Genomic DNA, 56826 nt, shown 5'->3' with positions numbered 1-56826 from the left:
GTTGCCCGCCAGAAACAATTGCTGCTCAGGGCGCACAAAGGTGCCACTCATGTCGATCACGTTGGGCATCCGGCCGGGAATCGGCGTGTTGCTGGCAAAAACAAAGCTGTGCCGTTTGCGCGGCTCTACCGGGATGCTGAGATTCGCCATACCCGCCACCACGGATGCACGCGGGCCGGCGGCATTGACCACAACCCCGCAATTCACCGTCTCGCCAGTTTTCAGCGTGACCGAAGTCATCCGATCCCCGACGCGGCCGAGCGATATCACCTGGTTGTCGATGTATTCGGCCCCATTGTGACGCGCTGCGCGCCTGAACCCGTTCATCAGCCCGACGGAATCGAACCACCCTTCGGATTTGGTGCCCCATGACGCGCCGCCCAGATCATCAACATTGAGCCACGGGAATTGATCCTTCAGCGGCCCCGGTTCCAGAAACACCGTATGCGCCCCCCATTCGCGTTGCAGCGCGACACGTTCGCGCGCGGCCTCGGCACCCTCGGGGGAAGTGCAGTAGAGATAGCCATTCTGCTTGAACCCCAGGTCCGGTGCTGGCTCATCCGGATAATATTTCCGCATTCGATCCTGGAAGGATTCGATGAATTCAGCGCCGAACTGGCTGATTTGGATGTTGATCGGGTTCGAGTATTGCAGCCTGATCGCGCTGGTCGACAGTGCGGTCGAGGAAAATTCGTAGCTGCTGTCGCGTTCGACCACCAGGATCGAGCCGTCGAAGCCGTCATTCTCGGTCAGCCAATAGGCAATGGATGACCCGATGACGGCGCCGCCGACGATAACGACGTCATAACTGGCAGCACGGGGGGATTTATACGGCGGAATTGCCATAGCTAGTCCTCGAAATGGCCCGCAGCGGCGAAACCGCCACCATGCACGGCAATGGTAAGGTCATCACGATCGTAAGGTTTCGTCGATGCTTCGATTTCTTCGCGATAGATTTCCGCGTTGTCCTTGGGGCGATAGCCCAGATGCGCGGCCATGTGATTGTCCCAGAGCTGGCTGTCATTGTCCGAAACGCCGTAAACGATGGTATGCTCGACGCGCGGCGCAGCGAGGCAGCATTCGGTCAAGTGCACGAAATCCGGGTAGCTGAGCCACGTGGTCAGCATCCGGCGATCCACTGGCTTGGGAAAGCACGAACCGATGCGGATCGAGACGCTCTCGAGTCCGAATTTGTCCCAGTAATACTGCGCCATGCCTTCGCCATAGACCTTGGACACGCCATAGTTGCTGTCTGGGCGCGGCGTAACGGATGCATCAATGCGTTGCGTGCGCGGGTAAAACCCGATCGCATGGTTCGAGCTGCCCCAGATCACGCGCTTGACGCCGTTTTTGCGGCACCCTTCGTAAAGGTTGTAGAACCCGACGTAGTTGGACTGCAAAATCGCTTCGAAGGTACTTTCGCGCCCGACTCCGCCCATGTGGATCACCATATCCACATCTCGGGTCAACTCCATCACCGCGTCGGCGTCGGCGAGATCGCACAGCACGATCTCCTCGTTTTCGGCCGCGACGCCCATATCGTGACGGTTCGTCAGCCGCAGAGTATTGCAGTGTTTCGCGATTTCCTTGCGCAGCAAGGTACCGAGGCCACCAGAAGCACCAGTCAGCAGAATGCGACCCAGTTTATCCATGGGATTTTTCCTTTATTTCAGTGCGCCAAGAGCATCTTTCAGACGCTCCAGCGCGGTTTTCAGATCGTCCGTGGAGGCCGCGTAAGACAGCCGGATATGCGGCGACAGGCCAAAGGCCGCGCCTTGCACACCCGCGACCATCGCCGCGTCCAGGATGTAGCGGGTCAGGTCCGAGTCATCCGCCATCACCGTGCCATCCGGGCCGCGTCGACCGATGAACGCGGCAAGGCTGGGATAGGCGTAGAAGGCGCCCGAAGGTTCGACCACTTCAACACCGTCGATGGCGCGCAGGCCCGTCACGATCAGATCGCGACGTTCGCGATAGGTGGCGCGGGCGGTATCGACAAAATCCTGCGGGCCCGTCAGCGCCTCGATGGCGGCAGCCTGACTGATCGAGCAGGGGTTGGAGGTGGATTGCGACTGGATTTTCGACATCACCCGCGCGAGGGCTACAGGCGCAGCGGCGTAGCCGATCCGCCAGCCGGTCATCGCATATGCCTTGGCCACGCCATTGGCTATGACGGTGCGGTCTGCCAGTTCGGGACACGCTATCCCGAAGGAACAAAAGGGCGTGTCGGCATAATAGATCTGCTCGTAAATCTCGTCTGACATGATCAGAACGCGAGGATGGCGGGCCAGAACGGTGCCCAAGGCGGCCAGTTCTTCGCGCGTGTAGGTCACGCCCGACGGATTCGACGGCGAGTTGAGGAACAACCAGCGCGTCTTGTTGGTGATTGCTGCCTCCAGCGCTGCCGGGGTCAGCTTGAACTCATCCTCCTGAGCACATTCGACGATCTTTGGCGTGCCTCCGACCAGCAGCGTCATGTCGGTGTAGGAGATCCAGTAGGGCGCGGGGCAGATCACCTCGTCGCCCGGCTCGATCGTCGCCATCAGCGCGTTAAAGAGGATCTGTTTCGCACCGTTGCCGCAAGAGATGTTGGCCCGCTCGAATTTCAGGCCGTTCTCGCGGCGAAACTTCTCGATCACCGCATCCTTCAGCGCGGGTGTGCCGTCGGGCGCGGTATAGCGCGTCTCACCGCGCTTCATCGCGGCATATGCGGCCTCGATCACGTTGTCGGGCGTACCGAAATCCGGCTCGCCGATGGACAGGTCGATGACGGGCAAACCTTCGGCCTTCATTGCCTTGGCTGCGGTTGAAATCGTGATCGCCGGAGAGGGCTTGATCAGCTTGGCGCGACTGGATTCAAAGCTCATTTTCCATACTCCTTCTCCGCTTGCTCGGCGGAAAGATAGCCCAGCCTGATATCGCGCTTGACCGCGTAGGCGCTCCGCTCGGTCGGATCGCCAAAGCCACCACCACCAGGCATTTCCAGTACCAACAACCGGTCCGAAGGCACTTTCTGGCGCCCCTTGGCCCGCATCTTTGTGCCGTCGTCCAAATGCACCGCACCCGGTGCGCCCGACCGGCCGCCAAAACGTCCGCGTGCGGGGTTTTCAACCCGGTCAAACATCGCCTTTATGTAGAATTCATGGCCCTCGGCGGCCTTGATCTCGACGATCTGACCCAGGCCACCGCGCTGACGGCCCGCGCCACCTGATCCCTCGCGAAATTCCTTGCGCCAGACGGTGATCGGCCCGGTATGCTCGGTCGCCTCAACAGACATGGCATGCACGCCCGAGGGAAACGCAGTGGCGTTCAGCCCGTCGAGTGTCGGCCGCGCGCCCGAACCACCTGAGTTGAACATCAGGATCTCGGCGCTGCGCTGCGGCTCTCCCAGTACAGATTGCGCGCCCGGAATGGGCCGGGCGGAAATCTGGATGTTCCAAAGCGCGCTCGCCCCTTCGGCAGGCGCCAGATCAGGCAGGAATTTCGACACGGCGCCCAGCACGGTGTCAGGAATGAAATGGCCCAGGACATGGCGCACCTGCACCGGCGCGGGATGCTGCGCATTCAGGATACAGCCCTCTGGCGCCGAAACGGTGAACGGCTCCAACGAAGCGTGATTGTTGGGAATTTCCGGCGACAGCGCACATTTCAGACCATAGCCGCAATAGGCCATTGTGTAGATCAGCGGCACGTTGATGCCCAGATCGCTCTGCCCCGAAGTACCGTCAAAATCAGCGTGGACACCATCCTTGGACACATCCAGCCGCACCTTCATGTGCACCGGTGCGCCATAACCATCGACGGTCATGGCATTGTCGTAAGAACCGGCCGGAAGATCCGCCAGCTTCTCCAGCGTGGCGCGGCGGCTGTTTTCAAAGATGAAATCGCGCAACTCGTCCAGGCGGTCGAGCCCGAATTCGTCCATCATGGACATCAGACGCTGGTGCCCAATCAGATTGCATGCCGCCAGCGAGTAGAGATCACCAATCACCTGATCGGCCTCGCGGATATTGTGGCGCATGAGGTGGATCAGCTTTTGATCGACCTTGCCAGCTTCGGCAAATTTCATGATGGGGATGAATATCCCCTCTTCATAAACCTCGTTCGCATCCGGACCAAAGCCGCGCCCGCCCACGTCGACTACATGCGCCGTGCAGGCGAAGTATCCGACCAGTTTTCCACCGCGAAATGATGGCGTGACGAAAGTGAAATCCAGCAAGTGTCCCGTGCCCTTCCACGGGTCGTTGGTGATGTAAACGTCGCCCTCGAAGATGTTGTCCTCGCCGATGGCTTCGATGAAGTTCACCACGGCGGCGGCCATCGCGTTGACGTGGCCGGGCGTGCCGGTGACGGCCTGTGCCAGCATCTTGCCGGTGGCGTCGAACACGCCTGCCGATAGATCCCCTGCCTCGCGCACCGAAGTGGAGAAAGCTGTGCGGATCAGAGTCAACGCCTGCTCTTCGACGACCGAGATCAGGCGGTTCCACATGATCTGAAAATGCACGTCGCGGAAATCATCGGTGCTCATGCGCCTGCTTCCTTCTTGCGGACCAGAAGACAGCCATCGGCGCACATCGTCGCTCGGTAGGCATTGGTCACGATGGTTGTTGTCTCGTCCTCGACGATGGCAGCAGGGCCGTCGACATGGGCACCAGGCGCCATATCGGCGCGGTTCACGATCTGCGCGTCAAGAAAGGCCGAATTTTTGGCATCGAAGATAGCACGCGCAGCGTCCGAGCGTGCGGCTCCGATATCTGCGACCTTGGTGACCGGCGCGGGCGGGGTCACTTCGGACGACGCGCGCACCGACCAGTTCATCACTTCGATATCCAGCCCGTCCAGAAGCGCACCGAAGAGGCGACGATATTCAGCCTCGAACAATGCGCGCAAGGCGCTCGCTCCGTCCGCGCCGAGTACCTCGTTCGGCAGCACCACCGGGATTTCCCAACCTTGCCCGACATAGCGCATGTAGGCCTTGCGCTCGACTACGGGTGCGATGTCGCTGCCACCCTCACGGGTAATCGCGACCGCCTCGGATTGCAGACCGTCCAGCACGTCGTTGACATAGGCCGCGTCGAACTGCCCAAGCCGGGTATAGGCGCCGCGCACGGCCTCGTACCCGAAGGGCGCGCGCAGAAATCCGATGGCCGAGCCGACACCCGCCCCCGGTGGGATCATCAGACTGTCGATACCCAGCTTTTCGCACAGGCGATTGGCATGCAAGGGGGCTGCGCCGCCATAGGCGATCATGGTAAACTCGCCCAGTTCCTTGCCGTTTTCGACCGCATGGGCGCGGGCGGCGGCAGCCATGCTTTCATCGACAACCTCGACCACTCCGACGGCGGCCTTTTGCGGGTCCATATTCAGGGTATTGCCGACATGCTCCTTGAGCGCGGTTTCAGCCGCTTCGACCGAGAGGGTGATTTGCCCGCCGGCGAAATTGTCAGGGTCCAGCTTACCCAGAACCAGATCGGCGTCGGTCACCGCCGGGCGCGTACCGCCTTGACCATAGCAGGCCGGTCCCGGTTCGGACCCTGCGCTTTCGGGGCCTACACGGATCTGGCGCATGCCATCCACATGGGCGAGCGATCCGCCCCCTGCGCCGATCTCGACCATTTCGATGACGGGGATCGAAATTGGCATGCCCGATCCCTTCTTGAAGCGATAGGTGCGTGCCACTTCGAATGTCCTGGCGGTCTTGGGGGTGAAATCCTCGACAAGGCAAATCTTGGCCGTGGTGCCACCCATGTCGTAGGACAATATCCGCTTCAGACCATGACGCGCGGCCACGTCGGCGGCATAGATCGCACCGCCCGCCGGGCCGGATTCCAGCAGCCGCACCGGAAATGCGGCGGCAGTTTCGACCGAGATCAGGCCGCCACCCGAATGGATCATGAAAACCGGGCAATCGGTGCCCAAGGCTTTCAGACGCTCGATCAGACGCCCCAGATAGCTGGCCATGAGCGGTTTGACGAAAGCGTTGGAGCAAACGGTATTGAAACGCTCGAATTCGCGCATCTGCGGCGACACCTCAGAGGAGATCGACACGCTCAGATCAGGCCCATGCGCGGCGATAATCTCTCTTGCGCGCTGCTCGTGAACGGGATTGACGTAGGAGTGGATAAGGCCCACCGCGACGCTCTCGTAGCCTTTGCAAACGGCCTCGCGCGCAAACTCGGCAACGCCGTCTTCGTCCAGCGGCTCCAATTCGCGGCCCGATGCCGCGATGCGACCCGCAACGACATAGCGGCTGTCGCGTTCGATCAGAGGCGGCGGCAGGACGATGTTCAGATCATACTGCTCAAACCGGTTTTCGGTGCGCATCTCAATGACATCACGAAAACCCTTTGTCGTCAGAAAAGCCGTCTTGGCACCCTTACGCGCGATCAGCGCATTCGTGGCCAGCGTCGTCCCGTGGATGATGAGGTCAATCTCACCCAAAGCGATGCCAGCATTCTGAGCCACGCGCGTCACACCGTCCAGAATTGCCTGTTCGGGCGCAGTATAGTTCGTCAGCACCTTGGTTGAATGCAATTGGTCGCCGATCTCCATCGCGACGTCGGTAAAGGTGCCGCCGATATCGACGCCTACGCGAACGGGCTGTCCCTGATGAGCCATTCGTCAACCCCTCTTGAAATGTGCGATCAACGCATCGGAGCCGCGCGCAACCAGCCCCAGATCGGCCCCCACCGAGACGAAGGTGAAACCGTCCGCGATGTACCGCTCGGCATCGGCATGCACCGGGGCAAGGATGCCCGCCGCCTTGCCTGCCGATTTGGCCGCCTTCAGCACGCTGGCAATCGCCTGCTGTACATGTTCGGCGCTTGCATTGTGCATAGCGCCCATATTGGTCGACAGGTCGCCCGGCCCGACAAACAGCACATCAACGCCATCGACCGCGGCAATCTCGGCGGCGTTCTTGACGCCCTCCTCGCATTCGATTTGCAAGATCAGCATCTGGTTCAGATGGGCGTTCCGGTGATATTCCTTGATGCGGCCAAACTGGTTCGCCCGATGCCCGGTGGAAAAGCCGCGAATACCTTCGGGCGCGTAGCGCGTGGCGGCGACGATTCGCCTGGCCTGCTCGGCATCGCGCACATTCGGGATCATCAGACTCCGGGCGCCGGCGTCCATGAATTGCTTTATCAAGGTCGCGTTTTCCTCGGGCAGACGCACGCATGGCTCAATTGGGTGACCGCCAACCGCCTGCAACTGCGCCACGATGCTGAGCAGATCGTTCGGGCTATGTTCGCCGTCGATGAGCAGCCAGTCACAGCCCGATCCGGCCATGATCTCGGTTACCAGCGCGGACCCGAGCGAACACCAAAGCCCCAATTGCACCCGGCCTTCCGCCAGCCCTTTCTTCACGCTGTTCGCACGTTCCTGCATCCTGTCCTCCGCAAATTCGATCCGTTCGCAACGGGCACTTGTATTTGTATGATGTATGATGTCTACATGTCCAGAGGTGATTTGACCAATTTTCACGCCTGCGCCGAACGGCGCGCGCAAGCCGGACAGAAAGGACAAAATCTATGCGCATAGGTTTCATCGGATTGGGCGTCATGGGGGCGCCAATGGCCCGCAATCTGCACAATGCCGGGCATGACATCTTCACAACACTTCACCGTTCTCCCCTGCCCGCCGACCTGAAGGCCGACGTGCTGGACAGCCCCGCCGACGTGGCCCGCGCCAGTGAAGTCGTCATCACCATCCTGCCAGACACACCAGATGTTGAGCGTGTCCTGATGGCCGAAGGCGGCGTTCTCGAGGGGATGGAAAGTGGCAAGCTGATGATCGACATGAGCTCGATCAGCCCGATAGAAACGGCTGAAATGGCCAAGAGTTTTGCCGACAAAGGCGTCGACTATGTCGATGCGCCAGTGTCCGGTGGTGAAATCGGAGCAAAGAACGCCGCACTGACCATCATGTGCGGCGGCAGCAAGGCCGCGTTCGCGCGTGCGCTGCCGCTGTTCGAGGTGATGGGCAAAAACATCACTCTTGTCGGGGAAACTCCCGGCGCTGGGCAGACCTGCAAGATTGCCAACCAAATCATCGTTGCACTCAACATAGAAGCTGTCAGCGAAGCGCTGGTCTTTGCCAGCAAAGCGGGCTGCGATCCGGCCAAAGTGCGCCAGGCCCTCATGGGTGGGTTCGCATCGAGTAAAATTCTGGAGATTCATGGCGAACGGATGATTGAGCGTACATTTGCCCCCGGCTTCCGATTAAAGCTGCACCAGAAAGATCTGAACCTGGCGCTGCAAAGCGCCCGCGTGCTAAATGTCGCACTGCCCAATACCGCCAACACCCAGGAATTGATGAATGCTTGCGCCGCACAGGGCGAGGAGGATGCAGACCATTCCGGCCTGGTCCGTGCGCTCGAACGCTTGGCCAACCATGAGATTGGATAAGACTATGCGTGGAACCGGCAAAGCCGATGTATTCGTAATGCTCGCACATCCCGTTGCACATGCAAAATCGCCCGGCATGTTCAACGCGCTGATGGAGGAACAGGGCCTCGACAGCCTGATGGTGCCCGTCACGTGCCGCCCCGAGGATTTCGATGTCTTCTGGGCGGGCCTCAGCGCGATGGAGAACCTCAAGGGCATGATCATCTCGGTCCCATACAAGCAGCGCGTGTTCGAAAAATGCGCGACGGCCCACCCACGCGCGGCACGGGTCGGCGCGGCCAACACCGTGGTGCGCGGCCCGGACGGGCAATGGCACGCAGATAATTTCGACGGCGTCGGCTTCATGGATGGGCTGGCAGAGGCGGGCATTGACGTGGCGGGACGCCGCATATTGCAGGTGGGTGCGGGCGGCGCGGGCGCATCTCTGGCCTATTGCCTTGCCGAAGCGGGCGCTGCGGCCGTCACCATCAGCGACACGGCCACCAACCGTGCCGAGGATCTTGCGCGCTTGGTCGAACAGACCTTTGCTGACTGTACGCTTCGCGCTGCGGCGCCCGATCCGGAAGGGCATGACATTATCATCAACGCAACGCCCATGGGGTTGAAGCCAGATGATCCGCTGCCGGTCGATGTCACCCGTTTGCAGCCAAGCATGATCGTGGTGGATATCATTATGGACCCGGTCGAAACGCCCCTTTTACGCCACGCGAAAGAGTTGGGATGCCGGGTGCAATACGGTCAGCCGATGATGGACTGTCAGATGAAGGCGATGAGCGAATGCCTGAACGTGCTGAACGGGCCAAAGCGATGAGCGCGCAGCAGTCCGTCATCGTCACCGGCGCGACGTCTGGCATCGGGCGCGCAATCGCACTGCGCTTTGCCGAGCGCGGCGCCGCCATCACGATTTCCGGTCGTAATGCCAAGAGGGGTGAAGAGACAGCGCTGGCCTGCATCAATGCAGGCGGCGACGCTCGCTTCGTCGCGACCGATCTGGCGGACCCGGCCTCTGTTGCGGCCTTGGCAGAGCAGTCTCAAACCGCCTTTGGGCCACCGCATGTTCTGGTCAACAGCGGCGGCATCCTGCAAAGCGGCACGCGCGTGCTTGATCAGGATCTGGACGAGGACGAGGCGCTCTGGAAAACCAACTACCGCGGCACATTGGTGGCCTGTCAGACCGTCGGGCGCATAATGCGCGATGAGGGGCGTGGAGCGATCGTCAATATCGGGTCACTCGCCAGCTTTGCGCCGCTGTCCCTACCCGCCTACACGCCCGGCAAACACGCTGTTCTTGCGCTGACCCAGATCCTCGCCGCAGAGCTTGGCCCCCACGGCATCCGCGTCAACGCTGTCGCGCCGGGATATACTATGTCGGACGGGCTCAAGGCCAAGATCGCCGCCGGCGAAAGAAACCCTGACGCCATCAAGGCGACAACCGCGTTGCGCCGTTTTGTTGAGCCAAGTGACGTAGCTGACGCAGTGGAGTTCCTATGCTCGGATCGGGCCGCTGCAATCACCGGTGTGACGCTGCCAGTGGATGCAGGCTGGTTGGTGCAAGCCCCCTACGCAAGTTACCTGCAAGGCAACCCTTTCAAGACCTAGAGGCAGATCAAGTGAGATCGACAAGGGGACGACGATAGGGGTGCGCCCCAGTCGTGGACGAACGCCGTCGCAATATCATGGGCTTTCGTGCGTTCGATTTGGCGCATGGCGGCTGATTCATTCCACCGATCTGATATCAAACATCGCTACAGATGCCGAGTATTGCGACGGCCGCATTCAGACAAGGGCGCCCACGGGCCCCAGCCCCTGTCGGTAAATGTTGATGGGTTGTTCGTGGGTTAAAAACCAGAAACCAAGAGATCTATGGCAGCGACTATCTCGTCGCGCCAGGCCGACGCGTCACCAATCACAGAACCGATTTGTGTGCCCGGAATCGCAACCAACTGCGACATGATTATGATGTGCGGGACACCTTCCAAGTGTATGGGAATATGCAGTTTTGGAATCAGGGCGCCCCATTCGGAGCGAGAGAAGACCGGCGCACAAAGAATATAGGGTGTCTCAATGCCGAGATCTGTCTGAATACGGCACACGATTTCGTTGCCATCGCGCATGCGATGGATGTTTCCTTGCATTATATCGCTCTCGCTCAAACCTGTCTGAATCGAGCGAGACTGGGTCCGTTCTGTTCGAGATGACGGCTCTCATCAGCAATGCCTTCTTTAGCGGACGCGATCCAAGCGGCCCGGTCGCGCTCAGCTCTGGACCGTGCGATGCCAGCGTCGATCCAGCCCCGAACAACCTCAGCAATAGAATTGCCTGTGGCTTTCGCCTCCAATTCGAGGGCCGCCTTGCGATCTTGACCAATGTCACGAATATTCAGCGGTGAAGGCATGATGACCTCCCTTTCCTACGGACTGTTGTGCATACCGATGTGCATATTGATACACATATAGCAACACAAAAAAATGTCACAAGTGCCGTTGGTCGGGCAAACCTCTCGAAGATATCTTCGAGAGGTTTGCCTGCACTTTAGCGTCGCAAGAACTGATAACGTCAACATCTGATCAACATTTACCGTCAGGGGCTGGCCCACGGGCGACCTTGGTCGTTACGCTTCAAGGCCAAGTTGCCAGCAACACGTGACCCTTGCTTTAGCCCACATTTTCCGGACAGCTGCCCAGCGCCTGCATTTCCATCTATGCAGAATCCGCCGTGAGGTTAAAACGCTGGCGATCCTTCAAATACGGAAGCCGCGCTTGCGCTTTTCCGACGAGGGCAATCTCGAGATCGGCGACCAAGATCTCCGGATCTGCACCAGCGCGAGCCAGTTCTTCGCCATTCGGCGCCGCGATGAAGCTCAACCCCAGATATTCCATGCCATTTTCAGTCCCCGCTTGGTTCGCATAAGCCAGAAAAACTCCATTCTCGAACCCACGCGCCGGAATGAGCGTCCGGCTGACCCAGCCCCATTGCGCGCCCAAGGCTGTCGGCACGAGGATCAGTTCTGCGCCCATAGTTGCAACGTGGCGCGCTGTCTCTGGAAACTCCGCATCATAACAGATCAAAGTGCCGATCTTGATTCCGCGATACTCGAAAACAGAGCATCCCTGCCCCGGCTCAAAGTGATCTCTTTCAAAACCAGGCGGCAGGATGAGCTTGCGATGTCCACCCAACCGCGTGCCATCGGGGCCAAAGCATTGCGCCGCACCATATATCACCCCATCGGCGCGCTCGGCGTAGCCGTAATGAATGGCCAGACCAAACTCTCTGGCCATTCCGGCGATTTCCTGTGCGCATGGGCCGTCCGATGGCTCGGCCCAGTCATAGATCCTGTCACCGACATTATAGCCGGTCAGGAAAAGCTCAGGCAGCAGCAGCAGATCAATCCCCTGCCCCTGAGTGTCGCGCAATACACCGGCCAGCCAATCCATCCTCGCGCGCGGCCCCGCCAAATCTGCGGGGGATTGCGCAACGCCAAGCCTGAACTTTTCCGTCATGATTTAGCCCTCTGTGACCAGCAGTTCCCGTGGGTATTCGGTGATGTACTCGAACCCGGTTTCCGTGACGACAACAGAATCCCCGATCCTGCCGGCAGTCACACCATCAATCGAAATCCCCCCGTCCACGGCAAAGGTCATGCCCGGCTGAAGCACGGTCTTGTCGCCCGCTTTCAGCTCAGGCGCCTCAAGATAGGCAACACCGATGGAGCGGCCAGTGCGATACCCGGTTTCATAGCCGCGCTCGGCATAGATTTCGTTGGCTGCGGCTGCGATATCTTCGGCCAGAACACCGGGGCGGATCGCCGCGATGGCCGCTTGTTGCGCGTCGATGGCTGCCTGTTGAACACGCGCCGCCTGATCGTCGACTTCGGCAACGTGGAACATGCGGTCAAAGCCGAGCTTGTATTGCTTGAACTGCGCCATGTTGCAAAAGCAGAAATAGACGGGGTCCGCACGCTCGTATTGTTTGACCGAGGCGCGGCGATGCACCATCGACGTATCCTTGCCGCTTTGCAGGATTTGAAGGTTGTGGATCATCGGCGAGACGAACCGTTCCCACCCTTTCGCGGTCAGGAACTCGGCCGCGCGGCGGGTGCCTGCGTCGATCACGGCCAGCGCGCTTTCGTATTCATGCCCACCGATGGACAGCGACCCATGCGCCGCCTTCATCATCGCACCTGCAATCTGCCCGGCCTGCTTCATGACTTCGATTTCCAGCGGTGATTTGATCATCCGCTGCGCGCCCAGGATGGGGCTGATATCTTTCAACGCGACGCCGGGATAAGCGTCGTCCAGATAATTGCGCACAATCGCGGGCACGTAGGGTTTCTCGATCCAGATCTCGGAGGGGTTGTCGCCCAGAACTTCGCTCATGACACGGCCCCAGCTGCGCTGACCCATGTCCTCCCAGAAGCGCACATCCTCGACCCAGGTCATTTCAGCGACCATTTCGCTTTCCATCAGTGGGGTGATGACCACCGGCGCATCATCTGCCCGCACGATCAACATCGAGGGGCGACCGAATTCGATACCCAGATACCCCCAGAACCCCGCCAGATAGGCGATCGAGCTTTCGTCGGTGAACACAGCCTGCGCGATGCCCAGTTCTTTCATGCGAGCCTGAAGAGTTGACGTTCTTGTTTTTGCTTCTTCGAGCATTGTCTAGTCCTTGCAAAAGGGTCGAAAATTCGACGGTTGGTTCAGTCGAGCAGTCCTGGCAAAAACAGGGAAAGCTCGGGGATGAAGGTGACGAGGAAGACCATCGGCAGGTGCCCCAGAACCAGGAACTTCATGGTTGGGCCAATATATTCCGACAGCGGCTGCCGGGTGACACCGCCGGCCATGTAAAGCAGCGGCGCACAGGGCGGTGAGATGTTGCCAAGCCCCAGATTGGTGCCAACGATGGCGGCAAAGTGGATGGGATCAAGGCCGATCTTCTGGGTGACGGGCAGCAAGATGATGGCTGCCAGGATACTGCCCGACACATCGTCAATGATCATGCCCATCAACAAGAGCAGCACGTTGATCAGCAACAGGATAACGATGCGATTGTCCGAAATGCTCAGCAACAGATCCGCAAAATGGGTCGGCACCTTGGCCAGAACCATGCCCCGGCTCATCACGAAGAGAAAGAACAGCACCATAATGATCGCTCCGGTCAGGCGCGCGGCCTCGACGGTGGAGTCAAATAGCGGCCCGAATTTGAGGGTGCGGTAAATCAGGGTGCCAACAACAAGCGTATAGACCAGCGCGACCGCGCCCGCCTCGGTCGGGGTGGCGATGCCGGTATAGATTCCGCCCAGAACGATTATCGGCATGACGATCGCCAGCGTTGCCTGCTTGCCGGTGATGGCAATCTGCCGAATGGTTTCAGGCATCGGCAGTTTCGGCTGCACCTGAATGGTGGTGGTCTTGCGCAGGAAGAAGAAATTCAGCCCGCAGTAGATGATGGCCAGCATGATCCCCGGTCCCATGGTGGCCAGAAATGCCTTGGCCACGCTTTCGCGGATCGCGATGGCAAACACGATCATCGGGATCGAGGGAGGGATCATCAGCGCCAGTACCGACGACACCGCAATCAGCGCCGTGGCATGGCCGGGCGGGTAGCCCTCCTTGATCATGCGCGGCACCATGATCTTGCCAATGGCAGCGATGGCAGCCGAGGCCGAGCCTGAAATAGCACCGAACAGCGCGCAGGTGATGACGGTCACGGCACCCAGCCCACCCTTGGTGCGGCCAACGAAAGAATTGACGAAATTCAGCAGCCGGTCCGAGATGCCGCTGGCGCCCATCAGCGTGCCCGACAGGATAAACAGCGGTATCGCCAGCAAGGAAAAGGCGCTGACTTGGGTATATCCGAAACCGGCATGGAATGAGATGTTGGTGCCCGAGGTATAGCCGTAAACCAGCGCCCCGATACCGAAAGCAAACCCGACCGGCACTTCGATCAGCAACAGGAAAATCACGATGGTGATGGCGAGCAGGAAGAAGATCATTTCTCATCCTCCTTCAACGCGATCAGCCCGCGTATTTCCGCAAGGATCTGCAATGCGCCGTAAAACACCATCAGCCCCAGTCCGATGATCATCGACATGTCCCAAAGAACTTTGGGCAGGCGCATATAGGTGCTTTTGCGACCCAACGAGTAATTGAAAGCCATGAAATTCCAGGCGAACCAGAAGAAGATCACCACTGCGATCAGCACGACGACAGAGCCGAACAGGCGCACCGCCATCAGGGTTCGGGGGTTCTTGACCACCAAGGTCAACATCCCGCCCTCGATATGGTCGCGCTCGCGAGAGCAGTAGGCCATGCCGATGAAATAGACCCAGACCGCCAGCAGCGGTGCCAGTTCTTCAATGCCCAGAAAGGGCGACGAGATTGCGTAGCGCATGAAAACCTGCGCCGCCATCAACAGCCCCAGCGCGATCATCGCGACAAACATCGTGACGCGCATCGCCAAGGCCAGCCCACGCTCTGCGGCAAAGAGCGGGCCAAGCCCCCCGTGGACCGCCGCGACCACCTTGGTGCCTTGCGGCACTGGCCGAACCGCCTCGGCGCCGACCACATCGTCGAGACTGTCGGTATGCAATAGCTCCTTGGTCATGCTACGATCCTCTGGCTGGAAGTTGGCAGGCTGTGCGCGGAGGAATGCCCCGCGCACAGGTGCATCAGTTCGCGTCGGCAGCGGCGCGGATCTTGTCCATGACGTCCTTGCCGATGACGTTTTCCATGTAGGGGTATTCCACCGCGACAATCATCTCGCGGTAGTTGCTCAGCTGCTCAGGCGTCAACTCGACAACTTCAATGCCCGCATCGCGGATCTGCTGTAGCCAGCCTTCACTTTCGGATTCGGCATTTTCCCAGGCCCATGTCACCGCTTCGGTTGCGGCGGTGCGCACCCAGCTCTGCTGCTCTTCGCTCAAACCGTCGAACCATGCCTTGTTGGCCAGCCAGAAAGTGTGCTCGAAATGCTCGCGGGTGAGCACGTAAGAGCCGACCACATCCTTGAACATCAGCACTTCTGAGGGCGGCGAATAAGCGCGCCCATCAATGGCGCCGGTCTGAAGCGCGGTCTGAACCTCGGAAAATGCCATGGCAACGGGCGAAAACCCGGTCGCGTTATACCGCTTGATCGCCATTGGCATGCCCGGTACGCGCATTTTCAGGCCCGCGGCATCCTCGGGGAAGTTGACCGGCGCAGGCAAACCCTTGCGCATGACAAACCCAGTAAAGTCGGTCGGAATGATGCCCAGCAGTTCCATGCCCATATCGTGCATGATGTCTGAATAGACTTCGTTCATGACCGTGTCGGGACCGTAAATTGCCCGGCCGCTTTCCCAATCATCCGCGACATAGCCCAGAACCGAAACATCCCAGCGCGGGTCCAGCTCAGAGTGGTTCCAAGCCATGGTCATCTGAACGGCGCCTTGCGCGACCTGTTCGATGATAGACGTCCAATCGCCCAGATCGCCACCCGGGTGGTAGTCGATGGTGAAGCTGCCCGAAGACAGTTCGCCCAGACGCTGGCTGAACTTCTGCGACACATCGTGAAAGATATGCTCGCTGTCCATGACATGGCCAAGAATCGCCTCCTCGGCCTGTGCGCCCGACGCACCAAGGCTCGCGGCCAGCACGGCGCCAAGTAGATAGTTTGTGTGTTTCATTACGCCTCTCCGGTGGCAGTTTTTTTCGGGCCAGCCCAATTCAGAATTGTGGACACGGCCGATTGCCACTGGTAAGCTGCATACAGCTAACCTGTCAATTGGAATTTATTTATGCCGTTTAAACAAAAAAACAGACATGATGCATACACCACAGGCGAAGAATTTGATTTCACCGATATTTTTGACGCAGGCCGTAATGACCGTGCCAAGCTGGGTTTTGTACTTCTGGCAACCGAGCAGACCATTGAGGAAAACATGTTCCGCCTTTGTCCGCCCGGTGTTGGCGTTCACTTCACACGCGCCGCGAATCCGGACAGCATCACCGTCGAAAGCCTGACCCTTCAGGCAGAGGACCTGGCCCGCGCGGCCAGCACGCTGCTGCCCGATGGCAGTCTCAACGTCATCGGGTACGCCTGCACATCCGGCAGCTTGGTGATCGGCGAGGATCGCGTCTTTGCAGAACTGTCAAAGGGCGCCCCCAAGGCCCAGGTGACATCGCTGATATCGGGCGTGCTGCGCGCCCTGCGCGCGGTCAGCGCAAAGAAGATTGCCGTCGCGACCCCCTATCTGGACGAGATCAATCAACGCGAAGCGATCTATATGGAGCGCGCGGGATTTGAAATCTGCAATATTCGCGGTCTTCAGCTGGAAAAGGACAGCGACATGATCCGCGTGCGCCCTGACGCGATCGCGCGGTTAGCGAAATCGGTCGACCACCCCGAGGCCGATGCCCTCTTTATCAGCTGTGGCGCGCTGCGCTCTATCGACATCGTGCAGGATCTGGAAAACGAACTGGGCAAACCCGTGATCTGCTCAAATCAGGCCATGATGTGGGACATGTTGCGCCTTGCCGACATTGAGGACAGGATCGAAGGCTATGGCCAATTGCTGCGCGAGCATTGAAAGTGGGAAGGGGCGGCATGAGGACGGAGAGCCAATTGGGACGAACGCAGCCGGTGAACAAAAGATGGATGTAGCGGCCATTCAACACCTCTTGCTGGAGCGGATCTGCCTGCTGAAATACAAGCCCGGCGATCAGCTGAAAGAGGCAAAACTGGCGCGCGAATTCGGCGTCAGCAGAACCCCGGTGCGCGATGCCTTGAACAGGATCAGCCACTTGGGCCTGATCGAATCGCGCAACGGGGTCGGAACGGTCGTCGTCGGGCTTTCGGGCGAACAGATCCAACACGTCTATGACGTGCGGCTGGAGTTGGCCTGCCTCCTGGGCAAGCTGTCACCCATTACCCCCACCCCGGATCATCTGAACGCGCTGGAGGATTTACTGGCGCGCGCGCACATAATGCGCGAGCGCTTCAGCGCAGATGACTACATTGCCATCAACCACGAGTTGAACGCATTGATCGCGTCGATGATCGGCAATACGATTCTGCGCGCAATGTGGCTGCAGCTTTATGTGCAGGCCGCCAGCACATGGCACCGCGTGGCCGAAACCATGGGCCCCGATGTGGTCGATGCACTGATTGATGAGCTGAACGATCTGATCTCTGCTGTTAAGCGCGGAGATGCGGAGTCCATCGGCCACATCCAGCGCGTCCATATCAGCTATGGCTACATAAAGGTGAAGACCGTGTTCGGGATCTGAGAAGCCACTGTGATTCACTCACTACGGCCGCAAGCATCACCACGACTACAAGGTACGAAAATCGTCTTATCGATTTTGCTCTTTCTGCTTGGCTGAGGTGTTCCGCTCTTTTCCAGCGGCTGGATCCTTAGTGGTTCCAGAGCGTTTGTCTTTTTTCAGCGCCTCGAACCCTATGATCACATCAAGAAGTTCTGTCGTGATCTCGCTTTGACGCATGGCCCGCGTGTCAGATTTGAGCGCGTCCAGCCTGTCATCCACGGACTGTTCCGCTTGTTGCATCAACGCCAACCGGGCGGCATTTTCCGTGACCATTGCCTCTGCCGAAGCACGAAAGAGGCTTGCGAACAAATGCCCACGGATCAACGCCATAAACAGTTTGTCAGGCTGCATCGAGAAATACGGCAGGCTGCGTGACGCCCAGGGCCTTGCCTGAAGTTCGGCAACCATCGACGGGTCAAGCGGCAGCAGAGCAACAATTCTGGGGGCCTGCATCCCGCCCTCACCACGCGCGAAATAGGCAAGGGAGATCGAAACTTCGTGCGGCCGGCTTTCCTGCCTCAAGACGTCGAGCTTCTGCGTCAGCTGATTTGCAAGCCGCCCGATCCCATCGACAGAGGCGGGTGGAAAAAACGCCTTTTCGACATCGTAGCCCAGATCCGCCAAGGCATTCGCCATCTGCGCACCAACACATAGGACAGTCGTTTGTGCATTGATGTGTTGTTCGACATGGCCCGCAAGGGACTCGTTGTAATTGCCGCACAATCCATGGTCCGAACCGAAGACAACCATCACCTGTGCCGCTCGATCTGCTGGGGCGAGAGTGATCGGCCCTGATTGCGACACGAAGGCATGCAGGCCATCAAGAACCGTTTCGTGATAGGCCTCAATGGCGCGCGCGGCATGTTCATAGGGAGCAGAATTGATGACGGACAGTGTTTTCATCATGTGAACCACACTGCGGATCCCCTGCATACTCGTGGTGCGGCGGCCAAGCGTTTCAAGGGTTTCTGCCATTCTGCGCCTCCAGTGTCGCACGCGCTTGCTGCCCCAAGGCAACCATGCGGGCGCGCGCATCATCATCCAAGGTTACATTCTGCGCGATTTGTTGGGCGATATCCTCCAGATCTTGTGCGGCGGCAGTACGCAGCTCTGCCATCACGGCAAAGGTATCCGCCTCATTCAAGCCGTCGAACTGACCGTCCATGGCCGCCACCAGAACAGTCAGCTGTTCCAATGCGGGGATCGGATCGCGTTCTGCTTGACGCAAAGAGGCCCTGACCGCCGCCCCCCTCGTCAGCCTTGCTCGGGTCGCATCATCCAACCGTGTGCCAAACCGGGCAAAATCCTCAAGCTCTTCGAACTGGGATAGGGTCACGCGCAAATTGCCTGCCACCGAGCGGAACGCTTTGCTTTGCGCCTTGCCGCCCACACGACTGACCGAGACGCCCAGATCGACCGCCGGGAACTGGTTTTTTCGTACAAGGCGGGGTGATAGATAGATCTGGCCATCCGTGATCGAAATCAGGTTGGTGGGGATATAGGCCGACAGGTTTTCGGCCTGCGTTTCGACCACCGGTAATACGGTGATCGATCCGCCGCCCACGACATCGGCGAACTGGCCGGCGCGCTCCAACAGCCGCGCGTGAATGTAGAAGATATCGCCGGGAAACGCCTCTCGCCCCGGCGGGCGGCGTAGCAGCAACGACAATTCACGGTAGGATCGCGCATGGTGGGTCAAATCATCCAGCACCACCAGCACATCGCGGCCTTGCCCCGCGAAATACTCGGCCATGGTCAACGCTGCATAGGGGGCGATATATGCCAATCCCGCCGCATCTTCGTCCCCCGCCGACAAGATGATGGTGCGGGCCATCATGCCACCCTCGCTTATCGCGCCGATCACCTTGGCCACCGCATCGCCGCGCTGTCCGATGGCGCAGTAAATGCAGATCAAATCGGTGCTGGCCTGGTTCAGGATGGCATCGACCGCCAGAGACGTCTTGCCGGTCTGCCTGTCCCCGATCACCAGCTGCCGCTGCCCCAAACCAATCGGGACAGCCGCATCCACGGCCGTGATGCCCGTCGCCAAAGGTCGGGAAATGGCTTTTCGCTCCAAAATCTCGGGCGCTTCGGCCTCTACAGGTCGCGTGACCTCGGTCGCGATGGCCCCTTTGCCATCCTGCGGTTGGCCAAGTGCGTTGACAACACGGCCAAGCAGCGCGGGGCCGACCGCTGTGCTCACGACCGTATGTGTTCGAAGAACGCTTGAGCCAACTACGACACCGTCAGACGGGCCAAGCAGGACAACACCCAGGCGGCCCGGCTCCAGATCAAGCACGATGCCCTGAACGCCTCCTTCAAAGCGCAAGAGTTCGTCCGACAATGCACGCTCCAGACCGGTCACGATGGCGATCCCATCCGCCACCTCGGCCACTTGTCCGATCTCGCTCAACCGAGGGGCGGGCGCCGGGGCGTTCAGCAGAGCCTGCACAAGACCCTCGGGTTCAGCACTTATGTTACGGGTCTCAGTCCCCATGAGAATGCACTTTCGTGTCCGAATTCTTGGTCAGTTGATCGATGATCATCGCATCAAGCCCGTCGATATAAGAGTCCGTGGTCCACTCGACCTGTGCGCCACCCAAGCGCAACACCAACCCCGGCGCTTGTTGCGCATCCACCTCGAAGCGCAGCGAGACATCGGGCATGATTGTTCTCAGTTCCGCCGTCAAAGCATCCTGTGTCGCGGGCGGCAATGGACTATGGCTTGTAATGACCGCCCCCGCCGCTTGCCCAGCCGCACCGATCAAATCTTTGGCCATGGGCTTGATCTGCTGCACCAGATGATGCGCCATGCGCGCCTCCAGCGATTCATCCGCAAGATCACCGAGCGCCTTGCGGGTCAGGGACAAGAGCGCAGCCGCCCCAGCCCCATGCAACTTGGCGGCATAGTCTCGCGCCTTTGCGTCAAGATGAGCCTGCCAGGCCGAATGTTCCGCATCCATTTTTTCGCGGGCCGCCGCCAGCAAAGCGTCACGTTGTTCTTCGGCTTTCTTGCGGATTGTCTCTGTCATCTCGGACTGCGCGACATGCAAGGCCTGCACCTTGTTCTGATACTCCGTCTGTGCCGCCTCGGCCTGCTCCTTGGCCGTCACTGCCGCTTGCATCCGCTTGGCGATCTCGGCCTCTCGGGCATCGATCCCATCCAGAATGGGACGATACAAGAACCGCCTCAACAGCCAGACCAGAACCAGGAAATTGGCAATCTGGGCTGCGACAGTGATCCAGTCGATGGACATGGATCAGTTCCCCGCAGTCTGTGCCGCTTCCAAGGCAGCGTTCCAGTAAGGGTTCGCGAAGATGAGGATCATCGCCACAACGAAGCAGTAGATCGCTGTGGATTCGATCATGGCAAGGCTCACAAACAAGGTGCGCGAAATGATCGGCGCGGCATCAGGTTGCTGTGCGATTGCGCTCAGCGCGGTTGCCGCCGCGCGCCCCTCTCCCAAAGCTGGCCCAATCGCCCCGAACGAAACCGTAAGCCCGGCCGTAAAGATCGAGATGGCGGCAATGATAACAAGGTCTGTCATGGGATATCCTTTTCAACTTTTGCGGAGGACGCGGTGGCACTGGAGATGTAAACCGTTGCCAGAATTGCGAAAATATAAGCTTGGATCATGCCGGTCAGCAGCCCCAGCGCATCCATCACCACCGGAAAGAAAAACGGGGCAACCGTCAGCAGAATGGCGGCAATGACCGCGCCGCTCATGATGTTGCCGTACAGGCGGATCGCCAGCGAAATCCCACGTGAAAATTCCGCGATAATGTTGAAGGGCAGCATGATGAACGAGGGTTCAATATAGGTCTTGAGATACCCGCACAATCCACGACTGCTTATCCCGAACATCGGCACGGCAATCAGCACCGACAGGGCAAGCGCAGTCGTTGTCGAGAGCGACGATGTGGGGGGCTCAAATCCCGGGACAACCAGCAGCAGGTTTGACACCGCCACGAACAGGAACAAGGTGCCAGCGTAATACAGCAGGTGGCGCGAGGGGCCTCCGCTGATTTCTTCGATCTGACCTTGAATGCCCTGAACGATGACTTCCAGCGTCGTGCGCCAACGGTTCGGCGGAACATCCGCGCGCAGGTTGCGCGTGATCAGGATCGACACGACGGTCAACAACGCCATCACGATCCACGTATAGAAAATGGTCGCGTTGATGGGCAAACCCCACGCGTTGAACATGATGGTTTGATCGGGAGAGAGGTTCATGATGCACCCCTCGCAGGAGCACCTACCCGGGCAAACGTCGTGGCGATGAAGCGCGCTAAAAGAAACGCAACCGCATAGCCAGCCCCGGCCCACGATCCGCCCAGCGCGAGGACGATCCACCCTACGCCAAGCAAGGCCGCGATCCGTATCACCGCACTGAGAGACAGTAGCATGATCGAGTTTTCGCTGCGCAAGGCATAGCGCACCCCGACAGCCAGCCCAATGAAGAAGAGCGCCCCCATCACCAGGCCAATGGTGCCACCAAACAAGAACTCGGTCCAATCCACTACGATCATTTGTCGCCTCCTTCTTTGTTGATCCACGATGCGGCAATGAACCCACCGATCACGACGCCGCCCAAAATCAATGCGATGGTCCATGAAAACCCCTGCGGTGCCACACGGTCCAGCCAGAGGCCCAGAAACGCCCCGCCAACGGTCGGCACGGCGACCGACCAGCCGATCATCCCAAAGGTGCCGATACCGCGCAGCGGGCTTGGCCCCGGATTGTCTCGCGTGGATTTCATCCGCTTGGCTTGGCGGGCAATCTCGCCTGAAGATTTGTCAGGGCCGCGCGTCATATCAAGGGCCTTTGCAGTTCGGAAAACCGCCGGACCATGTCTGCCTCGAGCCGGGACAGGGCAGAGCGCGCTTGTCGTTCGTCCTCATCCATCTCGATGAAACTGGCCTCAACTGTCTCTTGCAACGTACCCAGATCACTCCCAAGCACGCCGCGCCTCACAGCCACGCGGACGACAGCCCCCTTTTTCACCAGCAGACCTTCATCCAGGCCGAAAATTGCCTCGCTCCCATCCACAAGGCGAAGCGTCATGACCGACGGCACAAGCGCCGTGACAAAATCAATATGGTTCGGCAAGATGCCGAAGGCACCATTTGGGGCGACGGCTGTCATGCGCGTGGCCTGCCCCTCGAACAGTGTGCGGGTCGGCAGGCGCAAGATGACGGTCATGTCGGACGCCATAATCATGGTGTGTCATCCAGATCCTCAAGGCCGCCGATCATGTAATAAGCACTCTCGGGCAAATCAAACTGCGTCTGCTCCAGGATCGTTTCGCAGCCATTCAGCGTGTCGGCGATGGGCACCAGTCTGCCTTTGGCCCCGCTGAAAGATTCAGTGGTGAAGAACGGTTGCGTCAAGAACCGTTCCAGCCTCCGGGCGCGTGCGACAGTGGCGCGGTCGGCCGAGGACAGTTCCTCCAGACCCAGCATCGCGATAATGTCGCGTAGTTCCTCGTATTCCGCCAGAGTGCGACGCACTGCGCGGGCGATATCATAATGTCGCTGCCCAACGACGGAGGGCGTCAGCATAACCGAGGCCGAAGCCAGCGGATCGACCGCCGGATAGAGCCCCTCGCTCGCCCTCTTGCGTGACAGAACGACCGATGCCGAGAGGTGCGAAAAGATATGCGCCGCCGCCGGATCGGTGAAATCGTCAGCCGGGACATAGACGGCCTGAATCGAGGTGATCGCCCCCCGCTTGGTCGAGGTGATGCGCTCCTCCAGCCCTGCCAATTCCGTTGCCAGAGTTGGCTGGTAGCCTACGCGGCTCGGCATGCGCCCCATCAGGCCCGACACTTCCGATCCCGCCTGAACGAAACGAAAGATGTTGTCGATCAGCAGCAGCACATCCTGGCCTTTGTCGTCGCGGAAATACTCGGCCATGGTCAACGCCGTATTGCCCACCAGGAACCGCACGCCGGGGGCCTCGTTCATCTGGCCGAACAGCATCACGGTCTTGTCGCGCACACCCGCTTCGCCCATTTCGCGATACAGCTCTTCGGCCTCGCGCGAGCGTTCGCCAATGCCGCAGAACAGGCTGACGCCCTTGTGGTGCTGCACAGTATTGTTGATCAATTCGGTGATAAGGACGGTCTTGCCCACGCCCGCCCCACCAAAGAGGCCCGTCTTGCCGCCTCGCTCAATGGGCGACAACAGATCAATGGCCTTGATCCCGGTCTCCAATATCTCGGAATGCAATACTCGGTCGCTCAGCTTGGGAGGGCGTTGGTGGATCGAGCGACGTTCTGTCGCCACCGGGGCGGGTCGGCCATCTATCGGCGCACCGAAGACATCCAGCATCCGCCCCAGAACAGCCTCTCCCACCGGCACCCGGATGGGCCCGCCAGTCGCCTTGACCTCCATGCCAAGACCAAGCCCACGCACCGGTGCCAATGCGATGGCCCGCACCATGCCGTGACCAATCAATGAGGCCACTTCCAGCGCGACGTTATCCGCATAAAGCAGATCGTGGATATGCGGAACGGCCCCGTCAAAAGCCACATCGACAACCCCGCCACGAATGGCGGCGATGCGTCCATCGGTCGTATCATCTGCCTTTGGAAGGGTCTGTGCGGTCATTTCGTTTGCTTGGCCTTTTTTGAAACGCAGGTGCCAGAGGTTCCTGCAAGCAATTCAAGCGCATCGGCCAATCGGCCAATGGCCGCGACGCCGCCCAGATCCGCGAAATCGCAAGCGGCGGCCAGCTTTGGCCCCATGGACCCTTTGGGCATGTCCAGCGCGCGCCCCTGATCCGGTGTCAGCTGATGCAACGGCTTGGCGTCATCGGTGCCAAAGCCCTGATAGACAGCGTCCACATCAGTCAGCAGCAGCAGGGCATCCGCGCCGATATCCGCCGCCAAAAGCGCGCTGGCGGCGTCTTTGTCGATCACCGCCTCGACCCCGATCATACTGCCATCAGGACGGCGAAGCACCGGAATTCCACCGCCACCGGCACAGATCACGATCACGCCCTGATCCAGCAACATACGCACGACGCGCAGATCAGGGATCTCGACGGGTTTCGGTGAAGGCACAACCCGCCGCCAGTAATCGCCATCCTGCGCGATGGTCCAACCGGCGGCCTTGGCGCGTGCCTCGGCCTCTTCCTTGGAATAGACCGGCCCGACAAATTTGGTCGGCTGGCCAAAGGCGGGGTCTCCGGCATCGACAACCACCTGCGTCAGCAGGGTTGCAACTGCGTGGTCGTGGCCCAGCGTGTTTTCCAGCTCTTGCTCGATCAGATAACCGATCATGCCTTCGGTTTCGGCCCCCAGCACATCCAGCGGATAGGCCTCATCAGGTTTGTAAGCCGCCCCCTGCAAGGCCAGCAGACCGACCTGCGGACCATTGCCGTGAGTGACTATCAACTGATGCCCAGCGCGCACGATCCGCGCCAACGCCTCTGCCGCTGTCTTGACGTTCGCGCGCTGCGCCTCTGCTGTCAGGGGCTGGCCGCGCTGCAACAGCGCGTTCCCCCCCACGGCTGCAACGACCAGCATCTCAGGCCCCCAACGTGGCGACAAGAACCGCCTTGATCGTGTGCATTCGGTTCTCCGCCTGATCAAAGACGATCGACGCCGCGCTTTCGAACACCTCTTCGGTCACTTCCATCGCGTCCAGGCCGAACTCTTCCTTGATCTCGGCACCGACAGTGGTTTCGGTGTTATGGAACGCCGGCAGGCAGTGCATGAAACGGGTGCGCAGGTTGCCGGTTTTCGCCATCACGGCGGCATTGACCTGATAGGGCGTCAGCAGCTTGATCCGTTCGGCCCATTTCTCCTTGGGTTCGCCCATGGACACCCAGACATCGGTATAGATGTAATCCACGCCTTTGACGGCGGCATCCACGTCTTCGGTAATCGTGACCTGCGCGCCAGTTTCGGCGGCAACTTCCCTGGCTTCTTCGATTATTGCGGCTTTGGGCCAGCAGGCTTTGGGCGCGCAGAGGCGGACATCCATGCCCATCTTGGCCCCGCCGATCAGCAGACTGTCGCCCATGTTGTTGCCAGCGTCGCCAAGAAAGGCAAAGGCAACCTGATGCAACGGCTTGTCTACATGTTCCTGCATGGTCAAAAAGTCAGCAAGGATCTGGGTCGGGTGGAACTCGTTCGTCAGCCCGTTATAGACGGGTACGCCCGAGAATTCCGCCAGTTGGTCGACGATATTCTGGCCAAAGCCACGATATTCGATCGCGTCATAAATCCGGCCCAGAACGCGCGCCGTGTCCTTGACCGATTCCTTGTGACCGATATGCGATCCGGTTGGCCCCAGATAGGTGACGCGCGCGCCTTGGTCATAGGCTGCCACCTCAAACCCGACGCGGGTGCGCGTGCTGTCCTTTTCAAAGATCAGCGCGATGTCCTTGCCTTGCAGCTTGGGCACCTCGGTTCCGGTGTATTTCGCCACTTTCAGGTCAGCGGCAAGTTTCAGAAGGAAGGCGATTTCACGCGGGGAATAATCCCGCAGGGTCAGGAAATGCCGGTTTTTCAGATTATATGCCATTGGGTTCGCCTTTCAGGTCAAACTGGATCGCGCATAGTCGGGCAGCTCATGCAGTGGCCGCCGCCACGACCACGCCCAAGCTCGGCGCCGGGAATGGCAAGCACCTCGATGCCCGCCGCCTTGAGCGCCGCATTGGTGTCATCGTTTCGGTCATAGCCCACGACAACGCCCGGCCGCAGGGCCAGCACGTTGTTGCCGTCGTTCCATTGCTCGCGTGCGCGCTCTTCTTCGGTGTTACCGCCGGTCGGCACGATCTGCAGTTTCTTGTATCCCAGCACCTCGGCCACGATATCGAAGATCGGGCGCGGGTCGTGGCGGAATTGCAGCGGGGCCGCACCTTCGCCGGGGCGGATATCGTAGCAAACCAACTCGTCCGCCACCTCCTTGAAGGTGGTGACTACATCGCCGCCGCAAAGCGTGAACACCGTATCAAGATGCATCGCCGCGCGCGATTTGGGAATGGCAAAAGCCAGAACCCGTTGCGCGACGCCGGAATCAAACAGCGCCTCGGCCAGTTGCCCAACCCCTTGGGGGGATGAGCGCTCGCCCATGCCGACCAGCACGGTGCCGTCGCCGACGGGCATGATGTCGCCACCCTCCAACGTGGCCAGCCCATGATCTACCGTGGGATCGCCAAAGTGGATCGTGGTCTTGCCCGCGAATTTCGGGTGGAACTTGTAGATGGCGGTATTCAACAGCGTTTCGGGACGTCGGGCGGCCCAGTGCATCGGGTTGACGGACACCCCGCCATATATCCAGGCAGAGTTGTCACGGGTGAACAGCGCGTTGGGCAGCGGCGGCAGGATAAACCCATGCGCGCCCAGATAGCTGCCGAACAGGCCCGAAGGCTTGAACGGCAGATCGTCTGTGGCCAGCCCACCCAGCAGATATTCGGTCAGTTGCGCGCCGGGCAATTCATCCATCCAGCCTCGCAGTTCGGACATCATGCCGACGCCGATCTGGTCAGGAACGATCCGATGCTTCAGCACCCAATCGCGGCCCTCAGAGATATCCAGCGTCTCGGCCAGAAGGTCATTGACGTCGAGCACCTCGACGCCCTCGTCACGCATGGTTTTGGCGAAAATGTCATGGTCCTTCTGGGCCTGCTTGACCCAGAACACGTCGTCAAACAGCAGCTCCTGACAGTTCGCAGGCGTCAGCCGACGATGGGCCAGACCGGGGCGGCAGACGATGACTTGCCGCAGCTTTCCGGTTTCAGAATGAACACCCAAGGCTTGATCGGTCATTGTTTGACCCCTTCTTACATTATTGTTGCGAGACTAAGTGCTGCACTGATGAACACCGTCAGGATCACCAGCAGCGGCCAGATGAAGGCCAACCAGCGGTCATACGGCACCCGTCCAATGGCGAGCCCGCCGACCACGACCGCAAAGGTGGGGTTGATCAGGTTCACCAAGCCATTGGCCGACTGATAGGCAGTCACGACCAGAGAACGGTCGATCCCGGCGAAATCCGCCAGCGGTGCGAGGATCGGCATCGACAAGACAGCCAGACCTGACGAGGACGGCACGAAGAAGCTCATGCCCACTTCGATCCAGAACATCAGGTTGATGAAGGCTAGATCACCCAGACCGCCCAAGGTTAGTTCGGCACTGTGCAGGATCGTATCGGCGATCAGACCGTTGTCCATGATCACCACGATGCCACGCGCCAACCCGACCACAAGCGCGACGCCCAGCAGATCACGGGCCCCATCGACGAAATTGCCGGTCAGCTTCTTTTCACCCATGCGGGCGACAATTCCGATGACGATTGCAGAACCAAGGAACAGCGCGGCCATACGGGCCATCCACCAGCCCTGAGAGGAAACGCCCCAGATCATCACCGCGAAGGTAAGGCCAAAGATCACCAGAACCAGCGATTGCGTAGCGGTCAACGTTTCGGTTTGCTCACCGTCTGTGCGGTCTTTGAGAAAGATTGCCTGATGCGCCCCGGCATGTTTGGACACGACCGAGCGTGAAGGGTCGGCTTTGACCCGGCGGGCGTAGAACATCACATAGCCTGCACAGATCGCCAGACCGCCAAGAAGAAGAACAAGGCGCAGCGTCATGCCTTCAGTAAAGGGAATCGCCGCCGCGTTGGCCGCGATCACGGTGGCAAAGGGGTTGATGGTGGAGCCCAGAACACCAATTCCGGCCCCGATCAGGATAATCGCAACACCGGTAACCGCATCATATCCCGCGGCAATCATCACCGGGATCAGGATAGCGTAGAAGGCGAGGGTTTCTTCGGCCATGCCATATGTCGTGCCGCCGAGCGCGAACAGCGACATCATGATCGGAATCATCCAGATCTCGTGCCCTTGGAGTTTTCGCATCACGGTCTTGATGCCGGTATCAATGGCACCGGTCGCATTCACGATCCCCAGAAACCCGCCCAGGAACAGAACAAACAGCGCCACGTCGATGGCATTCGCCACATAGCTGTCAGGGTCATAAAAACCAGCACCCGGCGCCAACATGACTTCCCAGAAACCCTGCGGATTCGGGTCTACCTCTTTATAGGTGCCAGCGACGGCAATTTCCTTGCCGACGGCTTCACTCATCACACGGTCGTAGCTGCCGGCTGGAATAATCCAGGTCAGCGCGGCGACCAGAATGATGAGCAAGAATAAAATTGTATACGCAGTTGGAAACCTGGAACTTACTTCCTTCTCCGGATTCAATCCGTCCCGATTATCACCTAGCATCAGAGTTCTCCTTGGAGGTTGCGTCGCTGGTATCCGCGAAGAGTCGCAGCTCAGCCCATGCATGAAGAGATACTAGTTAGGGAATCATCGCCCGGTATTGACGTGCATCAATCCCTGGACATCGTTTTAAAAATTTTTGGTCACGCAGCCATGGTTTGTCGAAACCGCAGCAAAGCGATCACAAAGAAGACCGCGCTCAAAGCTGCCATGACCACCATGTCGAACCAGACGGTTTCCAACCCCGCGCCGCGATAGAGGATCGCCTGCGAAAAGGCGACGAAATGCGTGGATGGCGAAATTTGCATGATGGCTTGCAGCCAGTCAGGAATGCTTTCCATTGGCGTCGTACTGCCCGACAAAAGATTCATGATTACCAGAACCGGCAGGGCCAGCAGGCCGAATTGCGGCATGGAGGTGGTAAACGTCGCAAGGAGAATACCCAGCCCGGTGACGGAGACGAGGTAAAGCACGGCGCCGGTCACAAACAGGGTGATTGAACCTGCGATCGGCACTCCAAGTATGCCCTGCACCACCAGCCAAAGTGACAAGACAGCGGCAATGATGATCGCCAGACCGTTCGCCCAGATCTTGGCCAGCATGATCTCGGATGGTGTGACCGGCATGACCAGAAGATGCTCGATTGTGCCGTGTTCGCGTTCGCGGATCAATGCGGCCCCGGTCAGAAGGACCGACAGGATCGTGACATTGTTGATCACCTGCATCACGGATGAAAACCACGTCGATTGCAGATTGGGGTTGAACTGCGCGGTGACGATCAGATCGATTGGCAAATCGCTGGACGTGTCGTCGCCAGAGACAAATTTCGTCACTTCGGCCGCGATGATCTCTTGCAAGAAAACCGCCCCGTTCCCGGCCTGCACCATGGCCGTGGCATCGACGTTCAGCTGAAGGGACGGCTGCAGACCCGCGATCACATCTGCTTCGAACCGAGGTGGGAAAGACAGCACGAAAACATATTCGCCATTGTTCATGACTTCATCGACATCCCCCAAGGAAATTTCTTGCGGCGTGTCGAATTCCGGCGGCAGAATAGCACCGACGATCCGCCCGCTCAGTTCGGAGTGATCCAGATCGACATAGGCAACGGAAGCGTTGATGACTTCCAGCTTCGCTCCGGTTGCCACGGCATAGACCGCAAAGCTGAACACATAGGCAATCAGGAACAGCAACACCGGATCGGCCCGAAGACTGCGCAGTTCTTTCAGGCCAAGTCGGTAGATATTGGACAGCCACAGCATCATATCAGGTTTCCTGCTTGCTCAGCGCGAGGATTGCCACCGCGATGAAAAAAACGGCAAAGCCTGCCAGAGCGAGGTGGTTTTGCCAAAGCTCGGCAAAGCCAAGGCCTTTGGTGAAGGTGCCGACGCTGATTTGCTGGTACCATCCGGACGGGAAGCTAAGGCCGATCATCCGCCCGCTTCCCGAAAGCGACGACACCGGAACCAGAAGGCCCGAAAAGTTGACTGCAGGGATGATCGCGATGATCGCCGCCGCAAAGGTCGCCGCGACCTGCGTCTTTGTGAATGTCGATATCAAGACACCAAAGCCGGTGGTCGCAAAAACATAGAGAAACGTGCCTACCAACAACGCAAGGCCCGATCCCTTCACGGGGACACCAAAGACGCCGTAAGCGACAATCATCAAGGTCGCAAAACTCAGCATGGCGATAACGACGTAGGGCAGTTGCTTGCCGATCAGGAATTCGGCGCGCGTGACCGGAGTAGATCGGAAATTGGCGATGGATCCGGTTTCTTTTTCCCGCACAACGCCCATCGCTGCCATCATCGACGGGATAAGCACAAGCATCAGCATGATCACCGATGGCACCATGGCGACCACACTCTTGAATGATTGATTATACCGAAAGCGGGTCTCGACATTCACGGCACTGGTGTTGATCGCCTGGCCGTAGGTGCGTTCTAATTGATCCGACATATAGGATTGGGCCAGACCAAGCAGATAGCCGCGTGTGGTTTCCGCCCGAAACGGCATTGCCGCATCGACAGCCGCACGCACCTCTGGAACGTCACCCCGCAAGAGCGATTTTCCAAAATCTGGTGGTATTTCTATGGCAATGGCGATCTCTCCATCGCGAAGACGTGATTCAAGATCAATCGCGCTGGTTGCCGGATCGTGTTCCTCGAAATACCGCGAGCCGGAAAACGCCTCGAGAAGCGCGCGACTTTCTATGCTTTGGTCCTGATCCAGCACCGCATAGGGCAAATCCGTCACGTCGAAAGAGATACCATAGCCGAAGGTCAACATCAGAATGACCGGCCCCAGGAAGGCGAAGGTCAGGCGCAACGGATCGCGCAGGATTTCCATCGTTTCGCGACGCGCAAAGGCCCACATCCGGGCCAACGCGCCGCCAGAGCGTCGTTGATCGTGTCGCTCTGCCTTGGCTGGGGCCTCTGACGCAGGGGCCTGAATGGGGCCTGCCGTGTCTTCTACCGCGTCCTCCAGATATCGGACGAAGGCATCGTTCAGACTATCACTGTTCTTGGACGCGGTTATGTCGTCCGGTGCGCCGACCGTCAGAACACGTCCGGCATGCATCAGGGATATCCTGTCACAGCGTTGCGCTTCGTTCATGAAATGGGTCGAGATAAATATCGTCACACCATCATTGCGCGACAGCGCGATAAGATGTCGCCAGAACGCATCCCGTGCAACTGGATCGACGCCAGATGTCGGCTCGTCAAGGATCAACACCTCTGGCGCATGGATCATCGCAACCGCGAGCTGAAGACGCTGACGGATGCCCAGCGGCAGAGCATCGGGGCGGACGTCCGCAACATGGGCCAATTCGAACGTCTGCATCATCTCGGCGACCCGCCCAGCGCGTTCGGTCACTGGAAGCTGATACAGTTCGGCGTGCAGGTCGAGGTTCTGGCGCACCGTCAATTCGCTATACAGCGAAAAGGATTGCGACATATACCCAACCCGCTTGCGCGTGCGCATGTCACGCGCGTCCAGCGTCTCACCAAAGAGCAGCGCCTCGCCTTCACTCGCAGGCAGCAAGCCCGTCAGCATCTTCATCGTTGTGGTTTTGCCGCAGCCATTCGAGCCCAGGAACCCAAAGATTTCCCCGCGCTCGATCTCGAAATTGACGCTATCGACGGCAACGAAATCTCCAAACCTGCGGGTCAACGCCTTGGCCTGAATGGCCGGAGGGCCGTCCCCGGCTTGCCGGGGTGGTACCACAACATCGCGGTGCCCGCGGCGGGCGGACTCTGGCAACATGGCGATAAACGCCTTTTCAAGCGTTGGTTGATCCGTTTGCTCCAGAATTTCATTCGGCGCACCCGTGGCGATCACCTTGCCGTCCGACATCGCAGCGAGCCAATCAAAACGCTCTGCCTCCTCCATATAGGCTGTCGCGACAATCACGCTCATCTCGGGGCGCTGTGCGCGGATACGGTCAATCAAGTCCCAGAATTGCTGCCGCGACAGCGGGTCCACACCCGTTGTCGGCTCATCTAGGATCAACAAGTCTGGATCGTGAATAAGCGCCGAGCAAAGCGAGAGTTTCTGTTTCATGCCGCCCGACAGCTTGCCGGCGGGCCGATCCGGAAACGGATCAAGCCCGGTCGCCTGCAAAAGATCGGCAATCCGCGCGCGACGTTCGGCTTGCGACTGGGCAAACAGCCTGCCAAAGAAGTCGAGGTTTTCGGTTACGGTCAGCGTCGGATAAAGGTTCCGCCCCAGCCCCTGCGGCATGTAGGCAATGCGTTGGTTGCAGACCCGCAAATGGCCACGATCGCGAATATCGCCGCCCAACACCTGCACATCGCCGGATTGCAGCCGCCGAACACCTGCCAGCAGGGCCAGAAGGGTTGATTTACCCACACCGTCCGGCCCGATCAGGCCCGCCATACAGCCCGCAGGCACCTCCAGCGTGACGTTGCCCAGCGCACAGGTTTTCCCGTAGCGATGAGTCACGCCCTTCAGGCTGGCAACCGAAGTATGGATCATTCCGGCAGTCTCACCGCCAATTCAGGTGGCCAGGCAACGCTTTGATCCACCAACACATAGCCGACACCCGGAACACCTGCCCGCGCGCGATCAAGGTAGTCGGCCAAAAGCTCGGGTGCGATGGTCAGCTTGACCCGGAACATCAACTGATCGCGCTCTTCGCTGGTCTCGACCGACTTCGGGGTGAACTGTGCGGTGCTGGCAACGAAGGTCACAGTTGCGGGAATGACATATTCAGGGATGGCATCCAGAATGATCCGCGCCTCAGCCCCCATGGCAAGCCGCCCCGCCGCCGCCGACGGCAAAAACACCGTCATGTACATATCCGACAGATCGGTCAGGGTCACGATGCTGCTACCCGCGGCGACGACCTCGCCGACATGTTTAAGCACATATTGCACGCGCCCTGCCCGAGGGGCCCGTAGACTGGAGTCGTCGATCTGGCTTTGTATGCCTTCGACAACAGCCTCAGCCGCGGCAATGGTTGCATCTGCCAAGGGAATGCCCGCCTCGGACGCTGCAACGGCGGCCTGCGCAGAGGCGAGGACCGTGCGCTGGGTGTCCAGGCGGGACTGGCTGTTAAACCCCTTGCTGGCCAATTCTTCGACACGCGCGAATTCGGCCTCTGCGGTAATCAATTCCGCACGATGTTGTCGCAATACCGCCTCGGCTTGAAGCTTTTGCTGCTTCGCCTGCTGAACAGCGGCCTGAGCCTGATGTAACTTCGCGTCCAGATCAGCGGTGTCCATGCGCGCAATCATTTGTCCGGCTTCTACCCAGTCCCCCTCAGAGACAAGAACCTCGGCCACCCGGCCAGCCAATTTGGTAGCGACTGAGATCCGCTCTGCCTCGATCCGGCCATTCGATCGGCTGATGCCCTCCGGTATGTTCGATGCCTGCGATATTTGCCACCACGCCGTTCCGGCAATGGCGGCGACAATCAGCAGGACGGCCACTGCCACTTTGGTTTTTTTCATGATCTGGGTCCGTTTCAACATGCAAAGAAGAAAATAAGGGTGCAGCAATCCGTGCGCCTTGCGCATTTATGTTGATTATCCCATCTACCAATCGCGGTGATTGATGTAGGTCAATCCCGGCTCATGCATTCCAAGGTATCAGTGAACCAGATCCTCATTGAGCGAGAAAGGTTGTTCAGATGACGTTGGTCGCTTCAGTTGATAAAGAAAAATCGCATGCAGAAGGGTCGAAAGCCCCTTTCTCTCGCGATCACCACAAGATTGCGCATTCGAACTTCAGTGCCAGACCGGTGCCGCACACACATACCAGTATGGAACAGGCATTGGACAAGAGCCTCAAGGCGGCCCAGGCACGCTTTACCGGAGGGTTGTCGCCGATCGCTCTCGCCGCGGCCTATTCAGATTGGGCTTTGCACCTGTCATCAGCGCCGGGCAAGCAGTTGGAACTGGTAGAAAAGGCGATCAAGCAAGCAACGCGCCTTGCCAGTTTCACGACGCTTTGTGCGCAAAATCCCGATACGGACGAGACCTGTATCACACCTCTTCCGCAGGATCGGCGCTTCAAGGGGGAGTCATGGCAAAAATGGCCTTTCAATGTCATGTCGCAGGCCTTCTTGCTGAACCAGCAATGGTGGCACAGTGCGACCACGGGCGTAGAGGGCGTTACCGAGCAGCATGAAAATGTTGTCGAATTTTCCGCCCGCCAGATTCTCGATATCTTTTCGCCGTCCAATTACCCTCTGACCAATCCCGAAGTCTTGGCGCAGACCTATCGTCAGGGTGGAATGAACCTTGTCCGGGGCTGGCAAAACTTCATCGAAGATGCTTCCCGCATGAATGCAGGAAAGAAGCCTGTTGGCGCAGAGGCGTTCGAGGTCGGCCGCAATCTGGCGACTGCAAAGGGAAAGGTTGTCTACCGCAACCATCTGATCGAATTGATCCAATATGCACCGACGACCGACAAGGTAAGGCCAGAGCCCATGCTGATCGTTCCGGCATGGATCATGAAATACTATATCCTTGATCTGTCAGAACATAACTCGCTCGTCCAATACCTGACAGCGCAAGGGTTCACCGTCTTCATGATCTCGTGGAAGAACCCCGATGCCGAGGATCGCGACCTTGGAATGGAGGATTATCTATCCCTTGGTGTCATGGATGCCGTCGAGGCCGTCGAAACGATAACCAAACAGCAGAAAATCCATGCCGTGGGCTATTGCTTGGGCGGTACGCTACTGTCCATTGCGGCGGCAGCCATGGCGCGCGAGAAAGATGACAGGCTGAAAACAATTACCCTGTTGGCGGCTCAGGTCGATTTTACAGAGGCCGGAGAGTTGACGCTCTTCATCAACGACAGCCAGCTCGCCTATCTCGAAAACATGATGTGGGACAAGGGATACCTGGACACCAAACAGATGTCGGGCGCGTTCCAGCTTTTGCGGTCCAACGATCTGATCTGGTCGCGGGTCATCCATGACTATCTCATGGGAGAGCGCACCGAGATGATAGACCTGATGGCCTGGAATGCTGATGCGACCCGAATGCCCTACCGGATGCACTCGGAATATCTCCGTAGGCTGTTTCTCAATAATGATCTGGCCGAAGGGCGATACCAGGTCAGCGACCGCCCAATCGTCATCTCGGACATCCGGGCGCCGGTCTTCATGGTCGGCACCGAGCGCGACCACGTGGCCCCTTGGCAATCGGTCTACAAGTTCAACCTGCTGTCCGACACTGATGTGACATTTGTTCTGACCAGCGGTGGTCACAATGCGGGAATCGTATCTGAACCCGGCCATCCTCATCGCCACTACCGGATACGCACCAAAACCAAGGATGAGTCCTATACCGATCCAGAGCGTTGGGCCAAAGAAACAGAGATGACCGAGGGATCTTGGTGGCCTGCGCTTGCCGAATGGTTGGCAGAAAATTCCGGGGAGCCAATCAAGCCCCCAAGAATGGGCGCAAAGGCCAAGGGATACGCGCCGCTGTGCGATGCTCCTGGCACCTATGTTTTTCAGGAGTGAATGGTGATGCTGGAAGCCCTCCTGCAAGGCAAGCGCGGGCTGGTCGTCGGGATCGCAAACGAACATTCGATCGCGGCGGGCTGTGCCATGGCCCTGCGCGAGGCGGGCGCCGAGTTGGCCGTGACCTATGCTGATGAACGCTCAAAGCCCTTTGTCGCCCCGGTAGTGGCAAAACTTGATGCGCCCATCTTCATGCCCATGAATGTAGAGATCGACGGCCAGCTGGAAGCCGTTTTTGATGCGATTGAGCAGGAATGGGGGCAAATCGACTTTGTCGTCCATTCCATCGCCTTTTGTCCGAAGGACGATCTGCACGGCCCGGTCAGCGCCTGTTCGAAAGCAGGTTTCGCGCAGGCAATGGATATCTCTGTGCATTCCCTGATCCGCATGACCCGGCTTGCCATTCCGTTGATGCCCAAAGGCGGCAGCATCCTGACGATGAGCTATTATGGCGCCGAAAAAGTTGTCGATCACTACAACATAATGGGGCCGGTAAAATCGGCGCTTGAAGGCACCGTAAAATACCTCGCCGCCGAGCTTGGCCCGAAACAAATCCGCGTCAACGCCATCTCGCCAGGGCCTCTGCACACACGCGCCGGATCGGGCATCGCCCATTTTGACGAGCTGATCGATGCTGCCCAAAACCGAGCCCCCGAGCGCAGCCTCGTCAGTATCGAGGATGTCGGCCACATGGCCGTCGGGATGGTCAGCGACCTGTCGCGGAAAGTGACCGGAAACATCGCCTATGTCGACGGCGGGTATCACGTGCAGGCCTGACAATACACTTCAAATTCACACAACCTTACAAGGCAAAATCACCATGACCAAGAAGCCAATCCATTGGAATCCTGACCTCAGCTACCCAGTTGGCAAAGGGGCCACCGAACAGCGGTTTACTGCAACCGTCGACGGCGACGAACTTGAGATCGATACCCACCCGTGGGGCGAAGCCGACCTGACGATCAACGGCAAACCGGCGAGCCATGTAGCAGGCAAACAGTCCGATGGCGCCGCCTTTCGCGAAGCCGAAAAGATTGCTGAAGAGATCGAAGATCACAAAGACAAGGACGGTCAATCGCCGTCGGACTCTTGAGCCGCTCTCCGCAAAAGGTATCGCCCATGCAATTCATTGAAAACAAAACCTTTGATGAACTCAAAGTCGGCGATAGCGCGGAACTGACCCGCACGCTGAAACCCGAGGATATCGAGCTGTTCGCCGTCATGTCCGGCGATGTGAACCCGGCCCATGTCGATGCCGACTTTGCCAGTTCGGATATGTTTCACAAGGTCATCGCCCATGGCATGTGGGGCGGTGCATTGATTTCTGCTGTTCTGGGCACGGAGCTTCCGGGCCCAGGCACCATCTATCTGAACCAGAATTTCAGCTTTCGCGCGCCCGTTGGTCTGGGTGATACGATCACGATTCGAGTGACCGTGGCCAAAAAGAGCGCCGCCCATCATCATGTCACTCTGGACTGCCTTTGCATCAATCAGAACGACGAGACAGTTATCGAAGGTCAGGCCGAGGTGATCGCGCCCACTCAAAAGGTCCGCAGACCACGCGTCACCTTGCCCGAGGTGCACATCCATGAACGCGGTGCGCGGTTCAGTGACCTGATCAAGGCCACGTCTTCCATAGAACCCGTGCGCACGGCGGTAGTACATCCTTGTGATGAGCTCTCGCTCGAAGGAGCTCTGTCCGCTGGCGAGAAAGGCATGATAATCCCCGTACTGGTCGGACCTACAGCCAAGATCGAAGCCACGGCCAAGGCCATGGGGGCCGATCTCAGCAACATCGAAATCGTCGACGTTCCGCACAGCCACGCCGCCGCCGAGACTGCCGTGGCGCTGGCCCGCGCGGGCAAGGTGCATATGCTGATGAAGGGCAAGATCCACACCGACGAATTGCTGGCCCCCGTGGTGGACAAGGACACCGGCCTGCGCACCGAACGGCGCATAAGCCATGTCTTTGTCCTTGATGTACCGAGTTACCCCAAGCCGCTGTTGATCAGCGACGCGGCCATAAATATCTTCCCGGACCTGCAAACCAAACGCGACATTGTTCAGAACGCGATTGACCTGGCGCTTGCCCTTGGCATCGAGCTGCCTCGAGTAGCACTGCTTTCGGCGGTTGAGACCGTGACGCCGAGCATCCCGTCAACGGTCGACGCGGCCGGCCTGTGCAAGATGGCGGATCGTGGCCAGATCACCGGCGGATTGCTCGACGGACCTTTGGCTTTTGACAACGCCATTTCGAAATCAGCCGCGGATAGCAAGGGCATCACATCGCAGGTCGCAGGCCAGGCGGACATTTTGATCGCACCGGATCTGGAAGCGGGCAACATGATCGCCAAGCAGCTGATCTATCTTGCGGGCGCGGACGCTGCTGGTGTTGCTCTGGGCGCGCGCGTTCCGATCGTGCTTACCAGCAGGGCTGACGGGGTGCTCTCACGGCTGGCCTCTGCAGCGATCGCCCAACTCTACGTCCACAAGAGCGCGGCGGGTGCCCTGTCATGAACGGTGTGTTCGTCACTTTGAATGCCGGATCGTCCAGCCTGAAATTTGCCGTCTTCGAGGGTGGTTCCGCATCCACCACAGCGCTCATGCGAGGCAAGATCGCAGGCATCGGCGGAACGCCTGTCTTTTCCGCGAAAGATGCGCATGGCAAAGCAATCAACACAGGGGGCTTGGGCGCTCTCGAAGCGTCGTCTGATCATGAGACACTGATCGCGCAATTGCTGCCATGGTTGGCGTCATATCAGAAGGACCGGCCCCTCTTGGCCGTTGGTCACAGGGTTGTTCACGGTGGTCAGTTCTACGACAGGCCGACACTCATCTCGCCTCAGGTTATCGAAGAGCTTGAAACACTCGTGCCCTTGGCCCCCCTGCACCAGCCACACAACATCGCCGCAATTCGGGCCGTCGAAAAGTGGCGCCCTGAAACGCCTCAGATCGCCTGCTTCGATACCAGTTTTCACCGCACTCAACCGCGTCTGGCACAGCTCTTTGCCTTGCCCCGCGACCTGACAGAGCAAGGGATCATCCGCTATGGATTTCACGGCCTGTCCTATGACTACATCGCCAGCGTCCTGCCCGAGCATCTCGGGCAGAACGCATCCGGGCGCGTGATCGTGGCCCATTTGGGCAATGGATCGAGCATGTGCGCAATGAAGAACCGCAAAAGTGTCGCAACCAGTATGGGTTTCACGGCACTGGACGGTTTGATGATGGGGCGGCGCTGTGGCAGCCTTGATCCCGGTGTCATCCTCTATCTCATGCAGGCAAAAGGCATGACCGCGCCCGATATCGAGAACCTGCTCTACAAGGAATCCGGGCTTTTGGGAGTCTCCGGGCTCACCAATGACGTTCAGGATCTGCAAAACAGTGACGATCCCAATGCCCAGGAAGCCATCGCGCTATTCTGCTACCGGGCAGCCAGCAATCTGGCGAACCTTCTACCATCCATCGGAGGACTCGATGCGTTAGTGTTCACAGCCGGCATCGGCGAGAACTCGGCGCAAATTCGTGAATTGATCTGTGAACAACTGGGCTGGTTGGGTGTCGCGTTGGACGACGCGTCAAACAAAAAAAACGCAACTCGAATTAGCACGGACCGCTCGAGGGTAGAGGTCTTTGTCCTGCCCACGAACGAGGAAGCCGTCATTGCCCGCGCCTGTCGAGAGCTTTTGCATTAAGCTGGGAATTCTTTTCGACGAGTCGGCGCAGGCAGAAAGAGAATGGCCCCCTTTTACATACCTGCAAACACCAACCGACAATTGGTGCCCGGCAATCCGGGACGTGCGGCCCCCTCCCTTTCTAGCTTGTGATCTTGTCTGATCCGGTTTTGGCCAACTTAACTGAGCTCGCATCTACCTTGCGCGAAAGCGGCGCGAACTCCTCGGGAGTTATGGTTTCCTTATCAAGCAAAAGAGCTGCACCGGTCTTCAGATCCGACAAATGCGCCGTCAGGATTGTCTTGGCATGATCATATGCCTCCTCGATCAGCTTCCGCACTGCCAGGTCAACTTCACGGGCGGTTTCCTGGGAATAATCCCTTGTGTTTAACCCATGCGCCTTCTGGTCCAGGAATTGGCCGGGCCTATCTTCAAGAACGGCTTGGCCGACTGCGCTCACCATTCCGAACCGCGTTACGCATTCCCTTGCGATATCCGTTGCTTTGGCCAGATCATCCGACGCTCCTGTCGAAATCTCACCAAAGATCAGGTCCTCGGCTGCCCGTCCGGCCATGAGAACTGTCATGCGGTCCTTCAGTTCAGAAAAGGTGATCAAGAAACGATCTTCTGTCGGGCGTTGCATCGTGTATCCAAGCGCGCCGATAGAGCGCGGGATGATCGAGACCTTATGGACCGGATCGGCGTGAGCCACATTTGCGGCTGCCAGCGCATGGCCCATCTCGTGATGCGCAACACGTGCGCGCTCTGCTTCACCTAGGACGCGCGATTTGCGTTCTACTCCGGCAACGATGCGTTCAACGGCCGCCGTCAGATCCGCCATTGTCACAGCATCACCATCCCGGCGCGTCGCGAAAATCGCAGCCTCATTTACCAGATTGGCAAGATCAGCCCCGGTAAAGCCGGGCGTGATCGCCGCGACCTGATCCAGATCCACATCGTCCGAAAGGGCGACACGCTTTGCGTGTACCTTCAAAATAGCTGCCCTGCCCTCGCGCTCGGGTCGGTCCACGACGATCTGTCGGTCAAACCTGCCAGCACGCAGCAACGCGGCATCCAGTATTTCAGGCCTGTTTGTTGCCGCCAGCAAAACGATACCCACCCGGGGATCAAATCCATCCAGTTCCGACAGGAGCTGGTTCAAGGTCTGCTCTTTTTCGTCCCCACCGCCGTATCCCGACACAGCGGAACGGGCACGGCCCAGCGCGTCCAATTCGTCAATGAAGATGATGCAAGGGGCTGCTTTTCGGGCCTGCTCGAACAGATCGCGCACCCGCGCGGCACCAACACCCACGAACATCTCCACGAACTCGGACCCGGAAATCGAAAAGAAAGGAACGCCTGCCTCACCGGCTACGGCTCGCGCCAGCAATGTCTTACCCGTTCCGGGGGGGCCAACCAAAAGAATGCCCTTCGGAATATGCGCGCCCAAACGCCCATATTTCTCCTTATCCTGAAGGAACGACACAATCTCTTGCAGCTCAACCTTGGCCTCATCGACGCCAGCGACATCCTTGAATGTGACGCCTGTTTTTGACTCGAGATAGACCTTCGCCTTGGACTTGCCGATGTTCACAAGGCTTCCAAAACCGCCCTGCCCGCCGGACATCCGGCGCATCAGAAGCATCCAAAGCCCGAAGAACAGCAAAACAGGCGCAACCCACGAAATGAGATTGGTCAGCCAGTTCTGATCAGAGCCTCCGGTGAAGGTGACATCGTACTTTTCCAGTTCTGCAGCGAAATCCGGATCGATCCGGTTCGCGACGAAATAGTCTTTCCCCTCGACCGGGTCCGTGAACTGGCCTTCGATCCTGCTTTCGGTAACCGTCAGTTCCGCAATCTTGCCGTCCTCAAGATAGGTGAGGAATTCACTGTATTGCAGTGGCAAAACACTGCGATACCCCAGCCAGACCTGTAGCGCCAACCAGACCACCCCGGCGATGATCCAGAAGGTCCAATTGAACTGCGTTTGCTTGTTCATCATCATCACTCATGAGTTGGTTAAACGCATGTGCCCCGCAGTTGCCGGGCGCATGCTTCGGTCAGGTTCTGGCAAATTCGTTATGGGCAAGTAGCGCCTCTAGGCCACCAACTGACGTGGGGCTGCCGATCATCTCTGCAAACCCTTGTCAGTCAGGCCCATCTTTACTCGCCACCCGGCTGGTTTACGTGCATGGCGATAAATGCAGGCTCTCCCATCCGCTCCAGAAGCGACAACTGCAACTCAAGCCAAGACATATGCCCCTCTTCGTCCAGCGCCGTGCGCTCGAACAGATCCCGCGTTCCGATATCGCGCGCCTCATCGGCATCGCGCGCAGCGCTTGTGTAAAAGTTGATGGCGTCTTTTTCATCAACCAGGTCAGCCTCGAACATTTCTTTCAGGGATTTCGCGGCAGAGGGCACCTTGGCTGCTTTCAGGACGGGGCTTCCGCCCAGAAACACCATACGGCGGGAGTATGCCTCTGCATGGCCAAGCTCTTCGAGCATTTCAGCACGCATCTTGACCGCAAGCTTGTCCAGTCCCCAGTCTTCGACCGTCAGGATGTGCAGCAGATATTGCTTCACTGCCGCCAGTTCCATTGACACCGCCGTCTGCAGGTTTTCGAGTGTTTTGGTCGTCTGTTTCATTGGCTTTCCAATCAAGGTTTGAATGTTATCTGGTCAGTTTCGACGGGGGCCGGGTTCATTCGCTCCAGCCATGCACATGCACATCCCGCCCTGAATGACCTTTCAGGATCTTGACCGCGAGATCTTCGCGATCCTTGTCTACGGTTCGGACCCAAAGGAGAATTCCGCCCTGTTGGATCTGATCGGCGTAGTAGTCCTTGTGATGTTGGCCCGCGCGACGCGCCAGCAAAGCACCGATGACTGCAGCAGGCCCGCCGCCAATGGCAATGGCCGCGATCGAGGCCGCCAACGTACTCACAGGGGTCAGCATCGCCGCCATGGCGATATAAGATCCCAGGAAAAAGAATCCACCTGCGATCGCCCCTTCAAGTTCCCCGACGGCTTCTTCAGAGACAAACGCCGCGCGAGGCGCATCAGGATTGTCTTCCAGATCGGCCGCCTGCCAGTAGGCAGAGCCAAGCTTTTCCTTCATCGCGTCCTTGCTGCCGAGCAAAGAGATATCAGCGCGGCTGAATCCTGACATGCGCAGGTCGTAGATGGCCGCTTGAAGCGCCTCGAAACTGTCGAACACGCCGACAGCTTCTGGAACGTTGATATAGGTCGTATGGTGCGGTTTGATTTCGGTGGTCATGGTTTGCCTCGCTGGGTTTGCCTGACATAGTATCCGCGTCAGGCATTCACGCATTGATACACGTCAACCTGTGAACGCGCTGTGCCTAGTCATCTGGGCCAGGCATCCGGATCGCGTAGCACGGCTCATTTTCCAAAAGCTGCAATCGCCGCTTGAGCCTTGCATTCTCGTCCGCAAGCGCCAGAACCATCGCGACGCCGGGAATATTCAACCCAAGATCCGTCTGAAGACGCTGCACCTTTCGCACAACCGTGATGCTCGTACTTTCAAATCGCAGCACGGGTTTGCTCTCGCCGATTGGTTCCAGAATGCCTTCATCAACCAGTTCGATGACCCAGTTCGCGGGCAAACCGCAGATACGGCACAGGTCCACCAAGGAAAGCGGACCCAAAACTTCGCTCATCGGCACCAATTCGTCTGAATGTGTCATGCTTTAAACTCCCAGTCTTGCGCGCGGATCAAAATCCATCTCGGCGGCCATCTGTTTGTAAAGCTCCTTGGCCTTTTCGGATTCCGTTGGCGGAACGACGATCTTGAGCACTGCATAAAGATCGCCCGCGCGTTTACCCGGAATCCCGCGCCCTTTAAGCCGCAGCTTCTTGCCGGATTGAGCATGTTTCGGGATGGTCAGCTCCACTTCGCCGCTAGGCGTTTTGGCACTGATCCGCGCCCCGAGCGCCGCTTCCCACGGGGAAATGGGCAGGTCCATGTAGACGTCCCTGCCTTCGACTCGGTAGACGGGATCGTCCTTTATGGCCACTTCCAGATAGAGATCACCGGCCTTGCCCTGACCAATCCCCGGTGCGCCCTTGCCCGCAAGGCGAATTTGCTGGCCCTCTTTCACGCCCTTGGGGATCGCCACCCGGATCGAGCGTTCACGCATCACCACATGCCCGGAAGGATCAAGCTCGGGCGCGCGCAGGGTGAAATCCCGCGTTCCACCTTCATAGGCCTCGCGCAGGTCAATCACGATCTTGGCGTGATGATCCTGCCCCGGCGCACTGAACTGGTGTTCGGAACGCGCGCCCCGGCGTGCACCGCCCCGCCGCGAGAACAATTCATCGAAAAACGCGCCGAAATCGCTGGGATCGGCCTCGGTATACCCGCCACCAGAGAACTCGAACCCTTCATCCCAGTCAGGCGGCGGCCGGAACGCCTGGCCCTCTTTCCAGTTTGCCCCCAGCTGATCATAGGCCGCCCGCTTTTCGGGGTCCTGCAGCACCTCGTAGGCTTCGCCAACGTCCTTGAATTTCTGCTCGGACTCGGCGGCATCAGGGCCGGCGTTCACATCGGGATGATACTTGCGCACCAGCTTGCGGTAGGCGCGTTTGATTTCATCTTGTGTAGCGTCTCGCTCGACGCCCAAGACCTGATAATAGTCCTTGTATTCCATAGCTCTACCGATCTTCTTGCATCACCCTGGCGTAAGTCTGGATTGCGGCGGGCCTGCTCAATCCATGTCCATTTCCAGGCTGTCCAGCCATTCGCGAACCGATCGCTCCAGATCACTGACATGATGCCCGTGTGCTTCGGCCTCTGCGATTTCTGCGTGCACTTTGCGTGACAAGGCCTCGTAACGTTCCTGAAGTTCCAAAGCTTTGATCTTGTGATCTGCAGAAAAGATATCCTGCCGCTTCAGTTTCGCTTCTGCCCTTTGCAGATGCTGGGCGAGTTGGTCCAGTCTGGCTTTCAGATCTGCTGTTGTCATTGTGGTTTCCCCTGCGATGGTGCGGATTCTGGGGCCAACATAACATAACGCCGCGAAACCAAATTGACCTAACGCAATTCGCACAAGAACATTCGCTGGTATTTACGGCTAACTGGCTTTCATCTGGCCGAAGGCAACAGAACAGGAATACGCGCCATTCCGCTTCATCCCTGAGACCTTTATGGTGAAATCAGGAACGAGACTGTGACAGGAAATACCCAACACGAAAGACCTACCATGCCCCCTGATGCCAACGAAAAGAAACCAACTCTTCCGCTGGAGGATAATGGGCTTGCAACGGTGTCCCGGGAAATTGCGTCGCACCCAAGGGGATGGCGCCCCCTGCTTTTGATACCCTTGTTGATGCTTACCCTGTTTACCGGCGGCGTGATCGGCATGTACTTTCAACCACCCGGCCTGCGTGCTTTTTTTAATGCCACAGGTCTGGAGCCGGGCGCTGGAACGCAGACCCCTATTGCGGTCGCGATTCAGCAGGTGATTTCGCAAGAACAGGTCGCCGTTGTCAGCGAAGGCGATGTGGTGGCCTTGGGGCGAATAATCCCATTGGGCGACATCATCAGCGTAGCCACGCCGTCCGGGGCGGGTGATGCCCGTATCGCAGAAATCAGAGTTGTGGAGGGCGACGAGGTTGACGCAAATGACATCTTGGCCGTCCTGGACAACCTCCCCCAATTGCAAAGCGCCGTCATTTCGGCAAGCGCCAACCTGCGCGTCCGCGAAGCGACACTGGCCCAGACGCGAGCATCGAACCGCGCCAGTCTGGCGGAGGCGCAAGCCTCCTTAGAGCGCGCCGAGGCCGCAGCAAAAGTGGCACAGGCTGATCTCGCACGGATGACGTCCCTTTTCGAACGCGGTGTGACAACGCGCGCACAGTTCGATCAGACCATAGCGACAGCAACCCAAGCGGAACGAGATGTGGAACGTGCCCAGGCCACGCTTTCGCGCTACGCAACCGGATCAGAGACCGTTCAAGCCGACATCGCGGTAGCAGAGGCCAATCTGGAGGCCGCACGCGCTGACCTCGCGCGCGCCAAACAGGATCTGGAGAGCGCCTATGTGCGCGCGCCCGATCGCGGGACTGTGCTGGATATCAAGGTCCGCTCCGGCGAGCGCCCAGGAAGCAGCGGAATCATAGACCTGGGCGATACATCGCAGATGACTGTGGAGGCCGAAGTCTATCAAACAATGATCGGGCGGGTGACCATCGGTGATCCGGTGACGGTGACGGCCGAGGCTCTGTCACAGCCCCTGTCAGGCGTCGTATCCGCCATCGGGTTGAAGATCGGTCGGCAGTCCATCACCTCGGATGATCCAGCCAGCAACACCGATGCGCGCGTTGTCGATGTTATCATCGTTTTGGATGCGGTCTCGTCGGAGCTAGCCCGCAGCTTTACCAATCTCGAAGCTGTGGTTCGGATCGATGCAGGGCGCACCGAATGAGCAGGCTGCTGACCCTTCTCTTTGGTCGCCTGCCTATCGGCTGGCTGCAACTTTCGCACAACAAGGGCCGACTGTTCGCCGCCGTCTCTGGCGTTGCCTTCGCCAATTTGCTCGTCTTTATGCAATTAGGGATCATGGGCGCGTTGAACGGCTCCACTGTGGCCCCCTACGCATTGCTCAACGCCGATATCATTATATCCTCACAAGAGGGCAACACCCTGACCGATAGCGAGCATATCGCCCGCGTGCATATGTTTGAGGCGCTTGGTGTAGCGGGTGTCGCGGACGCCACACCGCTTTACATCAATAACCTGCCCTTTACGCTCGACGACGGGACGTCGGTATCACTGTTGACGTTCGGCATGAACACAACCAAGCGGCACTTCGTCGCCTCCGCTATCGCGCCATATCTGGAACAATTAACCATCGAAAACACGGTGCTTCTTGATGAAGGCACGCGTGGCATGCCAGCCTCTGTGATCGAGGGACTGTCCGCCGGAACCCCGTTTTCCTTCGAGGCTAACGGCGGAACCCTGACCGCCATCGGCACCATGAATGTCGGCGGTGGTTTTCTGGCGGACGGCATGTTGGTGACCTCCGATCAGACGTTCCTGCGGTTCTTTTCTTCACGAGACAGCGGCGCGCCCGATCACATCCTTCTTCGGATCGACGATGGTGTATCTGGTGACACTGTGGCCGAGCGCTTGCGCGCCGTCCTGCCCGCCGCAAGCGTCCGGGTCCTGACCATCCAAGAGGCGCGAGACGCTGACCTCGCCTTCATGTCTTCCGAGCGCCCGACGGGCATCATCTTTGGCTTTGGCGTGTTCATGGGGATCCTCGTCGGCCTCGTCATCGTCTATCAGGTACTTTCTACCGACGTGGCGGACCACCTGCGTGAGTATGCAACGTTCAAGGCCATGGGCTATGGTCATCCGTTTTTTCTGGGCATAGTTTTTGAAGAGGCGATCGTGTTGGCTATCTTCGGGTTCATTCCGGGATTTATCGTCTCAATGGGGCTTTACGCGGGCTTGGTGGCAGTAACGAGCTTGCCAATCACAATGGTAGCCAGCCGTGCCATTTACGTCTTTCTCGGCACGCTGGCCGCGTGCGCGCTGTCAGGGGCCATTGCAACACGTCGACTGGCCAGTGCCGATCCCGCGGACCTGTTTTGATGACAGAGCCCGTCGAAATACACGGCCTCAACCACTTCTTTGGATCAGGCGAAGCGCGCAAGCAGGCGATATTCGATATCAATGTGTCGATCGCCAAAGGCAGCCTGACCATCCTGATGGGGCCATCGGGATCTGGTAAAACCACGCTCCTGACCCTGATCGGGGCGCTGCGCGAAATTCAGGAGGGAAACGTCCGTCTGCTGGATCATGAATTGAACGGCGCGACTGAGGCGGAACTAGTGGGCTTGCGTCGAAGGTTAGGCTTCATCTTTCAGGCCCATAACCTGCACGAAAGCCTGACCGCCACCCAGAACGTCCTGATGGGTCTCGAAGTACATGGCAAGGGAAACGCCGTAAAACAGCGCCAGGCCAGCCACCACATGCTTGACCTTCTTGGCCTCGCGGACCGTCGTGACTATTTCCCCGGAAATCTGTCTGGCGGCCAGAAGCAGCGCGTTGCCGTTGCCCGCGCCTTGGTGTCAAACCCCGAGATCGTTCTGGCCGATGAGCCTACCGCAGCATTGGACAAGGAGTCCGGGCATACTGTGGTTGAAATGCTCAAATCATTGGGCAAGACCCGTGGCACTACGACGGTGATGGTGACGCATGACCCCCGGATATTGGAGATGGCAGACCGGATTATCACTCTGGAGGACGGGCGCGTTGTCAAAGACGTGAACAACTAGGCGACACCAATCCTTGCCCACCCCCGCAAAGCCCGCCTACGCGAAAACCGCCAGCTCATAAGCAAGTCTGCTCGGTCCCCCAGTACTTGAAGCCGAGTACTCACCAGTATTTTCAGACAGTCACAAGCGGCTCTCAAATTCCGTGCCTCCCAATCGATCACACCCACATCCAGGCAGATCGAGAACACCGCGTATTTGGTCGCTGTTCAGGCGCACATGGCACGCGAATGCTGACAGAGATCAAGGAAAATTTGATCAGGCGGCAAACCGAGATGTTCGGAAGCCACAGCGAGGCCTAACGCGAACCATTCTTCGTCCTGTGCCGCAAGATCGCAGAAGTTCTGCACCTGAACCGACCGTAAGCCAACGAGAGCGGTCACTTCCTGGCCGCAGTCATCTCATGTTACGAAGCCTGAAACAGAAACTACCGGCAGCGTTGGCTAAACACCGGGTCAGATCCGCCAAGTGAAGATCAACGTCATCACGGCGCCGGTGGCTATCACGATGAAACGAACTAGCCTAGGTGACATGCGCCTTGCCGCGCGTGCGCCGAAATAGCCCCCCGCGGTCGCAGCAATCATCATGACGATAGCCTGCGGCCAATAGACCAACCCAGCGAACGAAAGCGTAAGAACCGATGCTCCTGACAGAACGAAGGACATTCCGTTTTTTAACCCGTTCATGGCGTTGATGTCTCGCATGCCCAACGCCGCCATGAGGGCCAGAAGCACAATCCCGAGCCCGCCGTTGAAATAACCTCCGTAAATGCAAACCAGCAAAGCGGCCGCCCTACCTTGCCAGCCAGTTGCCTGCATGTGTCCTTCAGCCCAGCGGGAGACGATCTTCCCAAAAGCGAAGAGCAGCGTTGCGAACCCCAGCAGAAAAGGCACGACTAGCGTAAAGACGGACGGCGTCGAGATCAGCAATAGCAACGAGCCCAAAACACCGCCAAGCGCCGATATTAACAACAAGAATAGTGTTTGGTGCAGCGGAAGCTGCCTGATGTCACTTGTGAAGCCCAATGCCCCACTCAAGTATCCGGGGAATACTGCGACGGCGCTGGTCGCATTGGCTGCAATGGTCGGAACCCCGGCAAAAACCAACGCGGGAAACGTCAGAAAGCTGCCGCCCCCTGCAACCGTGTTCAGCGCACCTGCGCCGAAAGCAGCTGCAATCAGTAAAAGCAGATCAAACACAGTCATGATCGGCTCTGGGCTTCTTGCTTTGGCACTTGGCGATTTTCATCGCGTTCAGGTGCCATCAGCCATCTGTGCTTCGATCAGATGCGGCCCCATCTCCAAGAACGCGTCTCTGATTGCGCGGGATAAATCCTCTGCGGTTGCGACGCGCGTCGCCTTGACACCCAGCCCGCGGGCAAGGCCTGTCCAGTCGACATTCGGATCGCTCAGATCCAGCATCGCACGCGCGTTCTTGCCGGGTGAGTGATGCCCCATACGGGCAAGTTCACTATAGAGGCTCTGGTATTTGCGATTGGACAAGATCACGGTGACGACATTCAGCCGCTCGCGTGACTGCGTCCACAGCGCCTGTATCGTGTACAGCGCGCTGCCGTCGGCCTGTACGTTCAGCACCGGACGGTCCGGGCAGGCAATCGCGGCGCCGACTGCCAGTGACGGCCCTATACCGATGGCGCCACCCGTCAGTTGCAGCAGGTCGTGCGGCGGCGCGTGTTTCGCGACCTGGCCTAGCGCATGACTGTAGCTGATCGCTTCGTCGCAGAGGATGGCGTTCTCGGGCATCGCCTGCACAATGGCGACAGGTAGAGTACCGAAATCAAGCGGGCCTTCGGCGCGTGGCAAGGGCGTCCGTGTCGGCGCGTGAAGGGTGGCCTTCGCAGCGCCGGTCGCATCGCTCAAGGCTTGCAACGTGGCCGGCAGGTCACTGTCGCAGTCCGCCAGCGGCAGAATACGCGCTCCCGACGCCGTAACCATATTCGGCAGGTCTGGGAATTGAAAAAATGCCACGGGCGCACGGGCGCCGATCAAGATGACCACGTCGAACTCGGCCAGCGCCGCAACGGCCGCGTCGACCATGTAGGGAATGCGCGGTGGCGCGTGGCGGCCTTGGCCTTGTTCACAGCGGGCATTGGTCTGCTCGCACATCACGCCCGCGCCAGTCGCGACGGCAATGCGTTGCGCGATCTCCAGCGGCACCTGGCGCAATGCCTTGCCGCCCAGAAGAAGCAAGCCGCGCCTCGCGCTGCGCAGCAGCCTGGCAGCCTCCTCGATGGCATCCGGCGACACCTGCGTTGCCGGCGCCGGGGTTGCCAGCGGCATCTCCGCCACCGCGCCGGGGGAACCCCAAGCGGCGTCTGCGGGCAGCACCAGCGTTGACACGCGGCCTGCGCCGCTGAGCGCTTGGGTCAGCGCGGTCGCCGTATCCGTGCCGACCGAGGCGGCTGAGCCGACCCGCCCGACCCAGTCTGACATGGGCCGCGCCAATCCTTCGATGTCGGTGGTCAACGGCGCATCAAAGGGCAGATGCGTCGACGCATGATCTCCGACAATGTTCAGCAGCGGTGTATGCGCACGCCGCGCATTGTGCAGATTGGCCAGCCCGTTCGCCAAGCCCGGCCCGGTATGCAGCAGCGTCGCGGCGGGCCGATCCGTCATGCGCCCGTAGCCATCCGCCGCCCCGGTCACGACCCCCTCGAACAGGCCCAAGACGCAGCGCATCTCCGGGCGCTCGTCTAGGGCGGCAACGAAGTGCATCTCGGAGGTACCGGGGTTTGCGAAACAGGTATCGACACCGTTGAACAACAGCGACGACACCAGCAGGTCCGCGCCTCTTGCATGGTCAGCCATGGAAATCGCCTTTCGCCGCCATGAGAAGCAATTCGAACGCGATGGTCGCGGCCAGGAAAGCAGACATGCCTCCCGTGTCATGCGGCGGTGATATCGTGTTGATGTCGATCGAAACGATGTTGAGCCCCTTGAGGCAGCGAATCAACTCCAGCCCCTCGCGGGCGGATGCGCCACCCCATGCCGGTGTGCAGACACCCGGCGCGACGGAGGGGTCGAAGAAATCCATGTCAAAGCACAGGTAGACCGGGCGGCCGCCGATCGTCTCACGGATTCGGCCCAGGGTCTGGGCGATACCGTCCTGCATCAGCTGATCCATGGAAATGATGCCGTAGCCCAGCTGACGGCCATATTCGTAGACGCCCGGTACCATGGTGCTGCGCCGCGTGCCGACGTGGAACGATTGGCGCGGATCGACCAGACCTTCCTGAAAGGCCCGCGCAAAGGGGGTCGCGTTGTTGAAACCTTCGATTGGGTAGGCATCGGTATGCGCGTCGATGTGCAGCACGGCAAGGTCGGGATGGCGACGCGCCAAAGCGCGCATCTGCGGCAGAGCAATCGCCCCGTCGCCGCCAAAGGCCACCGGCAGCGCGCCGCCGGACAAGGCGACATCCATCGCCCTTTCGGTCGTGGCGTAGCTGGACGTAACATCACCCGAAACGACGTCGGCATCGCCCAAGTCCAGGAGGCCCAGCGTCTCCAGAGGGTTGACGCCGCTGTCGGCATCCCAAGGGCGCAAGAGCTGTGATTGCTCTCTGATCGCGAAAGGACCCAGCCGCGAGCCGACGCGCTGCGGATGATTGCCACAATCAAAGGGCACGCCCAACACGACGGCCTTAGCGTTGCCGGGTGATGCGGCGTACGGCACACCCATAAAGGTCATCGGCGCGCGAAAGGGGCTGCCTTCGGTCATTCATGATCTCCGGAATATCGTGGTTGAGCCTGCCCTGGCGACTTGGCGCCGCCAAGGCAGACGTGGTTCAGGATGCGATCAAGTCGGTGTACCGGTTCAGGACATCCGCGTAGTTGTCCGCATACCAGGCCGCATCCACCGCAACCTGTTTCGCGTAGTTTTCCGGGTTGCCGGGATCGTCGGCGCGCAGATCCTCCGGGACCATCTCGCCGGCCGCAGGGTTCACCGGGCCGTTGCCCAGCGCCTTGAACAGCTCGACCTGGCTTTCGGGGTCCTGCGTCGATGCGACAAAATCCCATGCCTTGGCGCCAGCCGGGTTGCCCTTGGGCACGATCCAGGCGCCGGCAAAAAGGATGCCCTGGTTAAAGTGGAACTGCACCCGATTTTCCGTCTCCTCCCGCAACAGCAGCGCGCGGGTGTGCCAGAGGTTGCCCATGGTCACCTCGCGGTTGCGGAACAGCTCTTGGCTCTGTGAGCCCGACGTCCAGAAGATCGTGTTCTCGCGGATCTCGCGGATCTTCTCGAACGCGCGCTCGACATCAACCGGATAGAGCGAGGCGGCATCCGCCGCGTCGCCGTCCGCCATCAACGCAGCCTCCAGCATCCCTTCGAAGTTGTTGCGCAGGGTGCGCGTGCCCGGGAAATCCTTGAGGTTCCAGAAATCGGCCCAGTTTTGTGGCGCGATCTCATGCGCCTCGCTGTCCCATGTCAGCGCAAAGGAATATAGGTAGCTGCCGACGCCCCAATCTGTGCGGTGAATGTCGCGCAGCTTTGCCGGATCGACGACGTCCCAGTCGACCTTTTCCAGCAAATCCTGTTGCCCCAGATCGATCGAGGCGGGCAGGTTGCGGTCACAGACGTCCCACACGACCGCCTGACTTTCGACCATCGCCTTAATCTTGCCCGATGAGGGGCCAGACCCTTCCACGACGGTCGGCAGGCCATCCCGTGACGCGACGAAGGGATCCGCCCAGATGGTCTGGAACGCGGGCTGCGCATCGCCGCCCCAGTTCACCACGACCAGTTCGTCCGATGCGGCGTGCGCCGGCGTAAATTTCAATGCCAGCGGCATCACCCCGAGCGCGCCGAGTGCGCTCAGAAAACGGCGTCGATGCACCATCTTGCCGTTGGTTTTCTCGCGCAGGATGCTTAGGCAGTCTGCCGCGAATTCGAGTTCCGGTTTTTCCTTGGTCATCTTATCCTCCTTGCTGTTTTGGTTTTGGTTGGCCCGTAGAATTGCCGTGTCAGCGTTTCTTGATGGTCTGCAATATCATCAGGGCCACGGTTGCGAGGATCATCAGCGATCCGAGCGCAGCGATGGCCGGGTCGATGTTGTCCTCCAAGCCGTCCCAGATGCGGCGCGGCAGCGTGTAGACTTGCCGCATGGTGATGAAGAGCGCGACGATGATCTCATCCCACGAGATGAAAAAGGCAAAGACCGCGCCCGACAGCAAACCGCCCTTGATCTGTGGAAGCACGACCCAGGCCATGGTCCGGCCCGCGCTGGCCCCGAGGCTGCGCGCGGCCTGCTCGGTCCGGGGGTCGAAATTGGCCAGCGCCGCGGCGACCGTCAGGATGACGAAGGGCGTACCCTTCATCGCATGCACCAGGATCAGACCGGTGTAGGTATCCAACAGCCCGATCTCGGCCCAGCCCTTGTAGAAGGCGACCGAATGGACGATCGGTGGCACGATCATCGGGGCCAGCATAATGGGTTGCAGCACCCGCTCGGCCATGCCTCCTCTGCGCCATATGCCGATAGCGAAACTGGCGCCCAGCACGACGGCCAGCATCGCTGCCAAGGTGGCGACGAACAGGCTGTCCGCGATGCTGGCGATCCATTGCGGGTCGTCGATCAGGCTTTTGTAGTGGCGTAGGGAAATGCCGTCCTTGGGTAGCGAAAGGTACCGGTTCGGGGTCAGCGAGATCGGCAGCATGATCAGAACCGGCAGCGCGAGGAAACATGCAACGGCCCATGCGACGATACGCGGAAATAAAGAAGCGTTCATGACTTGCCCCCCTTCGAAGCCAGACCGCCGCCGACCTTGAGATACCGGCTCATCCAGATCGTCAGCGCGACGACGACCATCACCAGCACCGTTGCGAGCATCGTCGCGACGCCCCAGCGCAGGGTTTCGGAAATCTGGATCGAGATGTATTCCGCGATCATGACCACCCGTCCACCGCCCAGAATCGCAGGCGTGATGTAGAACCCCAGCGAAAAGATCATCACCAGGATCCCTGAGCCCGCGAGGCCCGGCAGGGATTGCGGAAAGAACACCCACCAGAAGGTGCGCCACCGGTTCGCGCCCAGTGCCCGCGAGGCGCGCAGCAGCGACCGGTCGATGCCCGCCATGTTGGCGTAGATCGGCAGGATCGCATAGGGCAACATGTAGTGAACCATGCCAATGATGACCCCCAGTTCGTTGCGCACCAGAATGAGCGGCGTGTCGATCAGGCCAATTCCCATCAGCAACTGGTTGATCAGCCCGTTGGGTTGCAGGATTGCCACCCATGCATAGGCCCGGATCAAGGCGCTGATCCAGAAGCTGGCCAGCACCACGAACAGCGCCACGGTGCGCGTCCGTGGCGCCATCGAATTGATGCCCAGCGAAAACATGTATCCCAGCAAAAGTGTCAGCGCCGTGGTCGACAGGCTGACACGCAGGGTGTTCAGCAAGATGCGGTGAAGGGCGCCGCTTTCGGCCAGCATCTGGTAGTTCTGGATACCCGGTTGCGGCTCCGTCACACTGAGTACGAGAACATTCAGAACCGGCAGGAAATACAGCAGCGCCAGAAAGGCGCAGGGCAGCACGATCATGAGCAGGTAGAACCTGTCGGTGCGCCCTGCTCCACTGGCAGTCTTGGGTGCAAAGGCAGTCATCACGCCGCTGCCGTTTCTTGCGGCAGGACCAGCGAAACGTCTGCGTCCCAGCCCAGCCAGACCTCAGCGCCCTCCGCCAGGCCGGGCTCTTGCGCGGCCTGGACGGCGGGGACATGCACGTTCAGCAACGTGCCACGTGCCTCGACGTCCAGTTCGACATGCGTGCCAAAGAAAGTAAGGCTGACGACCCGGCCCTGCACGCGATTCTGGTGCGCCGGCTCCTGCCGCGAGACGGCGATGCGCTCGGGGCGCACGGCGATGCAGGCGTCGCGAGGCACGTCAACACCGTCGCGCGGAAGCTGCGCCTTGATGGGGCCCAGCACCGTCAACGCGGTCACGGCGCCGGCATCAACGGTCGCGCCCGACATCGGAACGAAATTGCTGCGGCCCAGGAAACCGGCTACAAAGGCCGTCTCGGGACGCCAGTAGAGCGCGTCCGCCGATGCTATCTGCTGTATCTCGCCCGCGCGCAGGATCGCGATGCGATCGGACATCGATAGCGCCTCTTCCTGATCGTGGGTGACATATACGAAGGTGGTGCCGACCTTACGGTGCAGCTCCTTCAGTTCAGTCTGAAGGGTCTTGCGAAGGGATTTGTCGAGGGCACTCAGCGGCTCGTCCAGCAACAGCAGCTCAGGCTTGAACACCAACGCCCGCGCCAGCGCGACACGTTGCTGCTGGCCGCCCGACAGGGCTGCGGGCATGCGGTCGGCGTAGGGCTTCAGCTCCATCAGGGCCAGTGCATCATCGACGGCCTCGCGCGCCTTGGCCCGGCCGAGGTTGCGCGCACGCAGCGGAAAGTAGACGTTTTCCCAGACCGTCAGATGTGGAAACAGTGCATAGCCTTGGAACACCACGCCGAAATTTCGCGCCTCGGGCGGTATGTTGGTGATGTCCTGACCGTCCAGAAGGATGCTGCCGCTGGAGGGCTGCACAAACCCGGCGAGCGCCATAAGCAATGTCGTTTTGCCCGACCCCGACGGCCCCAGCAGCGTGAGGAATTCACCTGCCTTGATCTCAAGGTCAGTGGGCCGCAGGGCGACCGTCCGGCCATATGTCTTACCGACGCCGTTGAATGTCAGTGATTTCTTCATGTGCAGCAAAATCCTCCTGAGGTGGACCTAGACGGCAGAAGACCGTTTAAATCAAGCCAAATGATTTGTTGCGATTCATTCCAAAATTTTTAAAATGGTGAGATGCAATCGCACCGTGTCCTCCCCTTTCTACGCGCCTTCGACGCGGTGGCACGCCACGGCAATCTCCGCTCGGCCGCAGCCGAGCTGGGGCTGACGCCGGGCGCGGTCAGCTACCAGATGAAGATGCTCGAGCAGACGGCTGACCTCAGCCTTTTCGATCGCAGCAAAAGACGCCTTGATCTCACCGACAGCGGGCGCACCTTCTATCGCAGTGTTTCCAGCCTGCTGAGCGAGCTTGACACCGGCCTGCGCGAGATCGTGGAAAAGCAGAGCGACCACGCAGAACAGCACCTAGTGATTTCCGCGCCATCCGGGCTGGCGCATGCCTGGCTGGGGCCCAAACTGGTCAACCTTTCGAACAAGCTGGGGCTGACCTCCTTCGAAAGCCGCATCGCGCGCGAGGTCGCCCAGATCGACTGGCGCGAAGTCGACGTTGCCATTGTTTACGACAACCCTCCATGGACCGGCTTTTACTGGCAGATGCTACCGGAACTGCGCCTCTACCCCGTTTGTTCGCCTTCCTTGCTGCACAAGGTGCCGCTACGGAGCCTGCGAGATATGGCGCATCATCGGCTTCTGCACGAGGATCGCGGTGCGGAATGGGCGCGTTGGCTGAACGCCGCCAAATGCAGCGCGCAGCCCATGCAGAATGCGTATTTCAATCGTCTCTCCATGGCGGTCAATGTAGCTTTGACCGGGGCGGGTCTGGCGCTGGCGTCGGATTTTGTAACTCGTGAATATCTTAAAGCCGGATCCTTGATCCGACCGTTCAACGTATCCATTCCTGCATCCAAAGCCTATTATTTCGTAGTTTCAGAAAGCCGCCGCGACGAGCCGATGATCGAAATGTGCCGCGACCTCATCCTGTCTGAAATTTAACCTTACATTCAAAAAATTGGTTGATCCTGTGGTAATCCCCCCCGAAATTAAGGGGCTTCATAAGTAGAATTTTCTCGGCAAGATGCCGTCGTGTTTCCCACGACTGCCGCCAGATGCGGGTTTCGCAAATTCCCGGACACGGATTTCAGTAATTCCCGGACACGCGTTTCGGTAAATCCCGGACAGCTCC

56 protein-coding genes (1 of these 56 only partly in view) are annotated in these 56826 nt (G+C 59.2%); 14 read left to right on the top strand and 42 right to left on the bottom strand.

Annotated elements, in window-relative coordinates:
• The 6 genes in view from O3306_RS12300 to O3306_RS12275 are tightly spaced (at most 12 nt apart) and all read right to left on the bottom strand, a layout consistent with a single transcriptional unit that may run on beyond the window.
• A protein-coding gene (locus O3306_RS12300; RefSeq protein WP_272007670.1) for an NAD(P)/FAD-dependent oxidoreductase crosses the window boundary here: on the bottom strand, nt 1–846 show its 5' portion. Its footprint begins 372 nt before the window's first position; the window shows 846 of its 1218 coding nt (coding positions 1–846); its start codon is at nt 844–846; the stop codon falls past the left edge of the window.
• A gap of 2 nt (nt 847–848) precedes the next feature.
• Nucleotides 849–1652, bottom strand: coding sequence for an NAD-dependent epimerase/dehydratase family protein (locus tag O3306_RS12295; protein ID WP_272007668.1), 804 nt, complete (start codon nt 1650–1652; stop codon nt 849–851).
• Between the two features lie 12 nt (nt 1653–1664).
• The gene (locus O3306_RS12290) at nt 1665–2867 is read right to left on the bottom strand and encodes a pyridoxal phosphate-dependent aminotransferase (RefSeq protein ID WP_272007666.1); all 1203 of its coding nucleotides are present in this window, start codon (nt 2865–2867) and stop codon (nt 1665–1667) included.
• Nucleotides 2864–4528, bottom strand: coding sequence for a hydantoinase B/oxoprolinase family protein (locus tag O3306_RS12285; protein WP_272007663.1), 1665 nt, complete (start codon nt 4526–4528; stop codon nt 2864–2866). Before O3306_RS12285 ends, O3306_RS12290 begins: the two co-directional genes overlap by 4 nt.
• Nucleotides 4525–6618 carry a hydantoinase/oxoprolinase family protein gene (locus O3306_RS12280; RefSeq protein WP_272007661.1) on the bottom strand — a complete coding sequence of 698 codons (2094 nt, stop codon included), beginning with the start codon at nt 6616–6618 and terminating at the stop codon, nt 4525–4527. The genes O3306_RS12285 and O3306_RS12280 overlap by 4 nt, the downstream gene beginning before the upstream one ends.
• Before the next feature lie 3 nt (nt 6619–6621).
• Nucleotides 6622–7389: an HpcH/HpaI aldolase family protein gene (locus tag O3306_RS12275; RefSeq protein ID WP_272007658.1), complete on the bottom strand. Its 768-nt coding sequence runs from the start codon at nt 7387–7389 to the stop codon at nt 6622–6624.
• A 143-nt stretch (nt 7390–7532) separates the two neighbouring features.
• On the opposite strand from O3306_RS12275, the gene O3306_RS12270 reads away from it, so the two are divergent.
• Genes O3306_RS12270 through O3306_RS12260 form a run of 3 tightly spaced genes read left to right on the top strand, consistent with a single transcriptional unit; the run spans nt 7533 to nt 10007 of the window.
• Nucleotides 7533–8408 carry a 2-hydroxy-3-oxopropionate reductase gene (locus O3306_RS12270; protein ID WP_272007655.1) on the top strand — a complete coding sequence of 292 codons (876 nt, stop codon included), beginning with the start codon at nt 7533–7535 and terminating at the stop codon, nt 8406–8408.
• On the top strand, nt 8320–9219 hold the full coding sequence (locus tag O3306_RS12265; RefSeq protein ID WP_334312351.1) for a shikimate dehydrogenase family protein: 900 nt from the start codon (nt 8320–8322) through the stop codon (nt 9217–9219). Before O3306_RS12270 ends, O3306_RS12265 begins: the two co-directional genes overlap by 89 nt.
• Complete coding sequence (locus O3306_RS12260) at nt 9186–10007, top strand: SDR family NAD(P)-dependent oxidoreductase (protein ID WP_272007654.1); 822 nt, start codon at nt 9186–9188, stop codon at nt 10005–10007. The genes O3306_RS12265 and O3306_RS12260 overlap by 34 nt, the downstream gene beginning before the upstream one ends.
• 239 nt (nt 10008–10246) lie before the next feature.
• Here O3306_RS12260 and O3306_RS12255 read toward each other — a convergent pair whose 3' ends face one another.
• The 7 genes from O3306_RS12255 to dctP form a co-directional block, all read right to left on the bottom strand.
• Nucleotides 10247–10522: a CcdB family protein gene (locus O3306_RS12255; protein WP_272007651.1), complete on the bottom strand. Its 276-nt coding sequence runs from the start codon at nt 10520–10522 to the stop codon at nt 10247–10249.
• Between the two features lie 35 nt (nt 10523–10557).
• The gene (locus tag O3306_RS12250) at nt 10558–10803 is read right to left on the bottom strand and encodes a hypothetical protein (protein ID WP_272007649.1); all 246 of its coding nucleotides are present in this window, start codon (nt 10801–10803) and stop codon (nt 10558–10560) included.
• Between the two features lie 304 nt (nt 10804–11107).
• A complete protein-coding gene (locus tag O3306_RS12245) occupies nt 11108–11908 on the bottom strand; it encodes a carbon-nitrogen hydrolase family protein (RefSeq protein WP_272007646.1) in 801 nt (266 codons plus the stop codon).
• 3 nt (nt 11909–11911) lie between these two features.
• On the bottom strand, nt 11912–13069 hold the full coding sequence (locus tag O3306_RS12240) for a M24 family metallopeptidase (RefSeq protein WP_272007644.1): 1158 nt from the start codon (nt 13067–13069) through the stop codon (nt 11912–11914).
• Between the two features lie 41 nt (nt 13070–13110).
• Nucleotides 13111–14406: a TRAP transporter large permease gene (locus O3306_RS12235; RefSeq protein ID WP_272007641.1), complete on the bottom strand. Its 1296-nt coding sequence runs from the start codon at nt 14404–14406 to the stop codon at nt 13111–13113.
• Nucleotides 14403–15017: a TRAP transporter small permease gene (locus O3306_RS12230; protein WP_272007639.1), complete on the bottom strand. Its 615-nt coding sequence runs from the start codon at nt 15015–15017 to the stop codon at nt 14403–14405. Before O3306_RS12230 ends, O3306_RS12235 begins: the two co-directional genes overlap by 4 nt.
• A 64-nt stretch (nt 15018–15081) precedes the next feature.
• Nucleotides 15082–16077 (bottom strand): TRAP transporter substrate-binding protein DctP, encoded by a 996-nt coding sequence (gene dctP / locus O3306_RS12225; RefSeq protein ID WP_272007636.1) that lies wholly within the window; start codon nt 16075–16077, stop codon nt 15082–15084.
• A gap of 111 nt (nt 16078–16188) precedes the next feature.
• Between dctP and O3306_RS12220 the strand changes: the two genes are divergently transcribed.
• Nucleotides 16189–16980 carry a maleate cis-trans isomerase family protein gene (locus O3306_RS12220; RefSeq protein ID WP_272007633.1) on the top strand — a complete coding sequence of 264 codons (792 nt, stop codon included), beginning with the start codon at nt 16189–16191 and terminating at the stop codon, nt 16978–16980.
• A gap of 64 nt (nt 16981–17044) precedes the next feature.
• Nucleotides 17045–17680: a GntR family transcriptional regulator gene (locus O3306_RS12215; RefSeq protein WP_272007631.1), complete on the top strand. Its 636-nt coding sequence runs from the start codon at nt 17045–17047 to the stop codon at nt 17678–17680.
• A 66-nt stretch (nt 17681–17746) separates the two neighbouring features.
• On the opposite strand, the gene O3306_RS12210 is transcribed toward O3306_RS12215, so the two are convergent.
• The 16 genes from O3306_RS12210 to O3306_RS12135 form a co-directional block, all read right to left on the bottom strand.
• Nucleotides 17747–18694, bottom strand: a complete 948-nt coding sequence (locus O3306_RS12210; RefSeq protein ID WP_272007629.1) for a F0F1 ATP synthase subunit gamma — start codon at nt 18692–18694, stop codon at nt 17747–17749.
• Nucleotides 18678–20216 carry a F0F1 ATP synthase subunit alpha gene (locus O3306_RS12205; RefSeq protein ID WP_272007627.1) on the bottom strand — a complete coding sequence of 513 codons (1539 nt, stop codon included), beginning with the start codon at nt 20214–20216 and terminating at the stop codon, nt 18678–18680. The genes O3306_RS12210 and O3306_RS12205 overlap by 17 nt, the downstream gene beginning before the upstream one ends.
• A complete protein-coding gene (locus tag O3306_RS12200; protein ID WP_272007625.1) occupies nt 20206–20976 on the bottom strand; it encodes a F0F1 ATP synthase subunit B family protein in 771 nt (256 codons plus the stop codon). The genes O3306_RS12205 and O3306_RS12200 overlap by 11 nt, the downstream gene beginning before the upstream one ends.
• A 3-nt stretch (nt 20977–20979) precedes the next feature.
• Nucleotides 20980–21267: a F0F1 ATP synthase subunit C gene (locus O3306_RS12195; protein WP_272007622.1), complete on the bottom strand. Its 288-nt coding sequence runs from the start codon at nt 21265–21267 to the stop codon at nt 20980–20982.
• The gene (locus O3306_RS12190) at nt 21264–21953 is read right to left on the bottom strand and encodes a F0F1 ATP synthase subunit A (RefSeq protein WP_272007619.1); all 690 of its coding nucleotides are present in this window, start codon (nt 21951–21953) and stop codon (nt 21264–21266) included. Before O3306_RS12190 ends, O3306_RS12195 begins: the two co-directional genes overlap by 4 nt.
• Nucleotides 21950–22249 (bottom strand): ATP synthase subunit AtpR, encoded by a 300-nt coding sequence (locus tag O3306_RS12185; protein WP_272007616.1) that lies wholly within the window; start codon nt 22247–22249, stop codon nt 21950–21952. Before O3306_RS12185 ends, O3306_RS12190 begins: the two co-directional genes overlap by 4 nt.
• The gene (locus O3306_RS12180) at nt 22246–22533 is read right to left on the bottom strand and encodes an AtpZ/AtpI family protein (protein ID WP_272007614.1); all 288 of its coding nucleotides are present in this window, start codon (nt 22531–22533) and stop codon (nt 22246–22248) included. The genes O3306_RS12185 and O3306_RS12180 overlap by 4 nt, the downstream gene beginning before the upstream one ends.
• Nucleotides 22530–22922, bottom strand: a complete 393-nt coding sequence (locus tag O3306_RS12175; RefSeq protein WP_272007611.1) for an ATPase — start codon at nt 22920–22922, stop codon at nt 22530–22532. Before O3306_RS12175 ends, O3306_RS12180 begins: the two co-directional genes overlap by 4 nt.
• 14 nt (nt 22923–22936) lie before the next feature.
• Nucleotides 22937–24331 (bottom strand): F0F1 ATP synthase subunit beta, encoded by a 1395-nt coding sequence (gene atpD / locus O3306_RS12170; RefSeq protein WP_272007608.1) that lies wholly within the window; start codon nt 24329–24331, stop codon nt 22937–22939.
• Nucleotides 24328–25251 carry a carbamate kinase gene (arcC, locus tag O3306_RS12165; protein ID WP_272007606.1) on the bottom strand — a complete coding sequence of 308 codons (924 nt, stop codon included), beginning with the start codon at nt 25249–25251 and terminating at the stop codon, nt 24328–24330. The genes atpD and arcC overlap by 4 nt, the downstream gene beginning before the upstream one ends.
• A gap of 1 nt (nt 25252) precedes the next feature.
• Nucleotides 25253–26254: an ornithine carbamoyltransferase gene (argF, locus tag O3306_RS12160; RefSeq protein WP_272007603.1), complete on the bottom strand. Its 1002-nt coding sequence runs from the start codon at nt 26252–26254 to the stop codon at nt 25253–25255.
• Between the two features lie 17 nt (nt 26255–26271).
• The gene (locus O3306_RS12155; RefSeq protein WP_272007600.1) at nt 26272–27501 is read right to left on the bottom strand and encodes an arginine deiminase; all 1230 of its coding nucleotides are present in this window, start codon (nt 27499–27501) and stop codon (nt 26272–26274) included.
• Between the two features lie 14 nt (nt 27502–27515).
• Nucleotides 27516–28964, bottom strand: coding sequence for a YfcC family protein (locus O3306_RS12150; protein WP_272007598.1), 1449 nt, complete (start codon nt 28962–28964; stop codon nt 27516–27518).
• A gap of 140 nt (nt 28965–29104) precedes the next feature.
• Entirely contained in the window at nt 29105–30226 is a 1122-nt protein-coding gene (locus O3306_RS12145) for an ABC transporter permease (RefSeq protein WP_272007596.1), read from the bottom strand.
• A gap of 1 nt (nt 30227) precedes the next feature.
• Nucleotides 30228–32960, bottom strand: a complete 2733-nt coding sequence (rbbA, locus tag O3306_RS12140; protein ID WP_272007594.1) for a ribosome-associated ATPase/putative transporter RbbA — start codon at nt 32958–32960, stop codon at nt 30228–30230.
• Nucleotides 32957–33937 carry an HlyD family secretion protein gene (locus O3306_RS12135; RefSeq protein WP_272007591.1) on the bottom strand — a complete coding sequence of 327 codons (981 nt, stop codon included), beginning with the start codon at nt 33935–33937 and terminating at the stop codon, nt 32957–32959. Before O3306_RS12135 ends, rbbA begins: the two co-directional genes overlap by 4 nt.
• Before the next feature lie 179 nt (nt 33938–34116).
• Between O3306_RS12135 and O3306_RS12130 the strand changes: the two genes are divergently transcribed.
• Genes O3306_RS12130 through O3306_RS12110 form a run of 5 tightly spaced genes read left to right on the top strand, consistent with a single transcriptional unit; the run spans nt 34117 to nt 39659 of the window.
• Nucleotides 34117–35964 carry a PHA/PHB synthase family protein gene (locus O3306_RS12130; protein ID WP_442969997.1) on the top strand — a complete coding sequence of 616 codons (1848 nt, stop codon included), beginning with the start codon at nt 34117–34119 and terminating at the stop codon, nt 35962–35964.
• Nucleotides 35965–35970: 6 nt separating this feature from the next.
• Nucleotides 35971–36741 carry an enoyl-ACP reductase FabI gene (gene fabI, locus O3306_RS12125; RefSeq protein WP_272007588.1) on the top strand — a complete coding sequence of 257 codons (771 nt, stop codon included), beginning with the start codon at nt 35971–35973 and terminating at the stop codon, nt 36739–36741.
• Between the two features lie 43 nt (nt 36742–36784).
• Nucleotides 36785–37057, top strand: coding sequence for a hypothetical protein (locus O3306_RS12120; protein ID WP_272007586.1), 273 nt, complete (start codon nt 36785–36787; stop codon nt 37055–37057).
• Between the two features lie 26 nt (nt 37058–37083).
• Entirely contained in the window at nt 37084–38481 is a 1398-nt protein-coding gene (locus tag O3306_RS12115) for a bifunctional enoyl-CoA hydratase/phosphate acetyltransferase (RefSeq protein ID WP_272007583.1), read from the top strand.
• Nucleotides 38478–39659, top strand: coding sequence for an acetate/propionate family kinase (locus O3306_RS12110; RefSeq protein ID WP_272007581.1), 1182 nt, complete (start codon nt 38478–38480; stop codon nt 39657–39659). The genes O3306_RS12115 and O3306_RS12110 overlap by 4 nt, the downstream gene beginning before the upstream one ends.
• 121 nt (nt 39660–39780) lie before the next feature.
• Here the strand turns inward: O3306_RS12110 and ftsH are convergent, their stop codons facing one another.
• The 6 genes from ftsH to O3306_RS12080 all read right to left on the bottom strand — a co-directional run bounded on the left by ftsH (nt 39781) and on the right by O3306_RS12080 (nt 44623).
• A complete protein-coding gene (gene ftsH, locus O3306_RS12105) occupies nt 39781–41637 on the bottom strand; it encodes an ATP-dependent zinc metalloprotease FtsH (protein WP_272007579.1) in 1857 nt (618 codons plus the stop codon).
• A 164-nt stretch (nt 41638–41801) separates the two neighbouring features.
• Nucleotides 41802–42284: a bacterioferritin gene (locus O3306_RS12100; RefSeq protein ID WP_272007576.1), complete on the bottom strand. Its 483-nt coding sequence runs from the start codon at nt 42282–42284 to the stop codon at nt 41802–41804.
• 55 nt (nt 42285–42339) lie between these two features.
• Nucleotides 42340–42915 carry a hypothetical protein gene (locus O3306_RS12095; protein WP_272007573.1) on the bottom strand — a complete coding sequence of 192 codons (576 nt, stop codon included), beginning with the start codon at nt 42913–42915 and terminating at the stop codon, nt 42340–42342.
• A gap of 85 nt (nt 42916–43000) precedes the next feature.
• A complete protein-coding gene (locus O3306_RS12090; protein ID WP_272007570.1) occupies nt 43001–43345 on the bottom strand; it encodes a chaperone modulator CbpM in 345 nt (114 codons plus the stop codon).
• Nucleotides 43346–43348: 3 nt separating this feature from the next.
• Nucleotides 43349–44308 (bottom strand): DnaJ C-terminal domain-containing protein, encoded by a 960-nt coding sequence (locus O3306_RS12085; protein ID WP_272007537.1) that lies wholly within the window; start codon nt 44306–44308, stop codon nt 43349–43351.
• Between the two features lie 57 nt (nt 44309–44365).
• On the bottom strand, nt 44366–44623 hold the full coding sequence (locus O3306_RS12080; RefSeq protein WP_272007534.1) for a 3-ketoacyl-ACP reductase: 258 nt from the start codon (nt 44621–44623) through the stop codon (nt 44366–44368).
• Between the two features lie 363 nt (nt 44624–44986).
• Here O3306_RS12080 and O3306_RS12075 point away from each other — a divergent pair, with 363 nt between their 5' ends.
• Genes O3306_RS12075 through O3306_RS12065 form a run of 3 tightly spaced genes read left to right on the top strand, consistent with a single transcriptional unit; the run spans nt 44987 to nt 47942 of the window.
• Nucleotides 44987–46084: an efflux RND transporter periplasmic adaptor subunit gene (locus O3306_RS12075; RefSeq protein WP_272007531.1), complete on the top strand. Its 1098-nt coding sequence runs from the start codon at nt 44987–44989 to the stop codon at nt 46082–46084.
• Nucleotides 46081–47256, top strand: coding sequence for an ABC transporter permease DevC (devC, locus tag O3306_RS12070; RefSeq protein ID WP_272007528.1), 1176 nt, complete (start codon nt 46081–46083; stop codon nt 47254–47256). The genes O3306_RS12075 and devC overlap by 4 nt, the downstream gene beginning before the upstream one ends.
• Nucleotides 47256–47942, top strand: coding sequence for an ATP-binding cassette domain-containing protein (locus tag O3306_RS12065; RefSeq protein ID WP_272007525.1), 687 nt, complete (start codon nt 47256–47258; stop codon nt 47940–47942). The genes devC and O3306_RS12065 overlap by 1 nt, the downstream gene beginning before the upstream one ends.
• Nucleotides 47943–48394: 452 nt before the next feature.
• Here the strand turns inward: O3306_RS12065 and O3306_RS12060 are convergent, their stop codons facing one another.
• From O3306_RS12060 to O3306_RS12030, 7 genes are all read right to left on the bottom strand, one after another.
• Complete coding sequence (locus O3306_RS12060; RefSeq protein ID WP_272007524.1) at nt 48395–49144, bottom strand: sulfite exporter TauE/SafE family protein; 750 nt, start codon at nt 49142–49144, stop codon at nt 48395–48397.
• Between the two features lie 48 nt (nt 49145–49192).
• Nucleotides 49193–50767, bottom strand: a complete 1575-nt coding sequence (locus O3306_RS12055; protein WP_272007521.1) for an acetolactate synthase large subunit — start codon at nt 50765–50767, stop codon at nt 49193–49195.
• The gene (locus O3306_RS12050) at nt 50760–51677 is read right to left on the bottom strand and encodes an arginase family protein (protein ID WP_272007519.1); all 918 of its coding nucleotides are present in this window, start codon (nt 51675–51677) and stop codon (nt 50760–50762) included. Before O3306_RS12050 ends, O3306_RS12055 begins: the two co-directional genes overlap by 8 nt.
• Nucleotides 51678–51744: 67 nt before the next feature.
• On the bottom strand, nt 51745–52872 hold the full coding sequence (locus O3306_RS12045; protein WP_272007516.1) for an extracellular solute-binding protein: 1128 nt from the start codon (nt 52870–52872) through the stop codon (nt 51745–51747).
• A gap of 49 nt (nt 52873–52921) precedes the next feature.
• The gene (locus O3306_RS12040; RefSeq protein WP_272007514.1) at nt 52922–53686 is read right to left on the bottom strand and encodes an ABC transporter permease; all 765 of its coding nucleotides are present in this window, start codon (nt 53684–53686) and stop codon (nt 52922–52924) included.
• A complete protein-coding gene (locus tag O3306_RS12035) occupies nt 53683–54561 on the bottom strand; it encodes an ABC transporter permease (RefSeq protein ID WP_272007511.1) in 879 nt (292 codons plus the stop codon). The genes O3306_RS12040 and O3306_RS12035 overlap by 4 nt, the downstream gene beginning before the upstream one ends.
• Nucleotides 54561–55655 (bottom strand): ABC transporter ATP-binding protein, encoded by a 1095-nt coding sequence (locus O3306_RS12030; protein WP_272007509.1) that lies wholly within the window; start codon nt 55653–55655, stop codon nt 54561–54563. The genes O3306_RS12035 and O3306_RS12030 overlap by 1 nt, the downstream gene beginning before the upstream one ends.
• A gap of 102 nt (nt 55656–55757) precedes the next feature.
• Between O3306_RS12030 and O3306_RS12025 the strand changes: the two genes are divergently transcribed.
• Entirely contained in the window at nt 55758–56636 is an 879-nt protein-coding gene (locus tag O3306_RS12025; protein WP_272007507.1) for a LysR substrate-binding domain-containing protein, read from the top strand.
• Nucleotides 56637–56826 lie beyond the last annotated feature (190 nt).

The organism is Roseovarius sp. ZX-A-9 (assembly GCF_028369135.1).
Classification (GTDB): domain Bacteria; phylum Pseudomonadota; class Alphaproteobacteria; order Rhodobacterales; family Rhodobacteraceae; genus Roseovarius.
Note: the sequence above shows the minus strand (reverse complement) of the source record. Positions and strands in the feature narration are given on the sequence as shown.

Coding starts and splice junctions, on each gene's coding strand:
- O3306_RS12295 (WP_272007668.1), bottom strand. CDS start 1,652: ATGGATAAACTGGGTCGCATTCTGCTGACTGGTGCTTCTGGTGGCCTC.
- O3306_RS12290 (WP_272007666.1), bottom strand. CDS start 2,867: ATGAGCTTTGAATCCAGTCGCGCCAAGCTGATCAAGCCCTCTCCGGCG.
- O3306_RS12285 (WP_272007663.1), bottom strand. CDS start 4,528: ATGAGCACCGATGATTTCCGCGACGTGCATTTTCAGATCATGTGGAAC.
- O3306_RS12280 (WP_272007661.1), bottom strand. CDS start 6,618: ATGGCTCATCAGGGACAGCCCGTTCGCGTAGGCGTCGATATCGGCGGC.
- O3306_RS12275 (WP_272007658.1), bottom strand. CDS start 7,389: ATGCAGGAACGTGCGAACAGCGTGAAGAAAGGGCTGGCGGAAGGCCGG.
- O3306_RS12270 (WP_272007655.1), top strand. CDS start 7,533: ATGCGCATAGGTTTCATCGGATTGGGCGTCATGGGGGCGCCAATGGCC.
- O3306_RS12265 (WP_334312351.1), top strand. CDS start 8,320: ATGCTTGCGCCGCACAGGGCGAGGAGGATGCAGACCATTCCGGCCTGG.
- O3306_RS12260 (WP_272007654.1), top strand. CDS start 9,186: ATGCCTGAACGTGCTGAACGGGCCAAAGCGATGAGCGCGCAGCAGTCC.
- O3306_RS12255 (WP_272007651.1), bottom strand. CDS start 10,522: ATGCGCGATGGCAACGAAATCGTGTGCCGTATTCAGACAGATCTCGGC.
- O3306_RS12250 (WP_272007649.1), bottom strand. CDS start 10,803: ATGCCTTCACCGCTGAATATTCGTGACATTGGTCAAGATCGCAAGGCG.
- O3306_RS12245 (WP_272007646.1), bottom strand. CDS start 11,908: ATGACGGAAAAGTTCAGGCTTGGCGTTGCGCAATCCCCCGCAGATTTG.
- O3306_RS12240 (WP_272007644.1), bottom strand. CDS start 13,069: ATGCTCGAAGAAGCAAAAACAAGAACGTCAACTCTTCAGGCTCGCATG.
- O3306_RS12235 (WP_272007641.1), bottom strand. CDS start 14,406: ATGATCTTCTTCCTGCTCGCCATCACCATCGTGATTTTCCTGTTGCTG.
- O3306_RS12230 (WP_272007639.1), bottom strand. CDS start 15,017: ATGACCAAGGAGCTATTGCATACCGACAGTCTCGACGATGTGGTCGGC.
- dctP (WP_272007636.1), bottom strand. CDS start 16,077: ATGAAACACACAAACTATCTACTTGGCGCCGTGCTGGCCGCGAGCCTT.
- O3306_RS12220 (WP_272007633.1), top strand. CDS start 16,189: ATGCCGTTTAAACAAAAAAACAGACATGATGCATACACCACAGGCGAA.
- O3306_RS12215 (WP_272007631.1), top strand. CDS start 17,045: ATGGATGTAGCGGCCATTCAACACCTCTTGCTGGAGCGGATCTGCCTG.
- O3306_RS12210 (WP_272007629.1), bottom strand. CDS start 18,694: ATGGCAGAAACCCTTGAAACGCTTGGCCGCCGCACCACGAGTATGCAG.
- O3306_RS12205 (WP_272007627.1), bottom strand. CDS start 20,216: ATGGGGACTGAGACCCGTAACATAAGTGCTGAACCCGAGGGTCTTGTG.
- O3306_RS12200 (WP_272007625.1), bottom strand. CDS start 20,976: ATGTCCATCGACTGGATCACTGTCGCAGCCCAGATTGCCAATTTCCTG.
- O3306_RS12195 (WP_272007622.1), bottom strand. CDS start 21,267: ATGACAGACCTTGTTATCATTGCCGCCATCTCGATCTTTACGGCCGGG.
- O3306_RS12190 (WP_272007619.1), bottom strand. CDS start 21,953: ATGAACCTCTCTCCCGATCAAACCATCATGTTCAACGCGTGGGGTTTG.
- O3306_RS12185 (WP_272007616.1), bottom strand. CDS start 22,249: ATGATCGTAGTGGATTGGACCGAGTTCTTGTTTGGTGGCACCATTGGC.
- O3306_RS12180 (WP_272007614.1), bottom strand. CDS start 22,533: ATGACGCGCGGCCCTGACAAATCTTCAGGCGAGATTGCCCGCCAAGCC.
- O3306_RS12175 (WP_272007611.1), bottom strand. CDS start 22,922: ATGACCGTCATCTTGCGCCTGCCGACCCGCACACTGTTCGAGGGGCAG.
- atpD (WP_272007608.1), bottom strand. CDS start 24,331: ATGACCGCACAGACCCTTCCAAAGGCAGATGATACGACCGATGGACGC.
- arcC (WP_272007606.1), bottom strand. CDS start 25,251: ATGCTGGTCGTTGCAGCCGTGGGGGGGAACGCGCTGTTGCAGCGCGGC.
- argF (WP_272007603.1), bottom strand. CDS start 26,254: ATGGCATATAATCTGAAAAACCGGCATTTCCTGACCCTGCGGGATTAT.
- O3306_RS12155 (WP_272007600.1), bottom strand. CDS start 27,501: ATGACCGATCAAGCCTTGGGTGTTCATTCTGAAACCGGAAAGCTGCGG.
- O3306_RS12150 (WP_272007598.1), bottom strand. CDS start 28,964: ATGCTAGGTGATAATCGGGACGGATTGAATCCGGAGAAGGAAGTAAGT.
- O3306_RS12145 (WP_272007596.1), bottom strand. CDS start 30,226: ATGATGCTGTGGCTGTCCAATATCTACCGACTTGGCCTGAAAGAACTG.
- rbbA (WP_272007594.1), bottom strand. CDS start 32,960: ATGATCCATACTTCGGTTGCCAGCCTGAAGGGCGTGACTCATCGCTAC.
- O3306_RS12135 (WP_272007591.1), bottom strand. CDS start 33,937: ATGAAAAAAACCAAAGTGGCAGTGGCCGTCCTGCTGATTGTCGCCGCC.
- O3306_RS12130 (WP_442969997.1), top strand. CDS start 34,117: ATGACGTTGGTCGCTTCAGTTGATAAAGAAAAATCGCATGCAGAAGGG.
- fabI (WP_272007588.1), top strand. CDS start 35,971: ATGCTGGAAGCCCTCCTGCAAGGCAAGCGCGGGCTGGTCGTCGGGATC.
- O3306_RS12120 (WP_272007586.1), top strand. CDS start 36,785: ATGACCAAGAAGCCAATCCATTGGAATCCTGACCTCAGCTACCCAGTT.
- O3306_RS12115 (WP_272007583.1), top strand. CDS start 37,084: ATGCAATTCATTGAAAACAAAACCTTTGATGAACTCAAAGTCGGCGAT.
- O3306_RS12110 (WP_272007581.1), top strand. CDS start 38,478: ATGAACGGTGTGTTCGTCACTTTGAATGCCGGATCGTCCAGCCTGAAA.
- ftsH (WP_272007579.1), bottom strand. CDS start 41,637: ATGAACAAGCAAACGCAGTTCAATTGGACCTTCTGGATCATCGCCGGG.
- O3306_RS12100 (WP_272007576.1), bottom strand. CDS start 42,284: ATGAAACAGACGACCAAAACACTCGAAAACCTGCAGACGGCGGTGTCA.
- O3306_RS12095 (WP_272007573.1), bottom strand. CDS start 42,915: ATGACCACCGAAATCAAACCGCACCATACGACCTATATCAACGTTCCA.
- O3306_RS12090 (WP_272007570.1), bottom strand. CDS start 43,345: ATGACACATTCAGACGAATTGGTGCCGATGAGCGAAGTTTTGGGTCCG.
- O3306_RS12085 (WP_272007537.1), bottom strand. CDS start 44,308: ATGGAATACAAGGACTATTATCAGGTCTTGGGCGTCGAGCGAGACGCT.
- O3306_RS12080 (WP_272007534.1), bottom strand. CDS start 44,623: ATGACAACAGCAGATCTGAAAGCCAGACTGGACCAACTCGCCCAGCAT.
- O3306_RS12075 (WP_272007531.1), top strand. CDS start 44,987: ATGCTTACCCTGTTTACCGGCGGCGTGATCGGCATGTACTTTCAACCA.
- devC (WP_272007528.1), top strand. CDS start 46,081: ATGAGCAGGCTGCTGACCCTTCTCTTTGGTCGCCTGCCTATCGGCTGG.
- O3306_RS12065 (WP_272007525.1), top strand. CDS start 47,256: ATGACAGAGCCCGTCGAAATACACGGCCTCAACCACTTCTTTGGATCA.
- O3306_RS12060 (WP_272007524.1), bottom strand. CDS start 49,144: ATGACTGTGTTTGATCTGCTTTTACTGATTGCAGCTGCTTTCGGCGCA.
- O3306_RS12055 (WP_272007521.1), bottom strand. CDS start 50,767: ATGGCTGACCATGCAAGAGGCGCGGACCTGCTGGTGTCGTCGCTGTTG.
- O3306_RS12050 (WP_272007519.1), bottom strand. CDS start 51,677: ATGACCGAAGGCAGCCCCTTTCGCGCGCCGATGACCTTTATGGGTGTG.
- O3306_RS12045 (WP_272007516.1), bottom strand. CDS start 52,872: ATGACCAAGGAAAAACCGGAACTCGAATTCGCGGCAGACTGCCTAAGC.
- O3306_RS12040 (WP_272007514.1), bottom strand. CDS start 53,686: ATGAACGCTTCTTTATTTCCGCGTATCGTCGCATGGGCCGTTGCATGT.
- O3306_RS12035 (WP_272007511.1), bottom strand. CDS start 54,561: ATGACTGCCTTTGCACCCAAGACTGCCAGTGGAGCAGGGCGCACCGAC.
- O3306_RS12030 (WP_272007509.1), bottom strand. CDS start 55,655: ATGAAGAAATCACTGACATTCAACGGCGTCGGTAAGACATATGGCCGG.
- O3306_RS12025 (WP_272007507.1), top strand. CDS start 55,758: ATGCAATCGCACCGTGTCCTCCCCTTTCTACGCGCCTTCGACGCGGTG.